Below are 43,311 nucleotides of genomic sequence, written 5' to 3'. Positions count from 1 at the left end.
AATGGTGATAAAGAATCCCCTCCTGCAACGGCGCCAGCGGGTAGATATCCTGCACATTCGCCGCTCCGCCCGGCACCGTGGCGACGATACGGTCGATGGCTTCCTGATCCAACTGGACCAGCGGCAGCATGTCCGGCGTGATGCGGGTGCACTCGGCGGGGATGCGGTTGGCCGGCACCTCGACTTCACGACCGCTGCCCACCGCCGTCGCCAGCGCCGCCAGGGTCGGTTGACTGAACAGCCGTCGCACGTCAGCGCTCAAGCCGATCTGGCGCATGCGCTCGATCAGGCTCACCGCCAGCAACGAGTGCCCGCCTAGTTCGAAGAAATTGTCGTGACGGCCGACCTGCTCGACCTTCAGCACATCCGCCCAGATCCGCGCCAGGGCGATTTCGACAGGGCCTTGCGGTGCCGCGTATTCAGCACTCGGCCAAGCGCTTTGATCCGGCTCGGGCAAGGCTTTGCGGTCAAGCTTGCCGTTGGCGGTCAGGGGCAAGGCCTCCAGCCGCACATACGCCGCTGGCACCAGGACGTCCGGCAAGCGGGCTTGCAGATGAACGCGCAGGTCTTCGATCACCACCGGACTGCGCTCGGTGAACCACGCCAGCAGACGCTCGTCACGCACCAGCACCACCGCGTCCTGCACCCCGTCATGGCTCAGCAACGCCGCTTCGACTTCGCCCAGCTCGACCCGCACGCCGCGCAGTTTCACCTGGTCGTCGTTGCGCCCCAAGTACTCGAGCGTGCCGTCGGCCAACCAGCGGGCCAGGTCGCCGGTGCGGTACATCCGCGCCTGAGGTGCTTCGCTGAACGGGTCATCGAGGAAGCGCTCGACGCTCAGTTCCGGCCGGTTCAGATACCCCCGCGTCACACCCGCGCCGCCCACGTACAGCTCACCGGCCACGCCCACCGGCACCGGATGCCGGTGGGCATCCAGCAGGTAAACCCTGGCGTTGGCGATGGGCCGGCCGATGTGCAACACCTGCCCGGCTTCGACCCGGCCAGAGGTGGTCACCACCGTGGCTTCGGTCGGTCCATAGTTGTTGATGACGTCGAAGGTCGGGTTGCTCGGCAACTGCCGCAACCGGTCGCCGCCGATCAGCAGCGTGCGCAAGGTCGGGTGGTGCAGCCCCCGGCTGAAGGCGTATTCGGCCACCGGCGTCGGCAGGAACGCCACCTGCAACGGTTGCGCCTGCCACCAGCCCAGCAGTTCATCCAGGTGTTCATTACCGATCGTGGACGGCGGCAGATGCAGCGTTGCGCCGACACACAAGGCCGGCCAGACTTCCCAGGCCATGGCATCGAAGCCGAACCCGGCGACGCTGGCGGTGTGGCTGCCGGCGCGTAAGTCAAAGGCCGCGGCGTGCCAGTGCACCAGGTTTTCCAGGGTCCGATGTTCCACCATCACCCCTTTGGGCTGGCCGGTGGAGCCGGAGGTGTAGATCACGTAGGCCAGGTGCGCCGGCGTCAGGCCGGGCCTTTGCGGGTTGCTGTCGGGCAGGTGCTGCCAGTGAGCACTGTCCAGATTCACCACCGGCACGGCACCCAACAGGTCCCGGGTCGAGGCCTGCGCCAGCACCGCCAGCGGCGCGCTGTCTTGCAGCAGGTAGGTGATGCGTTCCACAGGATAAGCCGGATCCACCGGCACATAGCCGGCCCCGGCCTTGAGAATCGCCAGCAGCCCCACCAGCATCTGCGGGCCGCGCCGGACACAGATCGCCACGCGGTCGTCCGCTTGCACGCCCAGGCCGATCAGGTGATGGGCCAGGCGATTGGCCTGGCGGTTCAGTTCGTCATAGCTGAGGCTGTATTCACCCTGTACCGCCGCCAGCGCCTCGGGGTGCGCCTGGACTTGCGCTTCGAACAAGCGTTGTACCGTCTGCACTACGGGATAATCGCGGCCAGTGGCGTTGAAACCGGCCAGCACTCGCTGGCGCTCACCCAGTGACAGGATCGACACTTCGTGCAGGGGTGTGGCCGGATTGTGCGCCAGTGCTTCCAGCAAATGGTCCAATGCGGTTTGCAGGTAATCGCAGACCCGCGCGCCATCTACCTCGGGCGGTGCCTGAACACTCAACCGGAACCCTTCGCCCAGGTCGTCGACACTGACCACCAGCGGATAGTTGCTGCGCTCTCGGGAGCTGAGCACATGGATGCCGTCCCACTCGATGTCCGCCTTCTGCGGCGCACTGTGGCGGTAATTGAGCAAGCTGTTGAACAACGGCAACGAACCCGCGACGCCGCTGCACCGTTGGGCCAGCGCCAGCGACGCCTGTTCGTGCTCCAGCAACCGGGCCAGGCGTTCATGGGTGGCGCGCACGCCCTGTTCTACCGTCGATGCGCCGACGTCGACGCGCAACGGCAAGGTATTGATGAACATCCCCAGTGCCCGGTCGGCGCCCTCGCCGCCCTGCATCCGCCCCAGCAGCACGGTGCCGAACACCACATCCTGGCGGCCCGATAGCTGCGCCAGCACCTGTGCCCAGGCCTGATGCACCAGGCTGGCGACACTGATCCGCAGCCGTCGTGCCTGCTCCCGCAGACGCTCGCCCAAGCCCGCATCCAGCGTCAGGTGACTGTCGACGACTGCGCTACCATCGCCGTGCACATCTTGCAGACCGAACGCCAGCGTGGGTTCGTCGATATCGCCGAGCATGTCACGAAAGAATGCCTCATGGGCCTGTTCGCGGCCCGCCTGCCGTGCCTGCGCGACATAGTTGCGGTATTGCACCGGCGCGGGCAGCGTTGTGATGTGCCCATGGATTGCATCGCTCATCTCGGCCACCAGCACGTCCAGCGCGGTGTGATCGAGCACGATGTGGTGCACCAGCAGCATGCCGACCCAACGGTTCCGCCGTGGGTCTTCGGCGCAGGCAAACTGCATCATCGGTGCCCGACCGAGGTCCAGCCGAGAGTGCCGCGGATCGAAGCGCGCCGGGAGCTGCTGTAGCACGTCACCGTCCGCCGGATCGGTGTCGACACGTTCCAGCACCAGCGGTGCCTCGCGCCAGACCACTTGCACAGGTGCTTCGAAACCTTCCCAGAGCACCGCGGTTCGCAGGATGTCATGGCGAGCGATCACGTTGTTCAAGGCACGGACAAAGACTTCGATCTGCGCCAGGCCGTCGAAGGCGAACTGCACCTGCAACACGTAGGGATCACCGGCGTCAGCGGTGGCCAGGTGATGATAGAGAATCCCCGCCTGCAGAGGCGCCAGGTCATAGATGTCCTGTACGTTGGCGACGCCGCCGGACACGGTTGCCACCACCCGGTCGATGCCGGCCTGGTCCAGGGTTGCCAGGGGCAACATGTCCGGCGTAATGCAGGGACAACCGGGCTCGATGGGATTGACCGGCACTTCCACGGTGCGGGAACGGCCCAGGGTCGCCGCCAGCGCTGCCACGCTCGGCTGACCGAACAACACGCGCACGTCACAGTGCAGGTCCCGCTGACGCATGCGCTCGATCAGCTTCACCGCCAACAGCGAGTGACCGCCCAGTTCAAAGAAGTTGTCGTGCCGGCCGACCCGGGAAACGCCCAGCAGGTTCTGCCAGATATCGGCGATACAGGCCTCGACTTCACCCTGCGGAGCCTCATAGGGGTGCCGGACAAAAGCATCACTGTCCGGGGGGGGCAGGGCCTTGCGATCCAACTTGCCGTTACCGGTCAACGGGAACGTCTCGAGCTTGACGAACGCGCTCGGCACCATGTAGTCGGCGAGCGACACCAGCAGTTGTTCGCGCAATCGGGCAACGCTCGGTTGTACACCGTCATCAGCCCGCCAGTATGCGACCAACCGCGGGACACCGGGGCTGTCCTCACGGGCAATCACCACGGCTTCGCGGACACCCTGGCAGGCGGCCAACCGCGCCTGGATCTCACCCAGCTCGATGCGAAAACCACGGATCTTCACTTGGTCATCGTTACGCCCCAGGTATTCGAGACTGCCGTCAGGTAGCCGACGCCCCAGATCGCCAGTGCGGTACAGGCGTGCGTCGGCGCGGCCGCTGAACGGATCGGCGATAAAGCGTTCGGCGGTCAATTCCGGCCGGTTCAGGTAACCCCGCGCCACACCGGCGCCACCGACGTACAGCTCGCCGACCACCCCCACCGGCAGCGGCTCGCGTCGGGCATCCAGTACATATAACTGCAAATCGGGGATGCGCACGCCGATAGGGCTGGCGCCGACCCGCTGCGCATCTGCCGCCTCCAGCGGTCGATAGGTCACGTGCACCGTGGTTTCGGTGATGCCATACATATTCACCAGACGCGTACCCGCGTTGGCGATCCGGGCGTACCAGGGTTTGAGCAACCCCGTTTCCAGGGCCTCGCCGCCGAAAATCACCTCTCGCAGGGAATGCTGCAATGGGCTGCGCCCCTGGGCCGCGAGCAATTGTCGGAATGCGCTCGGCGTCTGGTTGAGAATCGTCACGCCGGTGTCGCACAGCAGTGCGTAACACGCGTCCGGCGAACGAACCACCCGCTGCGGCACCATCACCAATGCTCCGCCGAAACTCAGCGCCCCCCAGATTTCCCACACCGAAAAATCGAACGCGAACGAATGGAACAGCGCCCATACATCCTGCCGGTTGAACCCGAACCAGTCTCGGGTGGCCGAGAAAAGTCGCGTGACGTTGCGATGCTCGACCATCACCCCCTTGGGGCGCCCGGTAGAGCCTGAGGTGTAGATCACATACGCCAGGTGGGCCGGGGTCAGCCCGACAACGAGCGGATCGCCGGTGGGCCCGGCCTGCAAGACATCGTCGTCGAGATCAATCTGCGGCACGCCGGAATCGGCGACGCGGTCCCGCGTATCGGCCTGAATCAGCACCGCCACCGGCCGACTGTCCTGCAAGGTGAAGGTAATACGTTCCAGGGGATAAGCCGGGTCGATCGGGACATAACCGGCACCGGCCTTGAGCACACCCAGCAGGCCGATGATCATCTGCGGCCCACGCTCGACACAGATCGCCACCCGATCGTCGGGACGAATCGCCAGGGACAGCAGATGGTGGGCAAGCTGATTGGCGCGACGGTTCAAGTCTCCATAGCTGAAGGTCCGGCCTTCGAAAATCAGGGCGACGGCCTCCGGCCGAGCTTGCGCATGGGCTTCGAATTGCTGATGGATCAACGGTGTTTCGCGCCACGGCATCAACGGTGCATTGACGCCATGCAACAGCTGTTCACGTTCGCTCGCCGGCAGGATGTCCAGGCTGTGCAGCGGCGCATCTGGCGTGGCCTCCAGTGCCTGGGCCAGGCTTTCCAGCGCGGTGTGCAGGTAGCGGGTGATGCGTTCGGCCCCCAGGCTCGCTTCCACCAGTACGGTGAGTCGCACATCCTGCCCAAGGTCATCGACATTGACGGTCAGCGGATAATTGGTACGTTCCCGGGCGCCCAGCACCTGGACACCCGGGGCGATCTCGATCACCTCGGCGACCTCCTCGACCGTGCTGTGACGGTAATTGAGCATGGCACTGAACAACGGCGTCGGCATGGCCACCGCGCTGCAACGCTGGGCCAATGCCAGCGGGGCCTGCTCATGGGCGAGCAAGGCGGTCAGGCGCCGGTGGGTCGCCAGTACGCCGGCTCGGACACTGTCCTCGCCAACATCCACCCGCAGCGGCAGCGTATTGATGAACATCCCCAGGGCTCGTTCACCGCCCTCGCCGGCCTCCATCCGTCCCAACAGGACGGTGCCGAACACCACCGCCGTACGTCCGGACAACTGTCCCAACACCCGGGCGAGCGCCAGGTGCAGGAGGCTGGTGACACTGACGCCGAGCTGACGCGCCTGCGCTCGCAGCCGCCGACTCAGGTCGCCGTCGAGCATCTGCCGGGCCTCTTCGATGTCGTGGCCGTCGCCATGGACGTCCTGTAGACCAAAAGGCAGTGTCGGCTCGTCGATGTCAGCGAGCATGTCGCGAAAGAACGCTTCATGGTTCCGCTCGGCATCCGCCTTGCGGGCCTGGGCCAAGTGATTTCGGTAGGGTACGGCAGGCGCCAGTCGATCCGTCTGCCCGAGCAGGCAGGCCTGGACTTCCCGCCGGACCACGTCGAGGGCGATGTGATCCATGATCAGGTGATGAAACAACATCAGGCCAACGACTCGCCCCTGCACCGGATCGTGGGCATACACCAGGCGCAGCAACGGTGCCTGGCGTAAATCGAGACGGAAATGACGAGCATCGTAACGGGCCAGCAGTTGGCCCAGCGCATCGGCGTCATCGTCGAGTTCGACCTCCTCGCACACCAGCGCAGCCTGACACCAGACCACCTGCATCGGCTCATCCAGGTATTCCCAGGCGAAAGAGGTCCGCAGGATATCGTGGCGCTCGATCACCCAGCGCAGGGCCTGGGCGAATGCACCCAGGTGCTCGCGGCTGGCAAAGGCGAACCGCGCCTGGGATACGTAGGGATCGCCTTCAGGCGCGCGGAGATGGTGATAAAGCATGCCCTCCTGCAGCGGCGACAATGGGTAAATGTCCTGCACATTCGCGGCCCCGCCCGGAACGGTGGCGACGATACGGTCGATAGCGGCCTGGTTCAGGTTCGCCAGCGGCAGCATGTCCGCGGTGATGCGAAAGGCCGGACTCAGCCAGTCGCCACCCTGGCTGGCGACTAGCTCCAGCAGTTGCGCCTTGTGTTCGGCGAGAGCCTCCCAAAGTGCGTCATCCAGTGAATCGTCGCGGCCTTGGACAACCAGGGCCCCATCTTCCTGTTGAAGTCGGATCGCATGGCTGGAAAGAACCGCCATCAGGTCGTGGAATTGCATGGGACAACCTCCTGTAACGACGGGAGAAAGACCGTGCAATGCGGGCCCTCTCCTTCATCCTTGATAGATGTGCACAAAATCCTGGTGGCGAGGTGGCTTGTCCCCTCGCCACAGGTTCAGAGTCGACGCTTGCGATTGAGGTAAGGGATGGTGGTAGCCGGTATGTCCGGCTGTTGCACGTGTGTGGTGGTATGGGTTGCCAACGCCGCGAGCGTCGATTGGCTGAAGAGCGTGCGCGCATCCACGTGCAAGCCGACCTGGCGCATGCGCGCCACCAGGCCAACCGCCAATAGCGAATGCCCGCCGAGTTCAAAGAAGTCGTCGTGCCGGCCGACTCGCTCGACCTCGAGCAGCTCGGCCCAAATCCGCGCCAACGTTGCCTCGACCTCCCCCTCGGGCACCTCATAACGACGGCTGAGCAGCGCGTCGGCAGCCGGTGCCGGCAGGGCCTGGCGGTCCACTTTGTCGTTGGGGGTCAGGGGCAACGCGTCAAGCAGCACATAGGCGCCTGGAACCATGTGCTCCGGCAAACGCTCCAGCAGATGAGCCCGCAAGGCCTCGATGGACGGTGCTTCGCCGCCTTCGCGCACGGTGTAGTAAGCCACCAGACGCTCGTCGCGCAGCAGCACCACGGCTTCGCGCAAGGCCGGGTGCTCGATCAGCCGTGCCTCGATTTCCCCCGGTTCCAGGCGTACGCCGCGCAACTTGACCTGGAAGTCGTTGCGTCCCAGGTATTGCAAGTTGCCGTCGGGAAGATAACGCACCAGATCGCCCGTGCGGTACAAGCGGTCGCCGGCCACGAACGGACTGTCGATAAAGCGCTCGGCCTGCATCTGCGCCAGCCCCAGGTAACCGCGCGCCACGCCGACCCCACCGATGTGCAACTGGCCGCCGACACCGAACGGTACCGGACGGTCGTGGGCGTCGAGTACATAGAGTCGGGTATTGCACAGGGCCTTGCCAATCGGCACCACAGCCTCCGGTACCGGCATGTGCGGTTCCAGGGTCCACCCGGTACTGTCCACCGTGGTTTCGGTCGGGCCATAGACGTTGTGCAAACGAACCCACGGCAGCCGCTCACGCACGCGGCGGGCAACAGCGACGGTGAGCTCACCGCCACCGTTGAGGATGTCGGTGAGACTGGTGCATTGGCTGACGTCATCCTGTTCGATGAACTGTTGCAACAGCGCCGGCACGAACTTGACCACGGTGATGGCCTGCTCACGGATCATTTGGACCACATAGGCCGAATCGCGATTGCCATCGGGACGCGCCAGCACCAGGCGCATGCCGGAGCACAGCGGCCAGAAGATTTCCCAGACCGAGCTGTCGAAGCTGAACGGAGCCTTCTGCAACAAGGCGCCGTGTTCGGTAGGCGGGCTGATCTGCGACCCCCAATGCACCATGTTGCAGGCGCCACGGTGTTCGAGCATCACGCCTTTGGGGACGCCAGTGGACCCGGAGGTGTAGATCATGTAAGCCAGACTCGAGCCGCTCAGGCCCGGCACGAACGGTTTGTCGGCCGGGTGTTCCTGCCAGGCGCAACGGTCGAAATCGATCAGCGGCAAATCGGATTCGCCGAGCAGACGCCGGGTTGCCTCGTGCACCAGGACCGCTACCGGAGCGCTGTCGCGCACCATATGGTTCAGGCGCTCCAACGGGTAATCGGGGTCCAGCGGTACATAGGCGCCGCCGGCCTTGAGAATGCCGAGCAGACCGATCACCAACTCCGGGCCGCGCTCGACGCAGATCGCTACCCGCGATTCAGGCCGCACGCCCCGCTCGCACAGGTGCCGGGCCAATCGATTGGCCTGCTCGTCGAGTTCGCGGTAGGTCAGCCGCCGTGAGCCGGCCTGCACCGCAATCGCGTCCGGCTTGCGAGTAACCCAGTCTTCAAACAACCCATGGATAGTCTGCTCGATCGGGCAATCGACCTGAGTGTCGTTGAACTCGACCAATAAGCGCTGGCGTTCGGCATCCGGCAAGATCGACAGACTGTTCACCGGCGCTTGCGGCGCCTGCCCCAACGCATCAACCAGGGCCTGTAATACCGTTTGCATGTAACCGCAGATTCGCCCGGCGCCGAGGCCCATCCGGGTCTTGGCGATGAGTCTGAAGTCCGTGCCCGAATCCTCGGCGATCAGGCTGAGCGGATAGTTGGTACGCTCCTCGCTGACCAGGGTCTCGATACCTTGCCAGGCCTGTCGCGCCTCCTCGTCCGGTACTTCGTCGGTGTTATGACGATAATTGAACAAGGCGCTGAACAACGGCGATGGCGCCGCAACGCCACTGCAACGCTGGGCCAGCGCCAGCGAGGCATGTTCATGGGTCAACAGCGCACTCAACCGGGCATGGGTGGCCTGCACGCCGGCGCGCACGCCCTCGCTCACATCCACCCGCAATGGCAGGGTATTGATGAACACCCCCAGCGCCCGGTCCGCGCCCTCGCCGCCCTGCATGCGCCCCATCAACACCGTGCCGAACACGACCCGGTCCTGTCCGGAGGTCGCCGCCAGCACCTGAGCCCACGCCAGATGGAACAGGCTGGCGGCGCTGACGCCCAGCGTCCGGGCATGGTTGCGCAAGCGTAGCGCCAACCCGCCATCCAACGATTGCACCGCTTCGTCGATGCCCCGGCCCTCATCGCGCACATCGCTCAAACCGAACGGCAGGGTCGGTTCGTCGATATCGCCAAGCATTTCGCGAAAGAACTGTTCATGCGCGTGTTCGCTGACGCCCAGGCGCGTCTGGGCCACATAGTTACGATACGGCACCGCCGCCGCAAGCGGCTCGGTCCGCCCCAGCAGGCTGGCCTGCATCTCCTGGCGCATGATCTCCAGTGCCACGTGATCCAGCGCCAGGTGATGGAACAACAGCACCGCAACCACCCGCCGATTTACCGGATCATGGGCGTACACCAGCCGGATCAGCGGCGCCTGGCTGATGTCCAGGCGGTAGTGACGGGCATCGAAGCGTTCATGCAACTGATCGAGAATGGCCCCTTGGGCCGGATCCAACTGCACTTGCTGCACCGGCAATCGGGCCTCACGCCAGACCACCTGCACCGGCGTGGTCAATCCTTCCCAGAGCACGGCGCTGCGCAGGATATCGTGCCGGACCATGACCTGGCGCAGTGCATCGGCGAAGGCTTCGAGGCGCTCGACACTGTCGAATGCCAGACGCGATTGCAGGAGGTACGGATCGCCCAGTTCTGCGGTGATGTGGTGATAGAGAATGCCCTCCTGCAACGGCGCCAGGGGATAGATGTCCTGCACATTGCCCGCCCCACCCGGCACGGTGGCGACGACACGGTCGAGGGTGTCCTGATCCAATTGCACCAGCGGCAACATCTGCGGTGTGATGTGGATGCAATCCGCTGCAATCCGGTTGGCCGGCACGACGATCTCTCGCCCGTTGCCGGTCGCAGCCGCCAGGGCCGCGAGGGTCGGCTGGCCGAACAACACCTGTACATCGGCAGCCAAGCCATGCTGGCGCATCCGCTCGGCCAGGCCTACCGCCAGCAGTGAATGACCGCCCAGCTCAAAGAAATGGTCATGACGCCCGACTCGTTCAACCTGCAGTACTTCAGCCCAGAGCCGCGCCAACAGGTTTTCGGTTTCGCCCTGGGGCGCTTCGTACTCCCGGCGAACCAGTGCCTCCGGGCCCGGTGCCGGCAACGCCTGGCGATCGAGTTTGCCGTTGGGTGTCAAAGGCATCGCCGCCAGCCGCACGTAGGCCGTCGGAAGCAACGCAGCTGGCAGGCAGGACTTCATGTGATCATGCAAGGCCGCAATGTCCAGCGGCTCTCGCTCAGTGAACCACGTCAATAGTTGCTCGTTGCGCACCAGGGCCACGGCCTCCCGCACCGCGACATGACGGCCCAGCGCAGCCTCGACTTCCCCCAACTCGATGCGTACGCCACGGACTTTCACCTGGTCGTCGTTGCGGCCCAGGTACTCCAGATGACCATCGAAGCCCCACCGCGCAAGGTCTCCGGTGCGGTACATCCGCGCTTGCGGATCATGGCTGAAGGGGTCCTTGAGAAAACGCTCTTCGGTCAATTGCGCACGGTTCAGATAGCCTCGGGCAACCCCGGCGCCACCAACATACAACTCGCCCGCCACCCCCATCGGCACCGGGCGCTGTCGGTCGTCAAGCAGATGCACCGTCGCATGGGTCACAGGCTTGCCGATATGCGGCAGCCCTGCGACATCGATTTTCCCCGACGTGGCAACGACCGTGGCCTCGGTCGGACCATAGTTGTTCACGACCTCGAATGTCTGCGGGTGAGGAAGAGATCGCAAACGATCGCCACCAATGAGCAACGTGCGCAAGGTCGGATGTTGCAAGTGACGGCTGAAGGCGTACTCGGCCACCGGCGTCGGTAAGAAGCTGATGTCCAGCGGCTGTTGGCACCACCAGTCGAGCAAGGCATCAATGTCTTCCCCGCCCTGGCTTGCGGCTGGCAAATGCAGGGTTGCCCCTGCACACAGCGCGGGCCAGATCTCCCAGGCCATGGCGTCGAAACCGAATCCTGCCAGGCTTGACGTATGGCTGCCGCTGCCCAGGCCGAACGCGTCACAATGCCAGTCCACCAGATGGGACAGTGCGCGGTGCTCGACCATGACCCCTTTCGGCAGACCGGTGGAACCCGAGGTATAGATGACGTAGGCCAGGTGTTCGTCGGTCAAGCCCGCTGGCCGGGTATTGGAGGCAAGACCCGATGGCCAGGTGCGACGGTCGAGATCGAGCACTGGCACGTCCAGGGCCGGCAGTCGCTCACGCACATCGCGTTGGGTCAGCACCGCTACCGGCACACTGTCGCCGAGCAGGTAGCTCAAGCGTTCGGCGGGATATTCCGGATCGATCGGCACGTATCCGGCACCGGCCTTGAGGATCGCCACCAGCCCGACCAGAGTGTCCAGGCCCCGCCGCGCCACAATCGCTACCCGCTCGTCCGGTCGCACACCGAGCCCGATCAGATGATGGGCCAGGGCATTGGCGCGCCCGTTCAAGTCGCCATAGGTCAGGCTGCATCCAGGCGCGACCGCCGCCACGGCGTCCGGCCGTTGCGCCGCTACCGCCTCGAAACGTTGGTGAATTATCCGTCCTCCGGAGGACTCACCCTGGGGACCACGCCATTGCCGCAACAGTGAATCTTCCGCCGGCGTGCTCAAGGCAAAATCGGCCACCGGCAGGTCGGCGTTCTCCAGCCCCTGCTCCAGCACCCAAAGCAAACGCTCGGCCAATGCCGCTATTTCCACCGCCTCGAAATACGCCTCGTTGTAGACCAGGTGCAACCAGACCTTGTCGTTATAGCGATTGCTGCGCAAATGGATGGCCAGCGGCATGGCCTCATGTCGATTGGAAACCTTGATCGTGTGGGCCAACGCTTCACCGTAACGGTAGTCATGATCATCCTGTTCGTAGGACACCGACACGTCGAACAGCTGGGCGCGGTCCTCACGCAGCAGGCCCAGTGCCCGATTCATATCGCTGAGGGAAAAGCGCTGGTGGCGGAAGTCCTGTTTCAATTGCCTGCATACTTCACCAACCAACTCGCCGAACGGGCGTTCGCGCCCCAGGGAGAGACGCACGGCACTGACCTGAGTAAACAACCCCAGGGTTTCCTTGAACCTGGCCCCGGACCGGTTGAGCAGCGGCAACCCGACCACCCATTCGTCACGTTGTCCGGTGCGACTGAAATAAACGTACAGCGCTGCCAGCAACACATGGAATGCCGAAGCGCCGAGGTGCCGGAACGCCTGCTTCATGCGTTCATGCAGCAAAGCGGGAAAGGCATGCACATGGGTACGGCCCGGTGCGGCGTCCCCCGCAAGGCGCTGTCGGTAGCGCGGTATCAATAATGGTTCCGGCAGGACGCAATACTTGTCCAGCCAGTAAGCCCTGTCCCGTTGCGCCCGCGCCGATTGCCGGTAATCGGCTTCCTCGCGGATGAATTCGACATAACCCGGCGCCGACAGCGGCGGTTGCCCGGCCAATAACAACGCACTGTAGATGTCGCCCAGGGACTTGAGCATCTGGCCAAACCCCCAGCCATCCAGGATCAGGTGATGGGCCTGGGTAGCGAGCCAGTGACGGGTCGCATCGAGGCGGATCAGGCTGAAACGGAACAGCGGCTCGCCTTCCAGCCCATACATCTGCTGCATCTGCTCCTGGATCAGCGTCTGCGCCATGGATTCAGGATCAGGATGGGTCGCGAAATCATAGAACGGCATCGATACCGGCAACGACGCTGCAAAACGCTGCCGTGGCAGACCCTCGTTGCCCGGCAGCAACACCGTGCGCAGCGCGTCATGCCTGGCCACCAGACATTCGAGCGCACCTTGCATCACTTGCGCATGCAACGGGCCGGTCAGTTCGACATAACCGCCGATGTTGTACAACGGCGAGTCACCCAGCCGTCGCTGATCGAGCCAGATGTCTCGCTGGGGGGCGGTCAGGGGGAAGCTTTCGGATGGCATGGCAAGGCCATCCACCGCAACAGCGGGTACAGGGTTCATAAGATCCTTCTCATATGATTGCGCGGATTTGCACCCCCCACTCGGGTGCCGTGGTTCCGGACAACCCCATCCCGTGGGGCCCTACTTGGCGTCAAGAGTATCAGGCATCTCTCAAAATTCCTGACCCAATAACTGAAAGTCTTGTAGGAAAAACGCCATCCTCCAGGGTATGTCCCTGATTTCCGCCACGGCGGCGTCAAAGCGCCAACCTGATTTGCGATGGCGTGTCGATCCGATCACCGCTTGTTTACAGATGTGCTGCGCCGCACAAACCGTATCCCGCGAGACGCTGTCTCAATACCCGAGGCAGACGTAGAATGGTGCACCACCTTTCAATACCTGAAGTATCAATCATGAGCCGGATCACACGTGTGTTGAATGTCCGCTCCCTAGCACTCTGCCGGCTTTGCCTGTCACTAACGATGCTGGTGGCCTGTCAGACGCACGGCGATCCACTGTCGATTGAACTGCATATCCTGGATGCTCCCCCCCTCACATTCATCGATGATCCCCGAGGTCATGGAATCGTCGGAGACATTGCCATGCAAGCCATGGCCAAGGCCGGATATGCGGTAAAACTCCACGTGCTCCCCTGGGCAAGGGCGCAAAAGCATGTCAGCGAGGAACGCGATCACCTGATCGCGCCTCTGTCACGCATACCCGTGCGCGAGGACCGCTTTACCTGGATCGCGTCGATCATGCCGATGGAGCGCGCGTTCTTCAGCCTTGACCGGCAGGTGGACAGCTTCGCCCAAGCCAAGAAGACCTACCGCAAGATCGGCGTAGGCCTGGGTAGTGCTCAGGAGGAAATCCTGCGCTCGGAGGGGTTCAGCGACGATCAGATCCATCCTCTGACCATCGGCGACAATCCGGCCCAGATGCTGTTGATGGGACGTATCGATGCCTGGTTCAACGGCGTTCCGGAAAGTCGATACATCTGGCCGAAAGTGTCCGAACGCCCATTGCTCATGAGCCCTGTTGGCAGCAATGCCGACCTTTACCTGGCCTGCTCGAAGCAGTGCACACCGAAAATGGTCCAGGAGCTGCGCGAAGCCGTTGAAGCCCTGCGCCAGGATGGAACGTTCGAACGCATACAGGCGCTCTATCTGCCCCAATAATCCCTGGGCTCTTAACAGCCTTGATACTCGTTCATGCTGCGTTGAAAACAGCCTGTGGGATGGCAACTGGCTTATATCATTCCGAATGATAGTGATCTTTGCTTCATTCGATTCGTTCCTTCTCTTCCCGCCACGCATTATCCGCCCATTCTCAATACATTGGCGGAGCTATCCATGGAACATTCACTTTCAAAATTGCGCTTTCCCCTCGCACTGTTGGCGGTGCTGGTGATAAGTGCCTGTGGCAAGACTCCCGATAGCGCAGCTTCCATGCCAGCTGCCAAGGTCAGTGTAGCCAAGGTACTGGAACAACCGGTCAATGAATGGGATGAGTTCACCGGGCGCCTGGAGGCACCGGAAACCGTCGAGATTCGTCCACGGGTTTCCGGGCAGATCGATGAAGTAGCCTTTACCGAAGGTGCATTGGTCAAGAAAGGCGACTTGCTGTTCCAGATCGACCCTCGCCCTTTCCAGGCCGAGGTGCGTCGTCTCGAAGCCCAGCTCGCCCAGGCCCGTGCGACCGCCGCCCGTAGTGAAAACGAAGCCCAGCGCGGCGAACGCCTGCGCCAGAGCAATGCCATTTCCGCCGAGCTGGCTGATTCGCGCACCACCGCCGCCCAGGAAGCCCGTGCCGCCGCCGCGGCCATCCAGGCGCAACTGGACCTGGCCAAGCTGAACCTGAGCTTCACCCGGGTCACCTCGCCCATCAGCGGTCGCGTCAGTCGTGCGGAAATCACTGCCGGCAACCTGGTGACCGCTGATACCACGACGCTCACCAGCGTGGTGTCCACCGATAAGGTTTACGCCTACTTCGACGCCGACGAGCGTGTCTTCCTCAAGTACACCCAACTCGCCCGCCAGGGCCAGCGCGGCCAGACCACGCCGGTCTACATGGGCCTGTCCAACGAGGACGGCAACCCGCACCTGGGCCAGATGAACTTCATCGATAACCAGGTCAACCCGCAGACCGGCACCATCCGTGGCCGCGCCGTGTTCGACAACAAGGACGGCGCCTACACCCCTGGCCTGTATGCCCGGCTGAAGCTGGTGGGCAGTGGCACCTACTCCGCCGTGTTGATCAACGACGAAGCCGTGGGCACCGATCTGGGCAAGAAATTCGTGCTGGTGCTGGACGCCGACAACAAGCCCGCGTACCGCGCCGTCGAGCTGGGGCCGAAGATCGAAGGCCTGCGCATCGTGCGTAGTGGCCTGAGCAAAGACGACACAATCATCGTCAAGGGATTGCAACGGGCGCGTCCAGGTGCACCGGTAACCCCTGAAACCGTGCCGATGGCCAGCGAAGAAACCCTCGCGGCCCTGGCACAACAACGCAAAGCACTCGAAGCCAGCAACCTGCCCCAAGTCGCGCCTTCCAAGGCGACAAACGGAGCGGCAGGCAAACTGGCCGCTGCGACCCCACGCGGTTAAGGGACTGAATCCAAGATGAAATTTTCCCAGTTCTTCATTTCACGGCCGATCTTCGCAGCGGTGCTGTCGCTGCTGATCCTGATCGCCGGCGCTATCTCGCTGTTCCAATTGCCGATCAGCGAATACCCGGAAGTCGTGCCGCCGACCGTGGTCGTGCGTGCCAACTTCCCCGGCGCCAACCCCAAGGTCATTGGCGAAACCGTGGCCGCGCCTCTGGAGCAGGCCATCACCGGTGTCGAGAACATGCTGTACATGTCCTCGCAGTCCACCGCCGACGGCAAGATCACCCTGACCATCACCTTTGCCCTGGGCACCGACCTGGACAACGCTCAGGTACAGGTGCAGAACCGGGTCACCCGGACCGAGCCCAAGCTGCCGGAAGAAGTGACCCGTATCGGGATTACGGTGGACAAGGCCTCGCCCGACCTGACCATGGTCGTGCACTTGACCTCGCCTGACAAACGCTACGACATGCTCTACCTGTCCAACTACGCCCTGCTCAACATCAAGGATGAGCTGGCGCGCCTGGGTGGCGTGGGTGATGTGCAGCTGTTCGGCATGGGCGACTACTCCCTGCGGGTCTGGCTGGATCCGAACAAGACCGCTTCGCGCAACCTGACCGCCACCGACGTGGTCAACGCGATCCGCGAACAGAACCGCCAGGTCGCCGCCGGTGCCCTGGGCGCGCCGCCTGCGCCGAGTGCCCAGGCCTTCCAGCTCTCGATCAACACCCAGGGTCGCCTGGTCAATGAAGAAGAGTTCGAGAACATCATCATCCGCTCCGGTGCCAACGGCGAGATCACCCGCCTGAAAGACATCGCACGGGTCGAGCTGGGCTCGAGTCAATACGCCCTGCGCTCGCTGCTGGACAACCAGCCGGCGGTGGCGATCCCGATCTTCCAGCGCCCTGGCTCCAACGCCATCCAGATCTCCAACGACGTTCGCGCCAAGATGGAGGAACTGAAGAAGGGCTTCCCGGCAGGCATGGACTACAGCATCGTCTATGACCCGACGATCTTCGTGCGCGGCTCCATCGAAGCGGTGGTCCATACCCTGTTCGAAGCGCTGATCCTTGTCGTGCTGGTGGTGATTCTGTTCCTGCAAACCTGGCGCGCCTCGATCATCCCGCTGGTCGCCGTACCGGTGTCGTTGATCGGTACGTTTGCCGTGATGCACCTGTTTGGTTTCTCGCTCAATGCCCTGTCGCTATTCGGCCTGGTACTGGCGATCGGTATCGTGGTGGATGACGCCATCGTGGTGGTGGAGAACGTCGAGCGCAACATCGAGCTGGGACTGGTCCCGGTGGAAGCTACCAAAAAGGCGATGGGGGAAGTGACCGGGCCGATCATCGCGACCGCCCTGGTGCTGTGCGCCGTGTTCGTACCGGCGGCATTCATCAGTGGTCTGACCGGACAGTTCTACAAACAGTTTGCGTTGACCATCGCGATTTCCACCGTAATCTCGGCGATCAACTCCCTGACACTGTCGCCTGCGCTGGCTGCCGTATTGCTCAAAGGCCACGATGCACCCAAGGATCGTTTCTCGCGCTTCCTGGACCGGATCCTCGGTGGCTGGCTGTTCCGTCCGTTCAACCGCTTCTTCGAGCGTGCCAGCCACGGCTATGTAGGCACGGTTGCCCGCGTAATCCGCAGCAGCGGCATCGCCCTGTTCGTCTACGCCGGCCTGATGGTGCTGACGTTCTTCGGCTTCTCGACCACGCCGACCGGCTTCGTGCCCGGCCAGGACAAGCAATACCTGGTGGCCTTCGCCCAACTGCCGGACGCCGCGAGCCTGGACCGCACCGAGGACGTGATCAAACGCATGTCCGACCTGGCTCTCAAGCAACCTGGTGTCGAAAGCGCCGTGGCCTTCCCCGGTCTGTCGATCAACGGTTTCACCAACAGCCCGAACGCCGGCATCGTGTTCGTGACCCTCAAGCCCTTCGATGAACGCAAGGACCCGAGCCAGTCGGCCGGTGCCATCGCCGGAGCCCTGAACGGCCAGTACTCGGAAATCCAGGAAGCCTACATGGCGATCTTCCCACCGCCGCCGGTACAGGGCCTGGGGACCATCGGTGGCTTCCGCCTGCAAATCGAAGACCGGGGCAACCTGGGCTACGACGAGCTGTACAAAGAAACCATGAATATCATCACCAAGAGCCGCAGCGTGCCGGAACTGGCCGGCTTGTTCACCAGCTACACCGTGAACGTGCCTCAGGTCGATGCCGCCATCGACCGTGAAAAAGCCAAGACCCACGGCGTGGCCGTCAGCGATATCTTCGACACCCTGCAGGTCTATCTGGGCTCGCTGTACGCCAACGACTTCAATCGCTTTGGCCGCACCTACCAGGTCAACGTCCAGGCCGAACAACAGTTCCGTCTCGAATCTGACCAGATCGGCCAGCTCAAAGTGCGTAACAACCGTGGTGAAATGATCCCGCTGGCAACCTTCCTCAAGGTCAGTGACACCTCGGGCCCGGACCGCGTGATGCACTACAACGGCTTCATCACCGCCGAGATCAACGGTGCCGCCGCGCCGGGCTACAGCTCCGGCCAGGCCGAGAAAGCCATCGAGAAACTGCTCAAGGAAGAACTGCCCAACGGCATGACTTACGAGTGGACCGACCTGACTTACCAGCAGATTCTCTCGGGCAACACTGCACTGTTCGTATTCCCGCTCTGCGTACTGCTGGCGTTCCTGGTACTCGCGGCACAATACGAAAGCTGGAGCCTGCCGCTGGCGGTGATTCTGATCGTACCGATGACCCTGCTGTCGGCCATTACCGGGGTGATTCTGTCGGGTAGCGACAACAACATCTTTACCCAGATCGGCTTGATCGTATTGGTGGGGCTTGCCTGTAAGAACGCGATTCTGATCGTCGAGTTCGCCAAGGACAAACAGCTGGAAGGCATGAACCCGCTCGCTGCGGTCCTGGAAGCCTGCCGCCTGCGTCTGCGGCCGATCCTGATGACGTCCTTCGCGTTCATCATGGGCGTCGTGCCCCTGGTGTTCTCCAGCGGTGCCGGTGCCGAAATGCGCCACGCCATGGGTGTCGCAGTGTTCTCCGGGATGCTCGGGGTGACGTTCTTCGGCTTGCTGTTGACCCCGGTGTTCTACGTACTTATCCGCAACTTCGTCGAGCGCAGCGTGGCCCGCAAGGCGGCCCGGGCTTTGAAACTGGAGACACAGCAATGAGTTTGAAAGTGTTCATGCCGAGCTTGCTGGTCCTGGCGCTGAGCGCCTGCGCCGTAGGCCCGGACTACAAGGCACCGCAGACGGAGGCGGCGAATATCACCACCGCCACCGACGGCACCGCCGGCCAGAAGAACTTCGACCGGGCCCGTTTCGAAGGCATCTGGTGGCAGCAATTCGACGACCCGACGCTCAATGCATTGGTCACCCGCTCGCTGGAAGGCAACCGCGAGTTGCGCGTCGCCTTCGCCCGCCTGCGGGCGGCCCGGGCGATTCGCGATGACGCCAGCAATGACGCCATGCCGACCATCACCAGCCGTGCCAGCAGCAACCTGGGCAAAGGTCAGAATCCGATGGGGCAGACCGACGACCGGGTCAATACCGAGCGCTATGACCTGGGCCTGGACATGGCCTGGGAACTGGACCTGTTCGGACGCATTCAGCGCAACCTGGAGGCCACCGATGCCGACCAGCAGGCCGCCGAAGCCGACCTCTATCAGCTTCAGGTGACCATGATTGCCGAACTGGTGGATGCCTACGGTCAACTGCGTGGCGCCCAGTTGCGAGAGAAAATCGCCCTGGCGAACCTTGAGAACCAGCAGGCGTCACGCAAGATCACCGAGAGCCTGCGCGATGCCGGTGTCGGCGATCAGCTCGACGTGGTGCGCGCCGATGCACGCCTGGCCTCGGTGGAAGCCAGCGTGCCGCAATTGCAAGCCGAACAGGTGCGCCAGCGTAACCGTATCGCCACCTTGCTCGGCGAGCGCCCGGACAAGCTGAGCGTCGACCTGAGCCCCAAGGAGCTGCCCGCCATCGCCAAGGCCCTGCCCATCGGCGATCCGGGTGAGCTGCTGCAACGGCGTCCGGACATCCTGAGCGCCGAACGCCAGCTGGCGGCTGCCACGGCGCGCATTGGCGTCGCCAAGGCCGACCTGTTCCCGCGGGTCAGCTTGAGCGGTTTCCTTGGCTTTACCGCCGGACGTGGTTCGCAAATCGGTTCCTCGGCGGCCAACGCCTGGGCGCTGGGCCCGAGCATCACCTGGGCCGCCTTCGATCTGGGCAGCGTACGGGCACGTCTGCGCGGGGCCAACGCCGAGGCGGAAGGCGCCCTGGCGACCTACGAACAGCAAGTGCTGCTGGCCCTGGAAGAGTCGGAAAACGCCTTCAGCGACTACGGCAAGCGCCAGCAACGCCTGATCTCGCTGATCCGCCAGAGCGAATCGAGCCGCGCCGCCGCTGACCTGGCCGAGATCCGCTACCGCGAAGGCACCGTGGACTTCCTTGTGCTGCTCGACGCTCAGCGTGAGCGCTTGGCCGCCGAAGACACCCAGGCTCAGGCCGAAGTGGACCTGTATCGCGGCATCGTAGCGATCTACAAGGCCCTGGGCGGAGGCTGGCAACCGGAGACTGTCGCCAGCAACTGACCGCCCCCGCACCCGAGCTCCTTTGGTTGGCCGCAACCAACCAAATTCCTTGCCCCGCGCCTCATTCGGACGCGGGGCTTTTTTTGCCTGTTGCACAGGCCAGTGCAAATGCCGCAGGGTTTGACTCACGCCCCGGCCTGACCGAAGCTTGCAGGATTTTCACGCACTCTGGTTATGGATTTCCTGCATGCCCTCGCCTCGCCGCTATCTGCTCCTTTGCCTGTCCGCCCTGCTGGTGATCGGTCTTGTCGCGGTGTGGTTGCGCAGTACCACGCCGCAGATCCCCGAAGCCATCAAGCGTGGCTACAGTGAGGCCCTGGAATATGCACGCAACGGGCAGCCAGGGGCGGCGCGGATGCTCTATCAACAGCTGGGACGCCCGGATCTCTCACCCAAGCGCCGGGTGTGGCTGCACGGCGAACTGCCCAATTACCCGAGCCCACAGGCCCTGAAGCTGGCGGATGCAGACCTGCACAGCGAATCGGCGGATGTTCGCCGGGCAGCCATTGGCAGCATCGTCGGGCTGGTGCCGGCAAACCAGCGCACCCTGCTGCTGGGACCAATGCTCGAGGACAACGAGCCTGAAGTGCGGTTTGCCGCCGTGAATGCACTGCTGGGCCTGTCACCCGATGACCTGGGCTTGTATTTCGGTGCCATGCAGCTGGCCATCGACACTTGGAAACAGGTGCTCCAGGACGGCCCGCTCACCAGTGAATCCCTGTATCAGCTCGCCCGCCTGTACCTGCACAACGCCCAGCTGGACAAGGCCCGACAAGCCCTGGAACAGGCCTTGAAGCTCAAGCCGGATAACCTGCCGGCACTGGTCATGCAGGTCGAAGTGCTGGACAAACTGGGCCAGGGCGATGCCGCGCGCAAATTGCTCGCCCGAGAGTTGCAAGCCCAGCCGGAATCGGCTTATCTGCAACATGCGCTGGGCATGTGGTTGCTGCAGCATGGCCAGACCGAATACGCCGTGCTCGGCTTGGCGAAAGCGGTGGAACTGGAGCCGGAAAACCGTCATTACCGTTATGACCTCGCCACCACTCTTCACGCCGAGAATGAGGTGGAAGCGGCGCAAAAGCAGTTGCAAGAGATCGTCCAGCGCTACCCCGCCGACCGCAAGGCGCGGGTCCTGCTGATCAATTACTGGAAGGAAACCGGTCAGTTGCAGCATGTTCAGGTTCTATTGGCGAAGTTGGAACAACTGAACCCCGACGACCCGGCGTTGCAGCAAGCCTGGTGAGGGTGCAAGCCATGATTCCCTGGCGAGCGATCGCGTGATGTCCGACGGCCGGAAACACCGAATCAAGGCTCGAAGTCGTCGACAGTGTCACACAAGCAAGCAGAGGAAGCGGAACCGCTATCGCCGCCAACGGTCAAGTAATGAGGCGGTTCATTTCAGGCTCTACCCGGCCTACCGCCCATTTCCCTGGTCATGAGAGGGCTCTTTTTGTCTACATCCAACGAGTTGATCAGCGCAAAAGCCGCTACCGGCATTGAAGGGCTGGACGATGTCCTTTCCGGTGGCCTGTCCCGCGGTCATGTGTTCCTGCTTGAAGGGGAACCGGGGACCGGCAAAACCACGGTCGCCTTGCATTTCCTGCTGGCGGGCGCCCGGGCCGGCGAGCGATCCTTGTATATCACCCTATCGGAAACCGAACGGGAACTGCGTCAGGGTGCCGCCTCCCACGGTTGGGAGATGGATGACAACATTGTCATTTTCGAGCTGACCCCGCCAGAAAGCCTGCTCAACGCCGAGCACCAGCAAAGCCTGCTGTATTCTTCGGACCTCGAGCTGGGGGAAGCCACCCGGCAGATCTTCGAAGTGGTGGAACGGGTCAAGCCGACCCGGGTGGTGCTCGACAGCCTGTCGGAGATCCGCCTGCTGGCCCAGAGTTCGTTGCGCTATCGCCGCCAGATCCTGGCGATCAAGCATTACTTCGTGCGCTACGACGCCACGGTGCTTTTGCTCGACGACCTGACCACCGAGTCCTTGGACAAGACCGTCCACAGCGTTGCCCACGGGGTGATTCGCCTGGAAGAACTGACCCCCACCTATGGCGCCGAGCGACGCCGGATCCGGGTGGTCAAGTATCGCGGACAGAAGTACCGCGGCGGTTACCATGATTTCACCATCATGACCGACGGCGTGCACGTCTTCCCACGACTGGTGGCCGCCGAACACCGCGGGCAATACAACCGCCATCAACTCTCCAGCGGCATCGCACAAATGGACGCCTTGCTGGGCGGCGGTATCGAAACCGGTTCCAGCACCTTGATCCTGGGTCCGGCAGGTACCGGCAAATCGCTGATTGCACTGATTTTCGCTGCAGCCGCGGTGAATCGTGGCGAGCGCGCCGCGCTTTTCATCTTCGACGAGGAATTGGGCCTGTTGTACGAGCGGATGAAAAACATCGGCATCGACCTGCAGGCACTCCAGGACACCGGCAGGTTATTGATCGACCAGGTGGACGCCGCCGAACTGTCTCCCGGCGAGTTCTCCCACCGGGTGCGTCGTTGCGTCGATGACGGCAACATCAAGACCGTGGTGATCGACAGCATCAACGGCTATCAGGCGGCCATGCCGGAGGAAAATGCCCTGGTGCTGCATATGCATGAGCTGCTGCTCTATCTCAACCGCAAGGGCGCGGCGACCTTCATGACCGTCGCGCAACACGGCCTGGTGGGCGACATGCAGGCGCCGGTGGACATCACTTACCTGGCCGACACGGTGATCCTGCTGCGTTACTTCGAAGCGCTGGGCAAGGTTCGCCGAGCGATCTCCATCATCAAGAAACGCACCGGCAGCCATGAATCCACCATCCGCGAATACCGCATCGGCAACCAGGGCATGACCATCGGCGAGCCGCTGGAGGCCTTCCAGGGGGTATTGCGCGGTGTGCCAACCTACATGGGAGCGGACAATCCGTTGCTCAAGGACGACATCCAGTGACGTTAGCGGAACCCTTGTCCGAGCGGGCGTTGATCCTCGCCCCGCTGGGAAGGGACAGTCAGATTGCCTTGATGATCCTCAATGAAGCCGGTTTTGCCGGCCTCATCTGCCGTCATCTGGGGCAGTTGTGCGAAGAATTGGAGAAAGGCGCCGGCTTGTTGGTGATTTCCTCGGAGGCCCTGGTGGGGCCGGACCTGGAGACGCTGTTCCTGCAAATCGAACAACAGCCTGCCTGGTCCGACTTGCCCATCGTCCTGTTGACCCATCACGGTGGCCCGGAACAGAACCCGGCGGCACGCATCGGCGTGCAGCTGGGTAACGTGACCTTCCTGGAACGCCCTTTCCACCCCGTGACCCTGGTCAGCCTGGTGACCACCGCACTGCGCGGCCGCCGAAGGCAATACGAAGCCCGGGACCGCCTGATCGACCTCAGCAACAGTGAATTGCGCCTGCAAAATACCCTCGAAACCCTCGAGCAGCAGGTAGAGGAACGTACCGCACAACTGCGCCACAACGAAGAAGCCCTGCGCCAGTCACAGAAAATGGAAGCAGTCGGCCAGCTCACCGGCGGCATCGCCCACGACTTCAACAACATGCTCACTGGCATCATCGGCAGCCTGGAATTGCTGCGCCGGCGCCTGGCGCGCGGTCGTACCGAAGACCTGGACAGCCTGATCGACCTGGGCGTGACCTCCGCCAACCGCGCCGCCGGCCTGACCCATCGTTTGCTGGCTTTCTCACGCCGGCAATCGCTGGACCCCAAGGCCGTGCAGACGAACACTCTCGTGTTGTCCATGGGTGAGCTGCTGCAACGCAGCCTCAACGAAAGCATCCGGCTCGACATGCAACTGGACGATCAACTGTGGATCGCCGAAGCCGACCCCAACCAACTGGAAAGCGCCCTGCTCAACCTGGTACTCAACGCCCGGGATGCCATGCCCGATGGCGGAAGACTTGTGGTGAAGACCTTCAACCAATATCTGGATACCGGATTCACCGACGCCTACACCAACCTCGAACCCGGCGACTACGTGGTACTGAGCGTGCAGGACACCGGTTGCGGCATGCCGGAAGCCGTCGTCAGTCGCGCCTTCGACCCCTTTTTCACCACCAAACCCATCGGTCAGGGGACAGGGCTGGGCTTGTCGATGATCTACGGATTCAGCAAGCAGTCCCACGGCCATGTGACCATCGACAGCGTTGTCGGCCAAGGCACCACGGTCAACCTGTACCTGCCGCGCTTCCACGGTGAAGAAGTGCAGGAAGCGCCCGTCGACAACCAGCACACGCCCCATGCACAGAATGGCGAGACCGTGTTGATCGTCGAAGACGATCCCGCGGTACGGGTGTTGGTCAGCGCGGTGCTGAGCGAGTTGGGCTATACCTTCCTCGAAGCCGCCGACGCCAACGGCGCGATCCCGATCCTGCAATCGGGTCAACGTATCGACCTGTTGATCAGCGACGTAGGACTGCCCGGCATGAACGGCCGGCAACTGGCGGAAATCGGTCGGCAATTGCGCCCGGATCTACGGGTGCTGTTCATCACCGGCTACGCCGAACACGCCGCTGTACGCGGCGGCTTCCTGGACCCGGGCATGCAGATGGTCACCAAGCCGTTCACATTCGATTTGCTGACGGCCAAGGTGCGGGAAATGATCCGGGCCTGAACGGCCCGAGCCTGCCGACATTTCAGGAAATCAGGACAACATTGTCCGCATGATGCTCTGCAGTTGATCCAGCTTGAACGGCTTGCCCAGGATCGGTGCCGCTCGGGTGATCGGACTGTCGGTTTCCTTTATCTCCGCGGCGTACCCGCTGATGAAGATCACTTTCAGGTCGGGGCGCAACCTGACTGCAGGCTCGGCGATCTGCACCCCGGAAATGCCGCCTGGCAGACGAAAATCAGTAATCATCATGTCCAGGTGGGGCTTGCTTGCCAGGATCTCGAAGGCCTTTTCACCGTTCTCGGCCTCCAGCACCCGATACCCTTCGCCCGACAGGTAAGCGGACAACACCGTCATGACCGAGGGGTCGTCCTCGACGATCAATACAACATCTTGCGCATCTTCACTCATGAGAAGCCTTTGTTCGATCAATAGCTGCTGATACGACCATAGGGTCACCCGGAGGTTGCGTCGGACCGACGGTTTTCTGCAAAGGCAGACAAACGCGAAACAAGGCCCCTTCGTTGATGCGACTGTGGACGGTAATGGTGCCTCCATGGGCGGTCACAATCTGTTCGGAAATGAACAGCCCCAATCCCAGGCCGGAGGACACCGCCTTGGATGACACCCGCTCGAACTGCTGGAAGATGCGCCTCTGGTTCTCTTCGCTGATGCCTATGCCATGGTCCTGGACTTCGACGCACGCGTGGCCGGGCGTCTTGTACACCCGCACGTCGATAGGGCTCTTGCCGCCATAGCGCAACGCGTTGGTCAGCAGGTTCGACACCACCTGTTCGATCCGGAATTCATCCCAGTGCCCCTCCACCGAGGGCTCGGCGGTAAAGGTCAGCGTGCATTCGGCCGCCACGATCTGCGGCTGAAAATTGCGCAACAGGTTCTCCACCAGCGTGGTCAGGTTGAAGCGGCTCGGACGGATAGACAGTTTGCCGGTGCGAATCCGGGACACGTCCAGCATGTCTTCGATCAAGCGGATCAAACTCTTGATCTGGCGCTCATCGCGCTCGACCATCGCCCGCACCTTGTCCAGGCTGAACGCCGCGGCGTTATCCCGGGCCAGGTGCATCTTTCGCAGTTGGGTTTCAAGGATCAGGCCGTTGAGGGGCGTTCGCACCTCATGGGCGACGATCGACATGAAATCATCACGCATGCGCACCGCCTGTTCGAGTTCGCTGCGGACAGTCTGCAGCTGTTGCAGCAGCACCTCCTGCTCCCGACGACTCTGTTCCAGAGCGACCACCTGCTCTTTCACCGCCTTCTTTTGGCGATAGAGCTCCACGAATACGTTGACCTTGCTCCTGACCGCATGGGCGTCCAACGGCTTGTGCAGGAAGTCCACCGCGCCGTTTTCATAACCGGTGAAGGCATAGTTGCGTTCACGCCCGGCGGCGCTGACGAAAATGATCGGGATGCTGCGGGTCTTCTCGGTGCCGCGCATCAGCTCGGCGAGTTCGAAGCCGTTCATTTCCGGCATCTGCACATCGATGATGGCCAGGGCGAATTCATGTTGCAGTAGCAGCGACAACGCCTGGTCAGCCGACAGCGCCTTGAAGACCTTGCGGTCAGCGCCTTGAATCAGCGCTTCCAGTGCCAGCAGATTTTCCGGCAGATCGTCGACGATCAGCAGTTTGGCTTGAATCTCTTGTGGCATGTCGTTCATTCCAACCCGGCCAGCAAATGGCTGATGCCTTGTAAAGTGAGGATATGGTCGGGCTCGTGCAGCGCCAGCGCCGCCTCGGGCATGGTCGACACCTGGGCTTCGTCGGGATCCTGGACAACCGTGATTCCCCCCAACGCCTTGACCCTGGCCAGGCCACGGGCGCCGTCATCGTTGGCGCCGGTCAACAACACCGCCAGCAGGTTCGGCCCATAGACGTCGGCGGCGGACTCGAACAGGACGTCGATGGAGGGTCGGGAATGATGCACCGGATCCTCCAGGCTCAACGACAGGCTGCGATCGGCCTCGACCGACAAGTGATAACCGGGCGTGGCAAAGTACAGCGTGCCGGGCTGGATGTCCTGCTTGTCCCGCGCCTCCTCCACCGGTATCGCCAGACGATGGCCGAAGACCGTGGCCAGTTGGCTGTCGCGCTCGTCGGGCAGGTGCAGAACGACCAGCACAGGTATGCCGAACCTCTTGCGCAATTGCCCGAACACCTTGAGCAGCGCCTCGACTCCGCCGGCGGACGCGCCGACGACAATGGCCTCTACCCGCGGCCTGGGTCCGTCCGTCGTCTGGTTCATAACTTGCGATATATCCGTTCCTGTTTGACCAGCGGTTCGAATTGATTGCCGTATGAAGAAAAATCCAGTGTTTCCTTGCTGCCCAATACCAGGAACCCTCGATGACTGAGTGATTCATGGAATAACCCGATGGCGCGATCTTGCAGCTTTTTATTGAAATATATCAATACGTTACGACACGAAATTAATTGAGTTTCAGAAAAGACGCTGTCCGTTGCCAGGCTGTGATCTGCAAAGGTCACGTTCTGGCACAGGGTCTTGTCGAACATGGCGTAATCGTAAGCGGCGGTGTAATAGTCGGCAAACGACCGCCGCCCACCGGCCCGCTGGTAATTCTGGGTATAGGCCCTGACGTTTTCCAGGGAGAAGATGCCCTGCTTGGCTTTCTCCAGCGACCTGGGGTTGATGTCGGTGGCATAGATGAATGTGCGGTCCAGCAGGCCTTCCTCCCGCAACAGGATCGCCATGGAATAGACCTCTTCCCCGGTGCTGCAACCGGCGATCCAGATCTTGATCGACGGATAGGTTTTGAGCAGCGGAACGATTTCTTCGCGGATCGCCAGGAAATGCGACGGGTCGCGGAACATCTCACTGACGGGGATCGTCAGCAGCTGCAATAACTGCATGAACATGCCCGGATCGTGCAATACGCGCTCCTGGAGCGCGGAAATCGTCCGGCATTCGAACTGACTCAATGCGTGCAGGACCCGGCGCTTGATGGAAGCGCCGGAATAATCCCGAAAATCGTAGCTGTACTTGAGGTAGATCGCTTCGATCAATAAACGAAGTTCAATGTCAGTGTCACGTTCCACTAAATTCTTTCCATATTTGGCAACCACACGCGAATCAGCGAAAACAGACGGTCCAGGTCGATCGGCTTGGCCAGGTAATCATTGGAACCCGCCGCCAGGCAACGCTCCTGATCGTCCTTCATGGCCTTGGCCGTCACCGCAATGATAGGCAACTTGCGCCAGCGCGGGTCCTTGCGGATCAACGCAGTGGCTTCGAAACCGTCCATTTCCGGCATCATCACATCCATCAGCACCAGGTCGATGTCGTCGTTCTCATTCAAGCGCTCGATCGCCTCGAAGCCGTTACGGCCGATGACCACGATGGCGCCTTTTGCCTCCAGGGCGCTGGTCAGTGCGAAGATATTGCGCACATCGTCGTCCACCAACAGCACCTTGCGCCCTTCGAATACCTTGTCGCGGCTACGGGCAGCCTTGAGCATCCGTTGACGTTCATGGGACAACCGGGATTCGACTTTGTGCAAAAAGAGTGTCACCTCGTCCAGCAACCGCTCCGGAGAACGGGCGCCCTTGATGATGATCGAGCGCGAATATTTGCGCAGCTCGGCCTCTTCATCGCGCGTCAGGTTGCGCCCGGTGTAGACAATCACCGGCGGGAACGAACAGATTTCCTCCGCAGACATACGCTTGAGCAGATCGTTGCCGAGCATGTCCGGCAGCTTGAGGTCGATGATCATGCAGTCGTAGACGTTGTCCCGCAGCAGATCCAGGGCTTGCTGGGCAAAGCCCACCGCAGTGATCTCGATGTCATCGTCGCCGATCAGGCGGGTGATGCTATCGCGCTGCAAGTCATCGTCTTCCACTAGCAGGACGCGCTTGACCTTCTGGGTCAGCTTGGCCTCCAGGCGGGCGAACACGTCCTTGAGTTCTTCACGGGTGGTCGGTTTGACCGCGTAGCCGATGGCGCCCATGTGCAATGCCGCCTCGACGCGGTCCTCGACGGAAATCACATGCACCGGGATGTGCCGGGTCTCGGGCTGTTCCTTGAGCCGCTGCAACACGGTCAGGCCGGAATGATCGGGCAGGCGCATGTCCAGCAGGATTGCATCGGGTTTGAGGTGGGAAGCCAGGTCGAAGCCCTCGTCGGCAGCGTGCGCCACCAGGCACTGATAGCCCAGTTCATGGGCCAGGTCGAACAGGATCCGGGCGAACTTGGGTTCGTCTTCGATCACCAGGATGCAGCGGGTGTCGAAGGGGGCTTTGTCCCTGTCATCAGCGAAGCGGGCCACAATGTCCACATCGGCGATAATGGGCGCGGGAGCCGGCGCCGGCACATAGGACGCCGGAGCGGGTAATGTCGCCGTAGGGGTGAACGTCCTGGGTTCTGCCGGTGCGTTACCGGGGTCGACATAGCGCTCGGGCAAGACCAGCGTGAACACGCTGCCCTGCCCCGGCTCGCTGGAAACAGAGATCGAGCCACCCAGCAATGTGGCCAGGTCCCGGGAGATCGACAATCCCAGGCCGGTGCCTCCGTAACGACGGTTGGTGGTGCCGTCCGCCTGGCGGAATGCCTCGAAGATGATCTGCTGTTGTTCGGCGGAAATGCCGATACCCGAGTCCCGCACCATGAATGCGATGCCGGAGCCCGGCTGACCGGCCACCGACAGGCAGACCGTACCCTGTTCGGTAAATTTCACCGCATTGGACAGCAGGTTCTTGAGCACCTGTTCCAGGCGCTGGCGGTCGGTGTACAACATGGTGGGCGCGTCCGGAAGCAACTGCACTTCGAAACCAAGGCCTTTATCAGTCGCCAGAGGCTTGAACATATCGCGCAAGCCTTCCACCAGGCGCGGCACGCTGGTGTTCTCCGGCCGGACTTCCAACTTGCCGGCCTCGACCTTGGAAATATCGAGAATATCGTTGATCAGGTTCAGCAGATCATTACCGGCCGAGTAGATAGACTCGGCAAACTTGACTTGCTCCTCGCTGAGATTCTTCTGAGGGTTTTCCGCCAGCAACTTGGACAGGATCAATGAACTGTTGAGCGGCGTACGCAACTCGTGAGACATGTTGGCGAGGAACTCGGACTTGTATTTGCTCGATCGCTGCAACTCTTCGGCGCGTTCCTGCAATTGCAACTGGGCCAGGTTCAGTTCGGTGTTCTTCTGATCCATGGCGTCGCGTTGCTCGGCCAGTTGTTCGTTGGTCTGCTCCAGTTCCTGTTGCTGGACTTCCAGATGCGCCTGGGATTCCTTGAGGATGCGCGACTGTTCTTCCAACTCTTCGTTGGCCGTCTTGAGCTCCTCCTGCTGGACTTGCAACTCCTCGTTCAGTTGCTGGGTTTCGGCGAGCACTTCCTGCAAACGCTGACGATAGCGGGCAGCCTCTATGGACGTACCGATGTTGCCGGCGACCCGCTCAAGCAGCTCGAGATCGCGGTCGGTCAAGGGACGCAGGAAGCCCAGTTCGACGACGCCATTGATCCGGCCGTCGTCGCTGGTGGGGACCACCACTACGCTGTTGGGCGCCCCGCTTCCCAACCCCGAACTGACTCTCAGGTAATCGGCGGGCACCTCGTCCAGGCGGATCAGTCGCCCTTGCTGCACGGCTTGGCCGACGATGCCTTCACCGGCGACGATAACCTGCTCCTTTTCATCGTCCTCTCGGGACATGCCATAAGTGGCGACACGCTTGAGCGTGCCGTTTTCATCACGCGCATAAAGCGCTGCAACGGCCGTGTCCAGGTACCTGGCGCAGAACTGCAGGATGTTGCGCCCCAGCAGGTTCAGGCTCAGCTGGCCCAGGACCTGCTCGGCCAGTTGAGTCTGCCCCGTGCGCAGCCAGGCCTGTTTTTCCAGATGAAGGGCACTCTGCTGCTGGATCTGTAGGCTGGCGCTGTAACTGCTGGACAGCCCCAACAGATCCCGCCGACCGATATAGGCCAGCAATCCGCTGATCGCGGCAACGAACATCAAGTACAGGGTAATGCTCCACAGCGTCGTGGTGCGCACCTTCTCGTTGCGCGCCGTGCGCAGTTGCTGCTCGGTATCGACGATGTCCTCGAAAGTCTTGCGGATCTCATCCGTCAGGCGCTTGCCACGCCCGGCCTTCACCGCGCCACGGTAATCGCCACTGCTGCGTTGCAGGTCGATCATGCTCTGGGCGTAGTTGGCCCATTCGACCTGAAGTGCCTGCACCTTGTGTATGCGATCGGTCTGGACGGGGTTATCGGCTGTCAATTCCAACAATGTATCCAGCGCAACGGCAATGCGCGGCTTGGCCACTTCGTAGGGATCGAGAAAATGTTCGTCACCGCTCAAGAGGTAGCCACGCATGCCGGTTTCAAGGTCCACGCTCAATTTCAGCGCTTCGTTGGCATTATTGATCACCCGGTCGGTATGCCCGACCCATTGGATCACCGACAGCAGGTAAGTGATCAGCACGATGAAAAACACCGCACTGAGGGCACCCATGCCCAGTGGCAGGCTGATGTTGCGGATCAGAAGCTTGCGGAAACTTTGCTCGTCAACCGAAGACGAAGGAGTCATGAGAAGGACCTTGGCGAACAGTTGAAAACCATGGAGTGTGCCCGAAAATGACGGGTTGGATCCACATTTCTGACGAGTCAAGGCTGTATTCCCCGACGGCGGCCAGCCAGTAGCAAGGGAAGCGACTATCCTTGTCAGCTCTTGTACTATAGATCCTTTCTTCTACAGCCCCGGGAACTTGTCCCACCTCGCGACTTACTCATGCATAGGGTCTTTTTTCACTCCCGATTTCATTTTTCCGAGAATAACGATTATGTCCACCGCCGCCCCTGTCACTAACACCACTGTTCTGGTAGTCGAAGATGACGACATCGTTCGCATGCTGATCGTCGATGTACTTGAAGAACTGGAGTATCGGGTGCTCGAGGCGGACGGCTGTGAACAGGCGCTGGAGTATCTGCGCAACCTTGATCAGTCCATCGACCTGATGATGACGGATGTTGGCCTGCCGGTGATGGACGGCCGCGAACTTGCCAGACAAGCGCGTTCGGTACGTCCGGGACTGCCGGTTTTGTTCGCCAGCGGCTATGCCGAAAGCATCGATGTACCCGACAGCATGGCGGTCATCGGCAAGCCGTTTTCCATCGACCAGCTACGTGACAAGGTCAAGAGCCTTCTGCCTTGAGCCGGAGTGAGTTCTTGGTCACTATCGGCGCCCCACGCAGCACCTGCGCCTGATTAACCCAAGGAAAACACCTGCTCATGTCCCATCCCTCCGCCCTCAAGGTCCTGGTCATCGGCTACGTCTGGCCCGAACCCCGCTCATCGGCAGCCGGTGGGCACGTCATGCAGATCCTGGAGACATTCCTGAGCGAAGGATGGGATATCACCTTCAGCAGCCCCGCTCGCCCCGGCGAGAACCGTGCCGACCTGGTCGCGCTGGGCATCCATGAGGTGCCGATCGAACTCAATAACAGCAGTTTCGATGCATTCATCCGTGAACTGGCGCCGGATATCGTGTTGTTCGACCAGTTCATGATGGAGGAGCAGTTCGGCTGGCGGGTCGAGAAACACTGTCCCAATGCCCTGCGGCTGCTGGAGACATCGGACTTGCAGAGCCTGCGCCATGCGCGACATCAGCGCCTGAAGGACCGTTTGAAGGCCGACGATCATTCTCAGGATTTCAGCGATCTTTTTGCACCAGCGCTGCACCAGGAATTCCAATTGATGGCCGACACCGAGATGGCGAAGCGGGAAATCGCTGCCTTGTACCGCTGCGATTTGAATCTGATGGTGTCCGAGATTGAAATCGAACTGCTGGTGGAGCATTTCGGGCTGCCCCGTAGCCTGCTGCTGTGGTGCCCATTGATGCTGGACCTGCCGGACGCGCCTTGGGTGCCGTTCGACGGACGGGCGCACTTTCTGAGCATCGGCAACTTCCGCCACGCGCCGAATTGGGATGCGGTGCTCTGGATGAAAAACGCCATCTGGCCGCTGATCCGCCAGCAACTGCCCGGCGCGCAACTGCACCTGTACGGCGCCTACACCCCTCCAAAAGCGGCAGCGCTGCATAACCCAGCCCAGGGCTTCCACATCATGAACTGGGCCGAAGATGCCTTGCAGGTCATGTCGGCGGCACGCATCTGCCTGGCTCCGTTGCGTTTTGGCGCCGGCATCAAGGGAAAACTGATCGAGGCCATGCTATGCGGCACGCCCAGTGTCACCACGCCCATCGGCGCCGAAGCCATGCATGACACGATGCCGTGGCCCGGAACGATTGCCACCAGCGCCGAGGCCATCGCCAACGCCGCTGTACAGTTGTACAGCGACCCTACGCGCTGGGCCCAGGCTCAGGATGCGGGCCGTGCGCTACTGGCGAACCGTTACCGCAAGCAGGTCCACGGCCCGGCACTGATCGAAAGCGTCCTGGCCTGCCGCGCCAACCTGGCGCAACGGCGTCGGGATAACTTCACTGGCAGCATGTTGCGCCACCACCAACACAAGAGCACCCAATACATGTCCCAGTGGATCGAGGAGAAGAATCGCCACCTCTGAAGACAGACCCTGAATCTCGGCAGTTTTCATCGGCGTGGACTTTTTCGGTCGCATGCCGGTCATAGGCAACGGTATAGGCAGCCCCTGCGCCGGGCATGACCGCCGGATGAGCATCCGGGGTGGCACGCGCCTGGCGAAGGGAGCATCATCCAGCGGCAATAACAATAAAAGCGCAGCCTCATGACCCGAACAGCGAGAGTCAACGATCCCTCCTATGAGTTGATGGATGACCATAACGGACAGTCCATCATTTATCGCCAGCACGGCTTTCCTTGCCCGCTGGTGCGCTGGCATTTCCATAAGGAATACGAGCTACACCTGATCGTCGCCAGTTCCGGCAAGGTATTCATCGGCGATTACATCGGCAACTTCTACCCGCAGACGCTGTTCCTCACTGGCCCCAACGTGCCCCACAACTGGATCAGCCAGGTGGCCGAGAACGAAGTGGTGCCCAAGCGCGATATGCTGGTGAACTTCACCGATGAGTTGTTCGACAGCGGCCATCAAGTGTTTGCCGAACTCAAGACCATCGTCCCGCTGCTGGAACGCGCCCGCTATGGCATCGAGTTTCGTTGCAAGCGCACCATCCGCCAGGCCACGATCCTGATGCAGCGAATTGCCGACTCCCAAGGCATGAGCCGCCTGGGTTACTTTTTCATCCTGATGGAGCTGCTGGCCACCACGGATGACTATCAGTTGCTCTCCGGTGCCACCTCCTCACAGATGGCCGATGAGCACAGCGTCGACCGCACCAACCGCGCCGTGGACTACATCTTCGCCCATTACGCCCGCGAGTTGCCTCTGGAAGAAGTCGCCGAGCACCTGGGTATGAAACCCACTTACTTCAGCCGCGTCTTCAAGCAGGCCACCGGCCGCTGTTTCGTCGAATTCGTCAATCGACTGCGCATCAGCAAATCCTGCGAGCTGTTGGCCGATGGCGACAAACCGGTCACCGACGTGTGCTTCGAGTCGGGTTTCAACAATATTTCCAACTTCAATCGCCGATTCCAGCAACTCAAGGGCATGACCCCTTCCCACTACCGACGGCTGGCGGTGCAGCGGCTAACGGAGCAGAACCAGGGCTGAGCGCTCAGTTCCCTCATCAATGAGGGCCTCACTCAGTGCAAAAAAGTATCAGAGCAAGTGCTACGGATGATTTGTCACGCCGTCGATTGAAGGCTGTAATCAGCGCACATTCTTCCTTTCATCCGGAAGACAAAAACAATAACTGTCCTTCCGCAGCCTGCCTGGCTCGGAAAAGGAGTGCGCGATGAAACCTTCGTTAAAAGCTCTGCTTGCTTCCACCTGCATGACCCTCAGCAGCGTCAGTTTCGGCGCGCAGACTCTTACCATTGCCACCGTCAACAACAGCGACATGATTCGCATGCAGAAGCTCTCGAAAACCTTCGAGGCCGAGCATCCGGACATAAAGCTGAACTGGGTGGTACTCGAAGAAAACGTCCTGCGCCAACGCCTGACTACCGACATCGCCACCCAGGGCGGGCAGTTCGACGTGTTGACCATTGGCATGTACGAAGCTGCACTCTGGGGCGCCAAGGGTTGGCTGGAGCCGATGAAGGATCTGCCTGCCTCCTATGACTTGGACGACGTCTTTCCCTCCGTGCGTGACGGCTTGTCCGTGAAGGGCTCGCTGTACGCCCTGCCGTTCTATGCCGAGAGTTCGATCACCTACTACCGTACCGACCTGTTCAAGAACGCCGGGCTGACCATGCCCGAACGCCCGACCTGGACGCAGATCGGTGAGTTCGCGGAAAAACTCACCGACAAATCCAAGGAACAGTATGGCCTGTGCCTGCGGGGCAAGGCCGGTTGGGGCGAGAACATGGCGCTCATCACCACCCTCGCCAACGGCTATGGCGCTCGCTGGTTCGATGAGAAGTGGCAGCCGCAATTCAACGGCCCCGAGTGGAAAGACGCTCTGAGCTTTTACGTCGACAACATGAAAAAATCCGGCCCACCCGGCGCCTCCAGCAACGGTTTCAACGAAAACCTGGCACTGTTCAACAGCGGCAAATGCGCCATCTGGGTCGACGCCAGCGTCGCCGGCTCATTCGTGACCGACAAGACGCAAAGCAAGGTGGCCGATCACGTCGGGTTCACCTTTGCCCCACACGAGAAAACCGACAAGGGCACCTCGTGGATGTACTCCTGGTCGCTGGCGATCCCTGCCAGCTCCAAAGCCAAGGACGCGGCCAAAGTCTTTACCAGCTGGGCGACATCCAAGGAATACAGTCAATTGGTCGCCAAGACCGACGGCATCGCCAACGTACCACCTGGCACTCGGACCTCGACCTACAGCGAGGAGTACATGAAGGCCGCGCCGTTTGCCAAGGTGACGCTGGAATCGCTGAAAGTCGCCGACCCGAAGGCTCCGACCCTCAAGCCTGTGCCGTACATCGGCATTCAGTTGGTGACCATTCCGGAGTTCCAGGCCATCGGCACCCAAGTGGGCAAGCTCTTTTCGGGCGCACTGACCGGCCAACAGACCGTGGACCAGGCGCTGACCGCCGCGCAGTCCACCACCGAACGCGAGATGAAGCGCGCCGGGTATCCCAAGTAACCCGAGGCTCCCGCTCTCCGCTTTCTGCTTTTTGTGGGAGCGAGCCTGCTCGCGATAGCGGTTACCCGGCCGACATCAATGTTGGATGTGTCGACCGCATCGCGAGCAGGCTCGCTCCCACAGGGGATCTTTTCAAGAGAAGATTTTCGCAAGCGGATTTCACAGGCCCGCACAAAACGGTTCAACGCCATGAATACTTCAACGACAACCGCCAAAGCGCCCATCGAGATAGCCCCACCACCGGCTCGCAAGATCCGCGTGGCCAATCCCGGCTGGTTCCTGGTCAGCCCTTCGGTGGCCCTATTGCTGCTATGGATGATCGTGCCACTGGGCATGACCGTCTATTTCTCGATGATCCGCTACAACCTGCTCTACCCCGGCGAGAATGAATTTGTCGGGCTGGAAAACTTCGCTTATTTCCTGACCGATTCGGGCTTCATGCCCGGCGCCACCAATACCCTGTTGCTGGTGGGCAGTGTTCTGTTGATCAGTGTGGTGTTCGGGGTGTTGATCAGCGCGTTGCTGGAGGCCAGCGAGTTTTTCGGGCGCGGCATCGTGCGGGTACTGCTGATCTCGCCGTTTTTCATCATGCCCACCGTCGGGGCTCTGATCTGGAAAAACCTGATCTTCCACCCGGTCTCGGGGATTCTCGCCTCGGTGTGGAAACTGTTCGGCGCCCAGCCGGTGGACTGGCTGGCCCATTATCCACTGCTGTCGATCATCATCATTGTGAGCTGGCAATGGTTGCCCTTCGCGATCCTGATCCTGATGACCGCCATGCAGTCCCTCGACCAGGAACAGAAGGAAGCTGCGCGCCTGGACGGTGCCGGTCCGATCGCGATTTTCTGGCACCTGACCCTGCCGCACCTGGCTCGGCCAATTGCCGTGGTGCTGATGATCGAGACCATTTTCCTGCTGTCGGTGTTCGCCGAGATTTTCACCACCACCAACGGAGGCCCCGGCTACGCCTCTACCAACCTGGCTTACCTGATCTACAACCAGGCACTGGTGCAGTTCGACGTCGGCATGGCATCGGCCGGAGGCCTGATTGCCGTGGTCATTGCCAACATCGCCGCCATCATCCTCGTCCGGATGATCGGCAAAAACCTCACCGACAAGCACTGAGGCCGCCGCCATGACACTTCAACAATCCCGTCGGCTGCAAAGCCTGCTGTTGGGCACGCTGGCCTGGGCCATCGCGTTCCTGATCTTCTTCCCGATCTTCTGGATGGTGCTGACCAGCTTCAAGACCGAAATCGACGCGTTCGCCACACCGCCGCAGTTCATCTTCATGCCGACGCTGGAGAACTACCTGCACATCAACGAGCGCAGCGACTACTTCAGCTTCGCCTGGAACTCGGTGGTGGTTTCCTTCAGCGCCACCGCCCTGTGCCTGCTGATCGCAGTGCCGGCGGCTTACTCCATGGCATTCTACGAAACCCAACGCACCAAAGGCACTCTGCTGTGGATGCTCTCCACCAAGATGTTGCCGCCGGTGGGCGTGCTGATGCCGATCTATCTGCTGGCCAAGAACTTTGGCCTGCTGGATACCCGTATCGCGCTGATCATCATCTATACGCTGATCAACCTGCCCATCGTGGTCTGGATGATTTACACCTACTTCAAGGACATTCCTCGCGACATTCTCGAGGCCGCACGCCTGGATGGCGCCACGCTGTGGCAGGAAATGGTCCGGGTGCTGCTGCCGATTGCCAAGGGCGGCCTGGCGTCCACCGTGCTGCTATCGCTGATCCTGTGCTGGAACGAGGCCTTCTGGTCACTGAACCTGACCTCGTCCAAAGCCGCGCCGCTGACTGCCCTGATCGCGTCCTACTCCAGCCCCGAAGGGCTGTTCTGGGCCAAATTGTCCGCCGTTTCGACCCTGGCTTGCGCGCCGATTCTGATCTTCGGCTGGATCAGCCAGAAACAACTGGTCCGCGGCTTGTCCTTCGGCGCCGTGAAATAACGCGCCCTACCCAATTAACAAAAAGTGGAGGCCCACCCCATGGCCAACCTCAAGATCAAGAATCTGCAAAAAGGTTTCGAAGGTTTTTCCATCATCAAGGGCATCGACCTGGAAGTGAACGACCGCGAGTTCGTGGTGTTCGTCGGTCCGTCGGGCTGCGGTAAATCCACGCTGCTGCGGCTGATCGCGGGCCTGGAGGAAGTCAGCGACGGCACTATCGAACTGGACGGCCGGGACATCACTGAAGTCAGCCCCGCCAAGCGCGACCTGGCGATGGTGTTCCAGACCTACGCCCTCTACCCGCACATGAGCGTGCGCAAGAACATGTCCTTTGCCCTCGACCTGGCCGGCGTGCCCAAGGCCGAGGTCGAGAAGAAGGTCAACGAAGCGGCGCGCATCCTCGAACTGGGACCGATGCTCGAACGCAAGCCCAAGCAGTTGTCCGGTGGTCAGCGTCAGCGGGTGGCGATTGGTCGTGCCATCGTGCGCAACCCGAAAATCTTCCTGTTCGACGAACCGCTGTCCAACCTCGACGCCGCGCTGCGGGTGCAGATGCGCCTGGAGCTGGCGCGGCTGCACAAGGAATTGCAGGCGACCATGATCTACGTGACCCACGATCAGGTCGAAGCCATGACCCTGGCCGACAAGGTGGTGGTGCTCAACGGCGGGCGCATCGAGCAGGTCGGTTCACCCCTTGAGCTCTACCACCAACCGGCGAACCTGTTTGTCGCGGGTTTTCTCGGCACACCGAAGATGGGCTTTCTCAAGGGCAAGGTCACGGTCGTCAGTGCCCAGGGCTGCGAGGTGCTGCTGGACGCAGGCACTCGCATCCAACTGCCGGTCAACAGTGCCAGCCTGAACGTCGGCGCCGCGGTGACCCTGGGGATCCGTCCGGAACACCTGAACCTGGCACAACCGGGCGAATGCACCTTGCAAGTGACCGCCGACGTCAGCGAGCGGCTGGGCAGTGACACTTTCTGCCACGTCACCACCGCCTCCGGCGAAGCCTTGACCATGCGGGTTCGCGGTGACCTGGCGAGCCGTTTCGGCGAGCAACTGAACCTGCACCTGGATGCCGAACACTGCCATTTATTCGATGCCGATGGCGTAGCGCTCACCCGTGCGCTGCGCGCCGCCGCCTGATTACCGAGACGTGTGATGAAACTCAACCGACAAAACCTGCACAACCTCGATCCACAGGTTGCCCTGCCCGCCTATCCGCTGAACGATATCCGCCAGGGCATCGCCCACATCGGCGTCGGCGGTTTCCATCGGGCTCACCAGGCGTACTACACCGATGCGCTGATGAACACCGGCGAAGGCCTGGACTGGGCCATCTGCGGCGTGGGCCTGCGGGCCGAAGACCGCCGGGCCCGGGATGATCTGGCCGGGCAGAACTACCTGTTCACCCTGTTTGAGCTGGGCGATACCGATGACACCGAAGTCCGGGTCATTGGCGCCATCAGCGACATGCTGCTGGCCGAAGACGGTGCCCGGGCACTGATCGACAAACTGGCCGACCCGCAGATCCGCATCGTCTCGCTGACCATCACCGAGGGTGGCTATTGCATCGATGACAGCAACGGCGAGTTCATGGCCCACCTGCCGCAGATCCAACACGACCTGAACCACCCGGACGATCCGAAGACCGTGTTCGGTTTCCTCTGTGCCGCCCTGGCCAAGCGCCGGGCCAATGGCATCCCGGCGTTCACCCTGATGTCCTGCGACAACCTGCCCCATAACGGCGCGGTGACCCGCAAGGCCTTGCTCGCCTTCGCCGCGTTGCGCGACGCCGACCTGGGGCTGTGGATCGACCGCAACGTCAGTTTCCCCAATGCCATGGTCGACCGCATCACGCCCATGACCAGCGTGGCCCATCGTCTGCAGTTGCACGATGAACACGGGATCGACGACGCCTGGCCAGTGGTCTGCGAGCCGTTCGTGCAATGGGTGCTGGAAGACAAATTCGTCAATGGCCGCCCGGCCTGGGAAAAGGTCGGCGTGCAGTTCACCGACGACGTGACGCCTTACGAGGAAATGAAGATCAAGCTGCTTAACGGCAGCCATCTCGCCCTGACTTACCTCGGGTTCCTCAAAGGCTATCGTTTCGTCCACGAAACCATGAACGACCCGCTGTTCGTGCGTTACATCCGAGCCTACATGGACCTGGACGTGACACCGCAACTGGCACCGGTGCCGGGCATCGACCTGAGCGACTACAAGAACACGCTGATCGAACGGTTCTCCAACCAGGCCATCGCCGACCAGTTGGAACGCGTATGCTCGGACGGCTCTTCGAAATTCCCCAAATTCACCGTGCCCACCATCAACCGCTTGATTGCCGACGGTGGCCATGCCCGGCGCGCGGCGCTGGTGGTGGCGGCCTGGGCGGTGTACCTCAAGGGCGAGGACGAAAATGGCGTGAGCTATTCGATTCCCGACCCGCGCGCCGCGTTCTGCCAGGCGCTGGTGGCCGACGATGCGCTGGTTACCCAGCGGATGCTGGAAGTGGAGGAAATCTTCGGCACGGCCATTCCCCGTTCGGCGGAGTTTGTGGCGGCGTTCGAATGGTGCTGCAACAGCTTGCGCGAGCATGGGGTCACACGCACGCTCGAGCGGGTGTTGGCTGATGCGGGCTAGACTGCCTTTTTGTGGCGAGGGCGCTCGCGCCCTCGCCACAGGGCCTTATTCGACTGGTCATTGCGTACCGAGACCCATCACCTGAGGATTTGTATGGCAAACCAACAGCTGTTCCTGGGCATCGATTGCGGCACCCAAGGCACCAAGGCCCTGATCCTTGATGCAGTTACCGGCCAGGTCCTGGGCCAGGGTGCCGCGCCCCACACGATGATCAGCGGTCCCAATGGCTGTCGCGAGCAGGACACCGAGCAATGGATCGATGCGTTCATCCAGGCGACTCATCAGGCACTGGCCGCCGCCGGCGTGGACGGTCAGGCCGTTCTCGGCATCGGTGTTTCCGGGCAGCAGCACGGTCTGGTACTGCTCGATGACCAGGATCAGGTCCTGCGTCCGGCCAAGTTGTGGTGCGACACCGAAACTACGCCTGAGAACGACCGTCTCCTGGCACACCTGGGCGGCGAAAGCGGCTCCCTGGAGCGCCTCGGCGTGGTCATCGCCCCCGGCTATACCGTGTCCAAGCTGCTGTGGACCCGTGACGTCCATCCCCAGGTGTTCGCCCGCATCGCCAGCATCCTGTTGCCCCATGACTTCCTGAATCACTGGCTCACCGGCCGTCATTGCAGTGAATACGGCGACGCCTCCGGCACCGGCTATTTCAACGTGCGTACCCGCCGATGGGACCTTGAGTTGTTGCACCACATCGACCCCAGCGGCCGACTGCAATCGGCGTTACCGGAGCTCATTGACGCCCACAAACCCGTCGGGCGGATCCTGCCGGCCATTGCCGCACGCCTGGGCATCAATCCCGATGCCGTGGTCGCCAGCGGTGGCGGGGATAACATGATGGGCGCCATTGGCACCGGCAACATTCAGCCCGGCGTGATCACGATGAGCCTCGGCTCTTCCGGCACGGTCTACGCCTACGCCCAGGAGCCGGTGGTCAGCCCGCAGGCCTCGGTAGCCACTTTCTGTTCCTCCAGCGGCGGCTGGCTGCCGCTGATCTGCACCATGAACCTGACCAACGCCACCGGCGCGGTGCGCGAGCTGCTGGAACTGGACATCGACGCGTTCAACGCCCTGGTCACCCAGGCTCCGATTGGCGCCGATGGCGTGTGCATGCTTCCGTTTCTCAACGGCGAACGCGTGCCTGCCCTGCCCCATGCCACCGCCAGCCTGTTGGGCTTGACGACCACCAACCTGAACCGGGCCAACTTGTGCCGCGCGGTGGTCGAAGGCACCACCTTCGGCCTGCGCTACGGACTGGACCTGCTGCGCGCCAACGGGCTCGAAGCCCGGAGCATCCGCCTGATCGGCGGCGGCTCGAAGAGCCCGGTGTGGCGACAGATCGTCGCCGACATCATGGATACCACGGTCATCTGCACCGAGCAGAGCGAAGCCGCTGCGCTCGGCGCGGCCATTCAGGCAGCCTGGTGTCATTCAGGATCACAGCAAAGCCTGAGCGAACTGTGCCAGCGCTGCGTCAAACTCGACCCGACCAGCGAGACGCGGCCGGTCGCCGAGCATGTCGTAGCGTCCCAGCAGGCCTACGAACGTTACCGACAACACGTCGCAACCCTTTGAGAGCAAGTCATTATGTATCTGGTGTGTGGTGAAGCGCTGTTTGATGTCTTCAGTGAAGACGAGGCTGGCGGCCCGGTTTCGCAGGTCAGTTTCAAGGCCATTGCCGGCGGCTCGCCGTTCAATGTGGCGGTAGGGCTGCGACGACTGGGGATGGAGTCGGCCTTGTTCGGTGGATTGTCCACCGACTATCTCGGTCGGCGCCTGCATCAGGTTCTGCTCAACGAAGGTGTCAGCACGACATACCTGGTGGACTTCGATGCACCGACGACGCTCGCGATGGTTGCCGTCGGTGCCAACGGCTCACCCCATTACAGTTTTCGTGGCGAAGGCTGCGCGGATCGGCAATTGAGCCTGGAACATCTGCCCTCATTGGGGCCAGAGGTATGCGGCCTGCATTTCGGCTCGTTCTCCCTGGTGGTGCAACCCATTGCCGATACATTGCTGGCGCTGGCGCAACGTGAAAGCGGCAAGCGCCTGATCAGCCTCGACCCGAACGTGCGACTGAACCCACAGCCAGACATCGAGCTATGGCGCGCCCGGATCGCGACGCTGGTGCAATATGCCGATCTGATCAAGGTCAGCGACGAAGACCTCAGCCTGCTCTACCCCGGGCAGGACCCACAAAGCGTGATCAGAAGCTGGCTCCAGCATCGTTGCCAACTGGTGTTCCTGACCCGTGGCGGCCAGGGCGCTACGGTGTTCAGTCAAGGCCATGGCAGCTGGTCGATGCCCGCCCTCGCGGTCGAGGTTGCCGACACCGTAGGCGCAGGCGACACCTTCCAGGCAGCACTGTTGACCTGGCTGGGCGAGAACGAAATGGATTCGGCCGAAGGCCTTCACGCCCTGACCCGGGACCAGATCAGCGCGATGCTCGACTTTGCGATGCGTGCGGCGGCTCTTACATGCAGCAAGAC

The 43,311-nt window shown here is 61.8% G+C and carries 24 protein-coding genes (1 of these 24 cut by a window edge); 17 read left to right on the top strand and 7 right to left on the bottom strand.

The window, feature by feature from the left end; genetic code table 11:
* Positions 1–6,772, bottom strand: a 6,772-nt coding sequence (locus tag AD666_RS11055) for a non-ribosomal peptide synthetase (protein WP_156315937.1), incomplete at its 3' end; no start/stop codon positions are given.
* Positions 6,773–6,888: 116 nt separating this feature from the next.
* A complete protein-coding gene (locus tag AD666_RS11050; RefSeq protein WP_053151624.1) occupies positions 6,889–13,296 on the bottom strand; it encodes a non-ribosomal peptide synthetase in 6,408 nt (2,135 codons plus the stop codon).
* Positions 13,297–13,649: 353 nt separating this feature from the next.
* On the opposite strand from AD666_RS11050, the gene AD666_RS11045 reads away from it, so the two are divergent.
* From AD666_RS11045 to AD666_RS11015, 7 genes are all read left to right on the top strand, one after another.
* Positions 13,650–14,414, top strand: a complete 765-nt coding sequence (locus AD666_RS11045) for an ABC transporter substrate-binding protein (protein WP_053151620.1) — start codon at positions 13,650–13,652, stop codon at positions 14,412–14,414.
* 174 nt (positions 14,415–14,588) lie between these two features.
* Positions 14,589–15,842, top strand: coding sequence for a multidrug efflux RND transporter periplasmic adaptor subunit MexE (gene mexE, locus AD666_RS11040; protein WP_053151617.1), 1,254 nt, complete (start codon positions 14,589–14,591; stop codon positions 15,840–15,842).
* Positions 15,843–15,857: 15 nt separating this feature from the next.
* Positions 15,858–19,037 carry an efflux RND transporter permease subunit gene (locus tag AD666_RS11035; protein WP_053151615.1) on the top strand — a complete coding sequence of 1,060 codons (3,180 nt, stop codon included), beginning with the start codon at positions 15,858–15,860 and terminating at the stop codon, positions 19,035–19,037.
* A complete protein-coding gene (locus AD666_RS11030) occupies positions 19,034–20,458 on the top strand; it encodes an efflux transporter outer membrane subunit (protein WP_053151612.1) in 1,425 nt (474 codons plus the stop codon). Before AD666_RS11035 ends, AD666_RS11030 begins: the two co-directional genes overlap by 4 nt.
* Positions 20,459–20,645: 187 nt before the next feature.
* A complete protein-coding gene (locus AD666_RS11025) occupies positions 20,646–21,701 on the top strand; it encodes a lipopolysaccharide assembly protein LapB (RefSeq protein ID WP_053151609.1) in 1,056 nt (351 codons plus the stop codon).
* 207 nt (positions 21,702–21,908) lie between these two features.
* Complete coding sequence (locus AD666_RS11020) at positions 21,909–23,411, top strand: ATPase domain-containing protein (protein WP_053151606.1); 1,503 nt, start codon at positions 21,909–21,911, stop codon at positions 23,409–23,411.
* The gene (locus AD666_RS11015) at positions 23,408–25,078 is read left to right on the top strand and encodes a response regulator (RefSeq protein ID WP_053151604.1); all 1,671 of its coding nucleotides are present in this window, start codon (positions 23,408–23,410) and stop codon (positions 25,076–25,078) included. The genes AD666_RS11020 and AD666_RS11015 overlap by 4 nt, the downstream gene beginning before the upstream one ends.
* Positions 25,079–25,108: 30 nt before the next feature.
* On the opposite strand, the gene AD666_RS11010 is transcribed toward AD666_RS11015, so the two are convergent.
* Genes AD666_RS11010 through AD666_RS10990 form a run of 5 tightly spaced genes read right to left on the bottom strand, consistent with a single transcriptional unit; the run spans position 25,109 to position 31,634 of the window.
* On the bottom strand, positions 25,109–25,486 hold the full coding sequence (locus AD666_RS11010; RefSeq protein WP_053151601.1) for a response regulator: 378 nt from the start codon (positions 25,484–25,486) through the stop codon (positions 25,109–25,111).
* Positions 25,479–26,744, bottom strand: coding sequence for a hybrid sensor histidine kinase/response regulator (locus tag AD666_RS11005; protein WP_053151635.1), 1,266 nt, complete (start codon positions 26,742–26,744; stop codon positions 25,479–25,481). Before AD666_RS11005 ends, AD666_RS11010 begins: the two co-directional genes overlap by 8 nt.
* Positions 26,745–26,749: 5 nt before the next feature.
* Complete coding sequence (locus AD666_RS11000) at positions 26,750–27,337, bottom strand: chemotaxis protein CheB (RefSeq protein WP_053151599.1); 588 nt, start codon at positions 27,335–27,337, stop codon at positions 26,750–26,752.
* Positions 27,334–28,149: a protein-glutamate O-methyltransferase CheR gene (locus AD666_RS10995; protein WP_053151596.1), complete on the bottom strand. Its 816-nt coding sequence runs from the start codon at positions 28,147–28,149 to the stop codon at positions 27,334–27,336. The genes AD666_RS11000 and AD666_RS10995 overlap by 4 nt, the downstream gene beginning before the upstream one ends.
* On the bottom strand, positions 28,149–31,634 hold the full coding sequence (locus AD666_RS10990; RefSeq protein ID WP_053151593.1) for a response regulator: 3,486 nt from the start codon (positions 31,632–31,634) through the stop codon (positions 28,149–28,151). The genes AD666_RS10995 and AD666_RS10990 overlap by 1 nt, the downstream gene beginning before the upstream one ends.
* Positions 31,635–31,887: 253 nt before the next feature.
* On the opposite strand from AD666_RS10990, the gene AD666_RS10985 reads away from it, so the two are divergent.
* The 10 genes from AD666_RS10985 to AD666_RS10940 all read left to right on the top strand — a co-directional run.
* Positions 31,888–32,259: a response regulator gene (locus AD666_RS10985; protein ID WP_053151590.1), complete on the top strand. Its 372-nt coding sequence runs from the start codon at positions 31,888–31,890 to the stop codon at positions 32,257–32,259.
* A 77-nt stretch (positions 32,260–32,336) separates the two neighbouring features.
* Positions 32,337–33,629 (top strand): glycosyltransferase, encoded by a 1,293-nt coding sequence (locus tag AD666_RS10980; protein ID WP_053151587.1) that lies wholly within the window; start codon positions 32,337–32,339, stop codon positions 33,627–33,629.
* Between the two features lie 180 nt (positions 33,630–33,809).
* A complete protein-coding gene (locus AD666_RS10975) occupies positions 33,810–34,715 on the top strand; it encodes an AraC family transcriptional regulator (RefSeq protein ID WP_053151584.1) in 906 nt (301 codons plus the stop codon).
* Positions 34,716–34,899: 184 nt separating this feature from the next.
* Complete coding sequence (locus tag AD666_RS10970) at positions 34,900–36,210, top strand: sugar ABC transporter substrate-binding protein (protein ID WP_053151581.1); 1,311 nt, start codon at positions 34,900–34,902, stop codon at positions 36,208–36,210.
* 189 nt (positions 36,211–36,399) lie between these two features.
* Positions 36,400–37,335: a carbohydrate ABC transporter permease gene (locus tag AD666_RS10965; RefSeq protein ID WP_053151578.1), complete on the top strand. Its 936-nt coding sequence runs from the start codon at positions 36,400–36,402 to the stop codon at positions 37,333–37,335.
* A 10-nt stretch (positions 37,336–37,345) separates the two neighbouring features.
* A complete protein-coding gene (locus tag AD666_RS10960) occupies positions 37,346–38,176 on the top strand; it encodes a carbohydrate ABC transporter permease (protein ID WP_053151575.1) in 831 nt (276 codons plus the stop codon).
* 39 nt (positions 38,177–38,215) lie between these two features.
* Entirely contained in the window at positions 38,216–39,319 is a 1,104-nt protein-coding gene (locus AD666_RS10955; RefSeq protein WP_053151573.1) for an ABC transporter ATP-binding protein, read from the top strand.
* Between the two features lie 15 nt (positions 39,320–39,334).
* Positions 39,335–40,816 (top strand): mannitol dehydrogenase family protein, encoded by a 1,482-nt coding sequence (locus tag AD666_RS10950; protein ID WP_053151570.1) that lies wholly within the window; start codon positions 39,335–39,337, stop codon positions 40,814–40,816.
* A gap of 93 nt (positions 40,817–40,909) precedes the next feature.
* Positions 40,910–42,397, top strand: a complete 1,488-nt coding sequence (xylB, locus tag AD666_RS10945) for a xylulokinase (RefSeq protein ID WP_053151567.1) — start codon at positions 40,910–40,912, stop codon at positions 42,395–42,397.
* 12 nt (positions 42,398–42,409) lie between these two features.
* Positions 42,410–43,311: the 5' portion of a carbohydrate kinase gene (locus tag AD666_RS10940; RefSeq protein ID WP_053151565.1), read on the top strand. 37 nt of this gene lie beyond the right edge of the window; the window shows 902 of its 939 coding nt (coding positions 1–902); its start codon is at positions 42,410–42,412; the stop codon falls past the right edge of the window.

This window comes from Pseudomonas sp. Pf153, from assembly GCF_001269775.1.
GTDB classification, from domain to species: Bacteria; Pseudomonadota; Gammaproteobacteria; order Pseudomonadales; family Pseudomonadaceae; genus Aquipseudomonas; species Aquipseudomonas uvaldensis.
The sequence above is the reverse complement of the archived record's forward strand: the minus strand, read 5'-3'. Positions and strand labels throughout refer to the sequence as shown.

Bases quoted from the DNA above. Each gene is read 5' to 3' on its own strand.
- AD666_RS11050 (WP_053151624.1), bottom strand. From the start codon at position 13,296: ATGAACCCTGTACCCGCTGTTGCGGTGGATGGCCTTGCCATGCCATCC.
- AD666_RS11045 (WP_053151620.1), top strand. From the start codon at position 13,650: ATGAGCCGGATCACACGTGTGTTGAATGTCCGCTCCCTAGCACTCTGC.
- mexE (WP_053151617.1), top strand. From the start codon at position 14,589: ATGGAACATTCACTTTCAAAATTGCGCTTTCCCCTCGCACTGTTGGCG.
- AD666_RS11035 (WP_053151615.1), top strand. From the start codon at position 15,858: ATGAAATTTTCCCAGTTCTTCATTTCACGGCCGATCTTCGCAGCGGTG.
- AD666_RS11030 (WP_053151612.1), top strand. From the start codon at position 19,034: ATGAGTTTGAAAGTGTTCATGCCGAGCTTGCTGGTCCTGGCGCTGAGC.
- AD666_RS11025 (WP_053151609.1), top strand. From the start codon at position 20,646: ATGCCCTCGCCTCGCCGCTATCTGCTCCTTTGCCTGTCCGCCCTGCTG.
- AD666_RS11010 (WP_053151601.1), bottom strand. From the start codon at position 25,486: ATGAGTGAAGATGCGCAAGATGTTGTATTGATCGTCGAGGACGACCCC.
- AD666_RS11005 (WP_053151635.1), bottom strand. From the start codon at position 26,744: ATGCCACAAGAGATTCAAGCCAAACTGCTGATCGTCGACGATCTGCCG.
- AD666_RS11000 (WP_053151599.1), bottom strand. From the start codon at position 27,337: ATGAACCAGACGACGGACGGACCCAGGCCGCGGGTAGAGGCCATTGTC.
- AD666_RS10990 (WP_053151593.1), bottom strand. From the start codon at position 31,634: ATGACTCCTTCGTCTTCGGTTGACGAGCAAAGTTTCCGCAAGCTTCTG.
- AD666_RS10985 (WP_053151590.1), top strand. From the start codon at position 31,888: ATGTCCACCGCCGCCCCTGTCACTAACACCACTGTTCTGGTAGTCGAA.
- AD666_RS10980 (WP_053151587.1), top strand. From the start codon at position 32,337: ATGTCCCATCCCTCCGCCCTCAAGGTCCTGGTCATCGGCTACGTCTGG.
- AD666_RS10975 (WP_053151584.1), top strand. From the start codon at position 33,810: ATGACCCGAACAGCGAGAGTCAACGATCCCTCCTATGAGTTGATGGAT.
- AD666_RS10970 (WP_053151581.1), top strand. From the start codon at position 34,900: ATGAAACCTTCGTTAAAAGCTCTGCTTGCTTCCACCTGCATGACCCTC.
- AD666_RS10965 (WP_053151578.1), top strand. From the start codon at position 36,400: ATGAATACTTCAACGACAACCGCCAAAGCGCCCATCGAGATAGCCCCA.
- AD666_RS10960 (WP_053151575.1), top strand. From the start codon at position 37,346: ATGACACTTCAACAATCCCGTCGGCTGCAAAGCCTGCTGTTGGGCACG.
- AD666_RS10955 (WP_053151573.1), top strand. From the start codon at position 38,216: ATGGCCAACCTCAAGATCAAGAATCTGCAAAAAGGTTTCGAAGGTTTT.
- AD666_RS10950 (WP_053151570.1), top strand. From the start codon at position 39,335: ATGAAACTCAACCGACAAAACCTGCACAACCTCGATCCACAGGTTGCC.
- xylB (WP_053151567.1), top strand. From the start codon at position 40,910: ATGGCAAACCAACAGCTGTTCCTGGGCATCGATTGCGGCACCCAAGGC.